The organism is Pseudomonas sp. S5F11 (assembly GCF_019641515.1).
In the GTDB taxonomy this organism is placed as follows: Bacteria; Pseudomonadota; Gammaproteobacteria; order Pseudomonadales; family Pseudomonadaceae; genus Aquipseudomonas; species Aquipseudomonas rhodesiae.
In genome coordinates this window covers 1263627-1320243 of record NZ_JAIFJZ010000001.1, presented here as the reverse complement: position 1 = coordinate 1320243, position 56617 = coordinate 1263627, and the positions used below count along the sequence as shown (strand labels likewise).

Below are 56617 nucleotides of genomic sequence, written 5' to 3'. Positions count from 1 at the left end.
TGGATGTACACGCCCTTGGCGGCCAATTCCACGGTCAACCCTTGGGACAGGAACAGGACGAATGCCTTCGTCGCGCCATACACCGACATGCCGAACTCAGGCGCAAAACCCACCACCGAGCCCAGGTTGATGATCGAACCGCTGCCGGTCTGCGCAAAGCGCGGTGCCACGGCGGCGGCCAGACGCGTCAGCGCCACCACGTTCAGCGCGATCAATTGGTCGAGCGCCTGGGCACTCTGGTCAACGATGCCACCGGACTGCGCCATGCCTGCGTTATTGATCAGGATGCCGATACGGGCGTCCTCTCGCAGACGAGTTTCCAGCGCAGCGAGGTCGGCGGCCTGTGTCAAGTCGGCCTGAAACACCTCCACGGCCACGCCGTTTTCCTCGCGCAGTTGTGCAGCCAGTGTTTCCAGGCGCGCGTTGTCGCGCGCCACCAACACCAGGTCATGGCCACGGCGGGCGAAGCGCTTGGCATAGGTAGCACCGATGCCGGAGGAGGCGCCAGTGATCAGAACAGCGGGGAGCGAAGTCATGGTGAGTATCCTAAGGAATGCCGCAGTGATGGAAAGTGCACTAATGATTACGACCGAAATCTAAAAAGTCAACGTTTTGATGTTGGTCGACATCAATGTATGCTTGCGGCCTGTACGGATAAGTTTCAGGTGGACGATGAAAGTCTCTAAACAACAGGCCCAGGCCAATCGCGCGCACATCGTGCAAACCGCGTCCGCGCTGTTTCGCGAGCGTGGTTATGACGGTGTAGGCATCGCTGACTTGATGGCAGCGGCAGGGTTTACCCAAGGTGGGTTCTACAAACACTTCGAATCCAAGGCCGACCTGATGGCGCAAGCGTCGGCGTGCGGCCTGGCAGAGTCCGCCGCCCGCACGGCGGGGGCGTCGACCGAAGCATTCGTGAACCTCTACTTGTCGCGTGAACACCGCGATCAGCGCGCTACGGGGTGCACCCTGGCGGCGTTATGCAGTGACGCGGCACGCAAGGAAGACGAGGTTCGCGCTGCCTTTGCCGCCGGCATCGAGGCCCAACTGAGCGCGATGCACGAGGCAAAAGCCGACGGTGAAGAACAAGACCCGGCGGCGCGTGCCGCCAACCTTGCGTTGATGGCGCAGGTGCTGGGTGGGTTGATCATGTCACGGGCCTGCCCGGACGACTCGGCACTGGCCAATGAAATCCTGGCGGCGTGTCGTGCAGACATCCAAGGGCGCCAAGACGAGGAGCAGTCCTGAGGACTAACCCCAGGCGCGCTGTTGCAGCGTGCTGAGCCGTTAGAGCCCGGCGTCAGCACACAGGCTTAGAGAAAAAAACAGGGGAGCGGCGTGGCTCCCCTGCATTGGCGCCTCAACTGCTGCGCCCGCCACCGTGGCTGCGTTCCCCCTCCTTTACGTCCGGCTTGGGAGGCTTTTTCACGGCCGTTGGCAAAGTTGCCACCGCTGTGTTGGCCGCCTTTACTGCCGGCTTCGGCGGCCCGTTGTGGATCGTTCTTGAAGTTCCCTCCACTGTGTTGGCCGCCTTTGCTGCCCGCTTCGTTAACGCTTGTTTGGCCTTTTTTATCCTGAGTGCTCATTGTCATTTACCTCATGGTTATAAAGGTTATGCAGCTTTCATTAGTGAAGTTGCCTTTGGCGCACGCTAATCGGTTAAGCGTGCTGTTCAGTCTTGATGTATAGGCAAGCTTTAGAACGTCACGAAAGTTGCATTTGTATCGCGCCCGTGTGCTGGCGAACTTACGACGTGCGGCCGCCGCCATGGCTGTGCTGTCCGCCTTTGCGGCCAGCTTGGGCGGCTTTTTCGCGGTCGTTGGCAAAGTTGCCGCCGGACGCCTGGCCGCCTTTACGCCCGGCCTCGGCTGCGCGTTCATGATCATTGGCGAAGTTGCCAGGGTTTTTATTGCTGGTAGGCATGATGCATCTCCACTATTTAATCAAGGTTGGTTATATGAGTGCCCATCGCAACAACGGGCATTAACTCCGATAACGGCACTGACGGGAATGTTTGAAGAATTTTTGAAAATGGCGATGAGCGGTAGTTGCTCAAAATAACTTGTACAAAATGGTCTTTTTAATGCCGCTTCGTATAAGTTTTTAATGTGTCGGTGTGGTCTTTGATATTGAACTGATAGCTGTTATGCCGCTTCGCTTAGTTGCCGCTTCGCTTGCATTTAGAGTGAACCTCTACACTCGGTGCAGGGCCTAAATGTGCATCACTGAATAGGAGGTGCCGTATGCAAACCACTTACTTCTGGGCAGGCGTGGCCGTCATTCTGGTATTGCTCGACCTGTGGATCATCAACAGCGTCTGGCGCAGCAGCAAAACCTCGCGCACTAAGCTGGGATGGACCGCATTGGTGATCCTGCTGCCGTTTGTCGGTGCGGTTATCTGGAGCATTGCCGGTCCGCGGGGTGTGACCAAGGGGCCGTCGTCACCCGAACACAGCAAAGGTTGATAACGACATGGAGAGCGGAGAGCCTCAGGGCGAACTGTGCAGTCGCCGTGACCCGGTGCGCGAAGACATGGCTCTTCAGCGCAAGGTCTGGCGCTTCGAGCGTTGGGGCTGGTACGGGTTGCTGCTGTTGGTGGCGTTGACCTTGGGCGGCTTGTTTTCAAAAGGGCCGCTCAGTGAGGCCCAGGTGCACAGTGCCGATAGTCAGGTGCGCGTGGAGTATCAACGCTTCCTGCGTAACGGTGCATCCGACACGCTGGTGATCCACTTACGCGGTCAACCCAACACCGCGCTTGAGGCGCGCATCGAAGGCGAGTTGCTCCAAGGGTTCAACGTCGAGATGCTGCAACCACAACCGCTCAAGGCCAGCGCGGCGGGTCAGGGGGTCAAGCTGTGGGTACTCAGCGACGCAGATGGCCAGGCAGTTTTGCGTCTGAATCTGCGCAGTGACGGCGTAGGCCGTTTCGACACTCAAGTGGCGCTGGGCGCAGGGGCGGCGCTGCAATTTTCTCAGTTCATTTATCCCTAGGGGGTACACATGGATTCAGTGTTGCGCGCCGCCGCCATTTACCTGGTGCTGATGGTGCTGTTCAAAATTGCCGGTCGGCGCTCCCTGGCCGAACTCACCACCTTCGATCTGGTGCTGCTGATGGTCATCGGCGAGGCCACCCAGCAAGCCTTGTTGGGCGATGATTTTTCCCTGACCAATGCGGTGTTGGTGATTGCGACACTGATCGCCATCGACATCGGGTTGTCCCTGATCAAACAACGGTTCACCTGGTTGGCCCGGGTACTCGATGGCGGGCCAACGGTGCTGGTGGAGCATGGCCGTTTGCTGCCCGAACGCCTCAAGCGTGCCCGGCTGGATGCCGAGGATGTATTGGAGGCCGCTCGCTCTGCCCAGGGCATCGTCGAACTGCGGCAGATCCGCTTCGCCATTCTTGAACGCAACGGCAAGATCTCCGTGATTCCTTATGAGTGACGCCGTCTAGCTCTATCAGCGCACGCAGTGTGCGGGCCGAAGACTTTTGCAAGGAGGAAAGACCATGTCCATCGCCGCAGCCACCATTGACTGCCTGAAACAACACCGCTTGCTGCTCACCACCGCCGAGTCGTGCACGGCCGGCAAGATCATTACGTTGCTGTCCCAAGTCGAGGGCAGTGGTGCATGTATCGAGTGCGGGTACGTGGTGTATTCCGAGGAGGCCAAGCAACGCTTATTGGGCGTCAGTGCCTACACCATCAAGACGTTCAACCTCACCAGCTGCGAAGTGGCCCGCGAAATGGCCCAGGGCGCCTTACGCGACAGCCCTGCCCAGGTGGCTGTTGCCACTACCGGCCTGCTGGGGCCTGACAGCATCGACGGCATTCCACCGGGCACCGTGTGCTTTGCCTGGGCTTATCACCTCAACGGCGCGGTCAAGGTATTCAGCCGCAAGGAACGCTTCATCGGTTCGCGCGAACAGGTGCAGGTGCTTGCCGCTGAATACGCGTTGAAAGGCGTGGTGCGTTTTCTGGATGAGGCAGTAGGCCCTTAGGCGCGGCAGTGCTGCGGCCTTGGCGGGCAAGCTTTGCATCTGCAGAGCTTGCCCGCTGGTTGGTGTGACGCCGCAGATCAGCGCATCTGCAAGATGATCGGCGTGCTGCTCGCCGGATCGGTGTGCTCGCGCAGTTTGCCCACGTCCTTGGCCTCGACCGCGCTGCCGTGGTTGCCCCAGGTGCTACGCACGTAGGTCAGCACTTCGGCGATGTCCTGGTCGGACAGTTGCTCGCGGAAGGCCGGCATGCGATAGGCGTCCGGAACGCCGGCGGCTACTACGCGCTGGGCGCCGTTGAGGGTGATGTTGATGGCCGAGGCGGTTTCTGTGGCCAGGGCCGAAGTGGCGCCCGCCAGTGGCGGCATCCAGTCGGGCTGGCCTTTGCCGTCCAGGCCATGGCAGGAGGCGCAGCGGGTGGCGTAGGTGTGAGCTCCGGGAACATCCGGGCGGGCGTTGGCGGCCACGGTCTGGTAGGCCCACGGTGCGCCGTCGCGCTGTGGGTCGCCAGGCAGTGACTTGAGGTAGCGGGCAATGGCCGCCAGGTCGTCGTCGCTCATGAACTGAGTCGAGTTGTTGAACGCTTCAGTCATCGAACCGTACACCACCGCGTGCTGGTTGCGACCCGTCTTGAGGAACTGCACGATCTGCGCCTCGCTCCAGCGGCCCAGACCGGTGTTAGGGTCCTGGCGCAGGCTGGGGGCGTACCAGCCGTCGAGCAGGGCGCCGGCGAGGAACGGCTTACCGGCTTCGTCCAGCGCTTTCTCATTGAAGGCCAGGCCGCGCGGGGTGTGGCAACTGCCGCAATGGCCGGGGCCCTGGACGATGTAGGCGCCACGGTTCCACAACGCATCCTGGGCCGGTTTGGCCGCGTAGGGGGTGTTTGGCGCGAACAGCCCGTTCCACAGTGCAATGGGCCAGCGCATGTTCAGCGGCCAGGGGATGTCGCTGGGGAGGTTGGCCTGGTTGGCCGGTTGTACGCCCTTCATAAAGAAGGCGTACAGCGACCGCACGTCATCGTCACTGAGCTTGGCATAGGAGGGGTAGGGCATGGCCGGGTACAGCCGCCGCCCGCCCGGCGCTACGCCGTGACGCACCGCGCGGTCGAAGTCGGCGAGGCTGTAACGGCCGATGCCGTGGGTAGGGTCCGGGGTCACGTTGGTGGCGTGGATATTACCCAGCGGCGTGGCCATTTCCAGGCCGCCGGCGAACGGCGCCTTGCCGGGCAGGCTGTGGCAGGCCACGCAGTCGCTCAGGCGCGCGACGTACTCGCCACGGCTGATCAGGGCAGGGTCAAATTCGGCGGCTGGCGCCTGCTCGAACGCGGTAACAGGCTGGCGGGTGACATACCACGCCAGCGCGCCGGCGGCGACCAGGCAGGGCACGGCCAACCAGCCGAGGGTTCTTGCGAATCGGTTATTCATGGGCGGTCTCGGTCGGTCAGCTGAAAGTGTGTCGGCTCAATGGCAGGCTGCGCACGCGCTGGCCAGTCAGTTGCGCCACGGCATTGACCACCGCTGGCGCCACCGCCGGTAGCGGTGGTTCGCCGATGCCGCCCATTTTTTCGCCGCTTTCCACGATCTTCACATGCACCTGGGCCATCCGCGAAGGTGGCAGGATCGGGTAAAGGTCGTAATTGCGCGCCCGTGGCTTGCCGTCCACGTACACCGCTTCTTCCAGTAAGGTTTGCGACAGGCCCAGGGCCACGGCACCGTTGACCTGCGCCTCGACGATGGCCGGGTTGACGATGCTGCCCGGATCGATGGCTTCCCAGATGTGATGTACCTTGACCTGGCCTTTGTCGATCGACACCTCGGCGATCACCGCCGCATGGGAGCCGAACGGCGAAGCCATGGCCACGCCCCGCGCGCGGCGGGTGCCGTCTTCGGCGGTGTAGGGGCCGCGCTTCCAGCCGCCGGACAACTCGGCCACTGCCTTGAGCAGCGTGGTCAGGCGCGGATTGTCACGCAGCAGGTGCAGACGCAGGTCGTACGGGTCGCGGCCGCCTTTGTCGGCCAGCTCGTCGAGGAACGCTTCGTAGAAGAAGTCGTTGAGGGAATTGCCCACCGAACGCCAGTAGCCGAGCATGGCCGGGCCTTTGACGTAGATCTGCGCGATGCGCTTGTTGGGGATCGCGTAACTCTTGCCCGACAACCCTTCGAGCGCCGTGGGGTCGAGTTTGTCGCCCTGTTTGCCGGCAATGGCTTCAGTAGGGCCTTCGGTGGCACTCACTGCTTCGATGGCCACGGGCAGGCCGTCGGCGTCCAGCGCGGCGCGGAACTTGACCACCGCCACCGGGCGCAAGACATCGCGCAGGAATTCTTCCTCACGGCTCCAGATCAACTTAACCGGGCGACCTACCGCCTTGGCCAGCGCGATGGCCTGGGGGTAGGGGCTGGCCGAGTCATACAGGAAGTGCCGACCGAAGAAACCGCCCAACAGCGGCGAATGCAGATGAATGCGCTCCGGCGCCAGGCCGGTGCGTTTGGCAATGTCAGCGCGGAACATGTCTGGCGCCTGGTTGGGCAGCCAGATATCCAGCGAACCGTCCGGGTTGAAGCGCGCCAGTGCCGACGGCGGCTCCAGTTGTGCGTGGTTGACATATTGGTTGTGGTAGGTCGCTTCGACCTTGGTTTTGGCGCTGGACAGCGCGCCGGCCACATCGCCTTCGTTTTCATCGTCACGGGCCGGGCCTTGCTGGGCCGCGAGGAAATCACGGTAAGCGTCGCTGGAAAAATCCGCCGGCATCGCTCGCACCGTTGAGTCGGCAGTCGGTTCCTGCCAGTCCACTTGGATCGCTTCCACCGCGCGCTTGGCATGCCACCAACGCTCGGCCACCACCGCCACCGCGCCGGGTAATTGATGCACGGAATGCACGCCCTTCATGGCCTCCACCTGAGCCTGGTTGCGCAGGCCGCCGACCGTCATGCCCAGGCGCGGCGCGTGCTGCACGGCGGCATGGAGCATACCGTCGACTTTCAGGTCGATGCTGTACTGGGCCTTGCCGGTGGACTTGTCATAGGCGTCCACGCGTTTGACCGGTTTGCCGATCCAGCGGAATTGGCTGGGGTCGCGCAGGGTGACGCTGGCCGGGTCGGGCACCGGCATGTCCAGGGCGCGGCCGGCCAACTCGCCGTAGCCCAGCGAGCGGCCGGACGCGGCATGCACCACGCGGCCTGGCTGGGTGGTCAACTGTGCCACCGGCACGCCGAGCTGTTCGGCGCCGGCCTGCAGCAACATGGCGCGGGCGAGGGCGCCGAGGCGGCGCATAGTCGGGTAGCTCATGCGCACCGACATGCTGCCGCCGGTGATGCGCATGCCGTTTTCCATCACCACATAGGCGTCGCCGGGTGGCGCGGCTTCGACGATGAAAGTGGCGGGGTCGGCGTCCAGCTCTTCGCCGACGATTTGCGCCATGGCGGTATGGGTGCCTTGGCCGCCTTCCATGAACGGGCTGAGCAGGCGCACGCTGCCGTCGGGGCGAATCTCCAGAAACGCCGGCACCTGGGTGCCGCGCTCGGCGCTTGCGCCGGCAGCGGCCTGGGCTCTGGACGCGCCCAGCGGCAGGCCGAAACCAATGACCAGCGCGCCGACGGCGGTACTGGCCAGAAAACGCCGGCGGGACAGGTTGATCGGTTCGCCGAGGGGCAGGCCGGGAATCAGTTCAGGCGTGTTCATCAGGCGTGCTCCTTCCCGGTGCCAGGTCCTGCACGGCGGCGTGAATGGCGTTATAGGTGCCGCAGCGGCACAGGTTGACCATCGCCGCATCGATCTGCTCCACCGTGGGCGCCGGGGTGTGCTTGAGCAGCGCCGTGGCGGCCATCACCTGCCCGGACTGGCAGTAACCGCACTGCGCCACTTGATGCTCGACCCAGGCGCTGACCACGCGTTTGCCGACCTCATCGGCTTCGATCGCTTCGATGGTGGTGACCTCACGGCCCACCACCCCGGCCACCGGCGTCACGCACGCACGCACCACGTTGCCGTCCACCAGCACCGAGCAGGCGCCACATTGAGCCAGACCGCAGCCGTACTTGGTGCCGGTCAGCCCCAAGTCATCGCGGATCACCCACAGCAACGGCGTGTCGGCGTCGGCATCGACCTGGTAGGTCTTCTGGTTGATTCGTAGCTCCATGGCTGGCTCACCTGCTGATCTTCGGTTAGGGGTACGGTTTTTCTTATAGGGAGGGCGATAGATCGCCCATCGTCGAACTCTAGTCGACTGCGCAAGGGCTATCTATCCGAGCACCTGAAAGTTCGGAGGATCAGGCAAGTATTCGAGAGGATTGGATGACTGTCGGCAGTCAATGTATTCGTGCAGGTAGCCTCGCGTTCAGGCCCAACCCTCGCGCACGGCGTTGCGGATGCCCTCCAGCAGCATTGCGAATGCTGGGTTGTCGTTGTCTTCGCGCCAGATCAGGTGCAGCTCGCTCTGCGCCCCTTCGCCAAGATCAATGTCGCGGAACACCACGTTTTTGAACACCACGCTGCTGGCGCAACGCGGTACCAGGGCCAGGCCCATGCCGGCATTGACCAGGGCCAGGATGGTCAGTGAGGAGCCCAGCCATTGCACGTAGTCCGGCGCGACGCGCGCCGAGCGCAGCAGGCCGGTAAGCAGTTCGTTGAACGGCGGGTAGGCGGCGTGGGCGTACATCAGGAAGGGTTGCGCATCCAGGTCGTGGACGCTGACCGACTCGGCGTGGGCCAGGCGATGCGCGCTCGGCACCGCCAGCACAAAGGGCTCGCGCACCAGGCATTCGGTGGCGTAGCCCGGTTCCAGCAACGGCGCGCGCACGATGCCCAGGTCGATGCGCCGTGCGCGCAGGGCTTCGTATTGTTGATAGGTATTCATCTCCGACAGGTCGATTTTGACCTGGGGCTGCTTGAGCCGCGCTTCGGCAATCACCTTGGGCAGAAACTCATACACCGCGCTGCCGACGAAGCTGATATTGACCGTGCCAATGTCGCCTTCGGCGAAGCGTCGCGCGGTGATTGCCGCTTGTTGGGCGCGTTCGAGCAGGTTCTGCGCTTCGATGAAAAACGCCCGGCCGGCGGCGGTCAGGGTGACGCTGCGGGTAGTCCGCGCAAACAACGCCACGCCCAAATGATGCTCAAGCAATTGGATCTGCCGGCTCAGCGGTGGTTGGGTCATGTTCAGGCGTTCGGCGGCGCGGCGGAAATTCAGCTCGGTGGCCACCGTGGTAAAGCAGCGCAGTTGCGTCAACTCGAACATTGATCTAATCCCGGTATCAATCCCATGCCAAGTTAGATTAGACGGGAACAATGACCGGCGTCCATGATCAATGCGTCCCTACAAAAACAATCATCGGGAGTCGCCCTTGGATACCTTCCACAATCCGCCGGACCCCGCCGTGCTTGCCCGCGCGGCCGCCAAGGTCAAGCGCCATGTGCTGCCGCTGTTCGTGGTGATGTTTATCGTCAACTACATCGACCGGGTCAACATCGGCTTTGTGCGCAGCCACATGGAGACCGACCTGGGAATTGGCGCAGCGGCCTACGGTCTGGGGGCCGGGTTGTTCTTCATTGGGTATGCGATTTTCGAAGTGCCGTCCAATCTGTTGTTGCAACGCTACGGCGCGCGGGCCTGGCTGACGCGCATCATGTTCACCTGGGGCGCGGCCGCGATGGCCATGGCCTTTGTGCAGGGCGAGACGAGTTTCTACGTGCTGCGCTTTATTCTCGGCGCCGCCGAAGCGGGTTTTTTCCCCGGCATCATTTATTACTTCACCCAGTGGCTGCCGGCCGCCGAGCGTGGCAAGGCCATGGCGGTATTTTTGAGCGGCTCGGCCATCGCCTCGGTGATTTCCGGGCCGGTGTCGGGTGCGCTGTTGAACGTGAGGGGCCTGAGCCTGCACGGCTGGCAGTGGATGTTCCTGATCGAGGGGTTTGCCTCCATCGTGCTCTGCGGGTTTGTGTGGTGTTGGCTGCAGTCCCATCCCCGCGAGGCGACCTGGCTCAGCGCGCAAGAAAAATACGCATTGGTCAGCGCCATCGACCATGAGCAGCAGGCCCGTGAAGCCGCCCAGGTCAGCCGCCCGTCGATGTTCAAGCTGTTGGCCGACAGACAGATCGCGCTGTTTTGTTTCATCTACTTCTCGATTGCCCTGACCATCTACGGCGCCACGTTTTGGCTACCGAGCATGATCAAGAAAATGGGCAACCTGGGGGACTTCCAGGTGGGCCTGTTCAATTCGATTCCGTGGTTGATTTCCATCGTCGCCATGTACGGTTTCGCCTCCCTGGCCAGCAAGTGGAAGCACCAGCAGGCTTGGGTCGCACTGATGCTGGTGATCGCGGCGCTGGGCATGTTTATGTCGACCGTTGGCGGGCCGGTGTTCGCCTTTGTTGCGATCTGTTTTGCCGCGATTGGATTCAAAGCCGCCTCGGCGCTGTTTTGGCCCATCCCCCAGGGTTATCTGGATGCGCGGATCGCGGCAGCAGTGATCGCCTTGATCAATTCGGTGGGCAACCTCGGAGGTTTTGTTGCGCCCACCACCTTCGGCCTGCTTGAGCAGACCACTGGTTCCATCGAGGGCGGGCTGTATGGCCTGGCAGCGACCTCGCTGGTGGCGGCGGTGCTGGTGTTTTTTGCCCGAACCGCGCCGCACGGCGGTGTGCCGCCCACGTCCGCCCATCATCACGCCTTGCGTCCAGGCCCACAGGGAGCCGCCTCTTGAAAATCGTCCGCGTCACCGTCACCCCGATTGCTTTTCGCGATCCGCCGTTGCTTAACGCCAGCGGTATCCATGAACCCTTTGCCCTGCGCTCGATCATCGAAGTGGAGAGTGACACCGGCTATATCGGCCTTGGCGAAAGCTACGGCGATGCCCCGGCGCTGGCGATCCAGCAACGGGTGCAACCGCAGTTGATCGGGCTCGATCCGTTCAACCTCAACGGCCTGCGCGCTATCGTCCAGGCCACCGTGGCCGCCCATGCACCCACAAGCCTGCCCGGAGCCGAACTGGCACCGGGTTCCCACGCCAGCAAAGCCGTGAGCAATGCTTATTCGGCGTTCGAAGTGGCCTTACTCGACTTGCAAGCCCATGCCTTGAATGTGCCACTGGTGGACCTGCTGGGTGGGGCGATCCGCGAACGCATCCCTTTCAGTGCCTATCTGTTCTTCAAATACGCCGAGCATGTCGATTCGCCCTACGCACCCGACCACTGGGGCGAGGCGCTTAATGAGCAGCAGATCGTCGCCCAGGCCCGGCACATGATCGACAGCTACGGTTTCAAAAGCATCAAACTCAAGGCCGGTGCACTGGACCCCGAGCATGAAGTGGCGTGTATCAAGGCGCTGAAAAAAGCCTTCCCAGGCGTGCCGCTGCGCATCGACCCGAATGGCAACTGGTCCCTCGACACGGCAATCCGCATGGCCGAGTTGCTGGGCGACGACCTGCAGTATTACGAAGATCCAACCCCCGGCCTCGATGGCATGGCCGACCTGCACAAACGCACCGGGTTAGCGTTGGCGACCAACATGGTGGTCACCGACTTTGATGAGTTTCGCCGCAGCGTGGCGCAAAACAGTGTGCAGATCGTGCTTGCGGACCACCATTACTGGGGCGGCCTGCGTGACACCCAGGTGCTCGCCAGGATGTGCCAGACCTTCGGCCTGGGCGTGTCGATGCACTCCAACTCGCACCTGGGCATCAGCCTGATGGCGATGGCCCATGTGGCGGCTTCAGTGCCCAATCTTGACTACGCCTGCGACACCCACTACCCCTGGCAAGAGCCGGACGAGGAGGTGATCAAGGGCGGCAAAGTGCCGATTGTCGACGGTTGTGTGCAGCTCACCCGCGCCCCCGGCCTGGGTCTTGAGCTGGACCATGACCAGTTGGGCAAGCTGCATGATCAGTACCTGAGCTGCGGTATCCGCCAGCGCGATGACGTGAAACAGATGCAGCGCTATCAGCCGGATTGGAAAGCCGTCAAACCCCGTTATTGAAGCTGGTCGCTTCGTTTGCCCGACCGCGCAGTCATGTGCCGTCGGGTTTTTTTTGCTCCGCGGCTTTGGGCTGACGCGGGTCGGCACGTTCCTGCTCCATGGCGCGGCGAATGCGCATCAGGTCCTGATATGCCTCGGTGCGCTTGGCGTCGGCCACTTGCTTGGCCTCAGTAAAGCGCAACCACGCGGCGGCATCCGCCAGGCTGGTGCCGATAATGTCGTAGGCCGCCTGCTCCAGGCGGTCGGCTTCGAAAAACAGTTCGGTGTTTCTTGCCAGCTGTGCATCCCAATCGGATGGTGCCGACGCTTCACGCTTGTTCGCTGCCATGACGCTTGCCTCCAGGTCGTCCTTGAGTATTGAGGCAGCGGCGGGCCTGATCGTTCAAATTAGTACAGGGGAGGGGAGCGACGAGGTGGATTTGACGGGTTGTACATAAAAGTCCAGTATGGATTTATAAGTACAAAAGCAATGCTGTATTTTTTCTTCACTCTTGCCAAAACCCACAACAACTTGCGAGATACCTCCATGAAGAAACGCGCCCTGATCCCCGCCCTGGCCCTCAGCCTGTTTGCGTCCAGCCATGTGCTGGCCGCCGAGAAGACCCTGCGTATTGGCATCGAAGCGGCATATCCGCCGTTTGCCTCCAAGACCGAGGAGGGCAAGATCGTCGGCTTCGACTACGACATCGGCAATGCCCTGTGTGCGCAGATGAAGGTCAAGTGTGTGTGGGTCGAAGGCGAGTTCGATGGCCTGATTCCTTCCCTCAAAGTGAAGAAAATCGACATGGCCTTGTCGTCCATGACCATTAACGAAGACCGTAAGAAGTCGGTGGATTTCACCCACAAGTACTACTTCACTTCATCGCGCCTGGTGATGAAGGACGGCGCGGTGGTGGATGACCAGTACGCCAGCCTCAAGGGCAAGACCGTCGGCGTGCAGCGCGCCACCACCACCGACCGTTACGCCACCGAGGTGTTCGAGCCCAAGGGCATCAACGTCAAGCGTTACAGCAATAACGAAGAAATCTACATGGACCTGGCGGCGGGGCGCCTGGATGCGATCTTTGCCGACACCATCCCATTGAACGACTTCCTGCAGATGCCGCGGGGCAAGGGCTACGCCTTTGTCGGCCCGGAACTCAAAGACCCGAAATACGTGGGTGAAGGCGCGGGAATCGCGGTGCGTAAGGGCAATGCCGCGTTGGTCGGCGAACTCAACAGTGCCATCGACGGGATTCGCGCCAGTGGCGAGTATCAGAAAATCTCGCAGCAGTACTTCAAGTCGGATATCTACGGCGACTGAAAGACCGCCATCGGGGGCAAGCTGAACTGGTCAAGTATTCTTGGACACCATTTAAGGTTCATGCCGCCAGTCTCTCCCTGACGACCGGCGACCGGTAATCGTTGTAACTGTGGGGCCTGGTGATGTTGTAGCGCGAGACATAACGCTGCACGTCTGCTCGGGCCTCATGTTCTGATGCGTAACCCGTCTCGGGCACCCACTCTGATTTCAAACTTCCAAAGAAACGCTCCATCGGAGCGTTATCCCAGCATTCACCTTTACGGCTCATGCTTTGCCGCAGGCCATGCGCCAGCAGCTCATTCCTGAACTTATGACTGGTGTACTGACAGCCTTGGTCTGAATGAAACAGCACCTCTTTAGGACGACCTCTGAGCTCAACCGCCATCCGCAAAGCCTCGCAGGTCAGCGTGGCATCGGAAATCATCGAAAACGACCAGCCCACGATCCGACGGGCGAACAAATCCAGAATCGCAGCGAAATACAGCCACCGCTTGCCGACCTTGATGTACGTCACGTCGCCACACCACACCTGATTGACCGCCGTGACATCAAACTCACGCTTGAGCACGTGCGGTGCCACCAAAGCTTCTACGCCGGACGATTTGTACTTATGGCGTCGGCGCTGGCGGCTGGCGATCCCCGCTTCGCGCATCAAACTGCGAGCCAAGTACCGGCCGATGCGATGCCCTTTCTCTTGCAGCTCCTTCGCCAAAGTCCTCGCTCCCGCAGAAGCTCGCGATGCCTTGTGATGCTTGACCAGCGCGGCTTTAAGCTGCTCTCGCTGAGGGTTAGCCTTACCTTGGCGCTGACGCCAAGCGTAAAAGCTGCTGCGGTTGACGCCGAACGCCCGGCAACACCGATTAACGCCGTACTGCTCGTCCAACTCATCGATCAGCGTGAATGATCTTTGGCGTCCAAAAGCAGGAGAGCACTGGCCTTTTTTAGGATTTCGATGTCCAGGTCTTTCTCCCTGAGCAGGGCTTTGAGCCTCTGAATTTCTCGCTGGTCGGCGGTAATCGCCTTGGCGCCTACCGGCGTCGAGCCCAAACGCTCTTTGCGTACCTGATCGACCCAACGACGCAAGGCGGTAGGGCCTATATCCAAACTGGCACACACCTCGGTAACCGGCTGGCCTTCGTCCAGCACCATGCTGGCAGCCTTGAGCTTGAACTCACTCGAATAAGATTTACGCATATCCAAACACCTCAGATTTGGGCGCCATCATAGCGCCCGATTGAAGTGTCCAAAATCATTAGGCCAGTTCAAGCCCCCTCCCACAGGGTATGGCTGATGCCCGGTGCTCTAAGTGTGGGAGAGGGCCTCCTTCCAAAGGCAATTCCCCTTCCACAGGGTATGGCTGAAGCCCGGTGTTCCAAGTGTGGGAGAGGGCAGGCCTCCTCCCACAGGCAATTCCCCTTCCACAGGGTATGGCTGGTGCCTGGTGCTCCAAGTGTGGGAGGGGGCTTGCCCCCGATAAATGTCAGTCACCACTGCAATCAGGCCCGTTACCTCATTCGATCAGCCCTTGAGCTCCTTCAAGTGCTTGTAGACCGTGGCCCGCCCCATGCCCAGCACATTGGCCACGTAGTTCGAGGCGCTCTTGCCCTTGAACGCGCCTTCGGCGTGCAGCGCCAGTACCAGTTCGCGTTTGTGGTCGCGGGTCAGCAGGTTCAGGCTCAGTTGACGTTCGCGCAGCCAAGCGTGGAGGAAGGTGTTGATGCGCTCCTGCCAGTCATCGCGAAACAGGGCGTCCGGCTGCGGGATCAGTCTGCTCGGCGACAGGAACAGGTCCAGCGCAGCCTTGGCGTTTTCGAACAGGGAGATATTCAAGTTGATGCACAGCACCGCCAACGGACGATCCTGGGCGTCGCGCAGGACAGTGCTCAGGCTGCGAATTTTCTGACCGTCCCAGTTGAGCTTCTCGTACGGGCCGATATTCACTTCGCTGATTTCCTCGCTGAGCATGTCCTCCAGCGCCGAGTCATCGCCGATGGCGCGTTTAGACAGGTTGTTGGCGATGTAATCGACTGTTTGAGTGCGCAGGTCATGCAGCACTACTTCGGCATGGGGGAAAAACAGCGTGGCGATCGCATCGGCAATCGCACGGAAATTCTGCAGGGCTTTGTCGTGTTCGGCGGTGTTCATCAATGGGGCTCCAGGCGGGCGGGGGAGAGCATATCAGCGTCCAGACCGAAGCGGGTCAGTGCCTGGGGCAGCGGTACTCCGCGCACCAGTGCCGCGCTGGCCTGGCCCATAGCCGGTGAAGTCTGAATCCCATAACCGCCTTGCGCCGCGACCCAGTACAGCCCCGGCACCTGGGGATCGAAGCCGCTGAGCAGATCGCCATCGTGCACAAAACTGCGCAGCCCGGCCCAGGTGCGAGTGGGGCGGCGGATGCTCAGGGTGGTGGCTTCTTCGATCTGGTAGATGCCCATGGCGATATCCAACTCTTCGGGCTGCACATCCTGTGCCTGCACCGGGTCGGCATTGGCCGGCGAGCCGAGGAACATGCCGGCGTCGGGTTTCATGTAGAAGGCTTCGTCCAACGCTACCAGCATCGGCCAGGCATGGCTGTCCACACCGTCGGGGCCGGCGAAGATAAACGCCGAGCGGCGCTTGGGTTGCAGGCCGATGGACGCGGCGCCGGCCAGTCCGCCGATATGGTCGGCCCAGGCGCCGGCGGCGTTGATGATGATTGGCGCGGTGAAGGTGGCGTCCTGGGTGCTGACCTGCCAGAGCCCGGTACTGTCGCGCCTCAAGCCCAGCACCTCGCTGCCGGTGCGCACGTCGCCGCCATTGCGCCGGATACCGCGCAGATAGCCTTGGTGCAGGGCGTCGGTGTCGATGTCGCTGGCGGTGGGGTCGTAGATCGCGCCGTGGACTTTTTCCCGCCGCAGGATCGGTAACATCTCACAGGCTTCATCGACGCTCAGTTGCACGACCTGTTCCACAGTGGCCTTGGCGCTCAGATATTGCGCGTTCAATTCGGCCGGGTCGCCGCTGAAGTCCACGGTCATTTCGCCCCGTGGCGTGAGCAGCGGGTGTTCACAGAAACCGGCAGGCGGATGGTCGAAAAAGTCGCGGCTGGCCAGGGTCAGCGCGCGCACTTGCGGGGTGCCATAGGCGGCGGTATAGAGCGCCGCCGAACGCCCGGTGGAGTGATAGGCCGGGTGGCTTTCACGTTCCAGCACGATCACCTTGCCGTGGGGCGATAACCAGAACCCCGTGGAGGCGCCGGCAATGCCACCGCCGATGATGAGGTAGTCCGCGTGGTTCATAGCTGTCTCCAGAGGGCATTGGCCAGGGCGATGTCTTCCAGGCCCAGGCCGATGGAACGGAAGAAGACGTGGCGATCATAGGTAGGGCGCGGCACCAGGTCACTGAGCAGCTCGGGTAGGTCGCCGAGCACCATGCGGGGGTGCCAGCCGTGCTGTTCGGCGGCGATCAGCATTTCGCCGGCTGCGGTGGGGGTGGTCTGGCGATAGTCGCAGAACACCTGCATGCCCGTGAGGCTGTGGGGCGGCACTTCATGGGCGCGCGGGGCATTGGTGCTGATGGAGGTGATCAGCGCCGGTTTGCTCAGGCGTGTCGGGTCGAGCACGGGGCCCGCCGAGGAGGTACACAGCAGGATCACATCGGCGTCGTCCACGGCGGCCTCGCAGCTGGCGGCGATGCTCAGGCGCGGGTCCAGGCAGTGGAGGGCGTCGTGATTGGCCGTGACCGCGCTGGGCGAAAACAGACGGATGCTCTGCCAGTCCCGCAGGTTCTTCACATACTGCACGTGGGCCTGGGCGACTTTGCCGCTGCCGATAACCGCCAGGCGGTGGGCCTGCGGTGCGGCCAGTGCGTCCACCGCCAACGCCGTGGCGGCGGCGGTGCGCGCGGTGGTCAGTTCGGCGGCGTCGCACAACAACAACGGCTGGCCGGTGTGCATCGACATCAGCAGCGTCCACGCCGTTACCAGCGGCCCTTGTTCGCGCACGATGTAGGGCGAAGTCTTGACCCCATACACCCCCTCATTGGCCAACACACCGAGGTAGTTGATGAAATCACCGGCGCCGTGGGGGAACTGCACAAGCTGCTGCGCTGGCTGCACCGCGTGCCCGGCCGCCAGATCGCGAAACAGCGCGCGCAGGATCTGCGGTACGTCGAGGCGGGCCAGGTGTTCGCGGGCCTGGGTCTGGTCCATCACAAAAGGAGGAGTGAGCATGGGTGTCTCCGGCGTAAACTAATTTGTCCATTATGGACTTTTAGTTCTTTCTGGCAACGGATAAGTTTTACCCTTTGAATGCAAACCCACCGGATAGCCTGTCTTTCAGATACCCCACCAACGCACTTACCGACTTGGGCACATGGGGTGAGTACGGGCGGATCAAATAGATCTCATCGGCAAACGCGCCCTTGAGCGTCCAGCCCTTGAGCACCTGTACCAGTTTGCCGCTGGCCAGCGCGGCGTGGGCGCTGAAGTCCGGGAGCAGGGCGATGCCCAGGTGGTGCAGGGCCGCATCGCGCAAGGCTTCGCTGTTGTTGGTGGCGAAGCTGCCAGCGATGGGCACGGTGATGCGTTCGACGGTTTTGTGGTTGCGTTCGAAGGTCCAGGCCGGTTGGTCGGCGCCGCGCGGGTAGAACAGGCAGTTGTGCGCCGACAGCTCGCCGGGCTCGCGCGGTTCGCCGTGGCGTTGAAGGTAATCCTGAGTGGCCACCAGCACCGAGCCGGTGTCGCACAGCTTCCAGGCCACATGGGTTTCCGGCACCTGAAAACCATGACGTACCGCCAGGTCATAGCCTTCGGCGGCGAGTGAACTGAGGGCATCGGACACGTCCAGTTGGATACGCACCTGCGGGTACTGTTGCAGGAACCCTGACAGGTGCGGCACCAATTGCTGGCGGGCAAATGCCACTGGCGCGGTGAGGCGCACCAGGCCGCGGATCTCTCCTGCGGCGTCGCGCACCGACGAAAAGCTGCGGGCAATCTGTTCGTAGGCACTGCGCACGTCACGGGTCAATGAATGCCCTGCATCGGTCAGCCGCACACTGCGGGTGGTGCGCGTCACCAGGCGGGTACCGGTGGCTTTTTCCAGGTCGGAAATACGTTGGCTTACGGCCGACTTACTTACCCCCAGACGCGCGGCGGCGGCGGTGTAGGTGCCGTGTTCTTCCAGCACGGAAAGCCAGTGTATGTGGGTCCACAATCCTTCGATCTCGGATTTTTCCATGGCTGTATTGTTCGCCTATAAGGACAATAAGTTCTGGATTCTGCTCTGGTTGGGAACAAAGCGAAAGCCTAAGGTGTGTACCAACGCTAACCACCTGGATCGACTGCCATGACCCACACCATTGAGCACTACATCAACGACCAGCGCGTTTCCCGCGATGATCGCTACCAGGATGTCTACAACCCGGCCACCGGCGAGAAAACCGCCCGCGTTGCGCTGGCCAGCCACCAGACTGTGTCCGAAGCCGTCGCTGCCGCCCAGGCCGCTTTCGCCAGCTGGGCCGACACCCCGCCGATCCGCCGCGCCCGCGTACTGTTCCAGTACCTGCACCTGCTGCGTGAACGCAAAGACGACCTGGCGCGGATCATCGTCGCCGAACATGGCAAGGTGTTCACCGACGCCCAGGGCGAAGTCGACCGTGGCATCGATATCCTCGAATTCGCCTGCGGCATTCCCAACCTGCTCAAGGGCGAGCATTCCGACCAGGTTTCCCGGGGCATGGACAACTGGACTATGCGCCAACCCCTGGGCGTGGTGGCGGGCGTTACGCCGTTCAACTTCCCGGTGATGGTGCCTATGTGGATGTACCCCATCGCCATTGCAGCGGGTAACACCTTCATCCTCAAACCCAGCCCCACCGACCCGAGTGCGTCGTTGTTCATGGCCGAGCTTCTGCGTGAAGCCGGCCTGCCCAAGGGCGTGTTCAACGTGGTGCAAGGCGACAAGGAAGCGGTGGATGCACTGATCGAACACCCGGACGTCAAGGCCGTGAGCTTCGTCGGCTCTACACCGATTGCGCAGTACATCTACGAAACCGGCGCGCGTCACGGTAAGCGCGTGCAGGGCCTGGGCGGCGCGAAAAACCACATGGTGGTAATGCCCGACGCCGACATCGAAAAAACCGTCGACGCCTTGATGGGCGCCGCTTACGGCAGTGCCGGCGAACGCTGCATGGCGATTTCCGTGGCGGTGCTAGTGGGCGATGTGGGTGACAAAGTTATCGCCGCCCTGACCGAACGCGCCAAGCACCTGCGCATTACCGACGGCCGCGACCTTAAAGCCGAAATGGGCCCCATCGTCTCCCGCGCCGCCCTGGAACGCATCAGCGGCTACATCGAACAAGGCGTGCAAGCCGGCGCACAACTGCTGCTGGACGGCCGCGACTACGTGCCCCACGAACCGGGCCTGGAAAACGGCTTCTGGCTCGGCGCGACACTGTTCGATCACGTGACCAAAGAGATGAGCATCTACCGCGAAGAAATCTTCGGCCCGGTACTGGCCTGCGTGCGCGTGAATGACTTCGCCGAAGCGGTAAAACTGGTCAACGACCACGAGTTCGGCAACGGCGTCAGCTGCTTCACCCGCGACGGCCACATCGCCCGCGAATTTGCACGACGCATCGAAGTGGGCATGGTCGGCATCAACGTCCCGATCCCGGTGCCGATGGCCTGGCACGGCTTTGGTGGCTGGAAGAAGAGCCTGTTCGGCGACATGCATGCTTACGGCACTGAAGGCGTGCGCTTCTACACCAAGCAGAAGTCGATTATGCAGCGCTGGTCGGAGAGCATCGAACAGGGTGCTGAGTTTGCGATGCCGGTTTCCAAATAACATAGTTGGGAGGGTAAATGTGGGAGGGGGCTTGCCCCCCGATTGCTGCGGATCAGCTAACAATAATTTGGCTGACCCACTGCTATCGGGGGCAAGCCCCCTCCCACAGGCGTTATGTGGTGCTGGTGAGAATGGCTTTAACGCCGACCCGCCCGCGTACTCACATCCACCCACACGGCCAACACCAAAATGCTGCCCTTCACAATCATCTGCCAGTAACTGTCCACATCCAGCATCGACATGCCGTTATCCAGGCTAGTGGGAAAAAGAGCCTGTTCGGCGACATGCATGCTTACGGCACTGAAGGCGTGCGCTTCTACACCAAGCAGAAGTCGATCATGCAGCGGTGGTCGGAGAGCATCGAACAGGGTGCTGAGTTTGCGATGCCGGTTTCCAAATAACATAGTTGGGAGGGTAAATGTGGGAGGGGGCTTGCCCCCGATTGCTGCGGATCAGCCAACAATAATTTGGCTGACCCACTGCTATCGGGGGCAAGCCCCCTCCCACAGGCGTTATGGGTTGCCGGTGAGAATGGCTTTAACGCCGACCCGCCCGCGTACTCACATCCACCCACACCGCCAACACCAAAATGCTGCCCTTCACAATCATCTGCCAGTAACTGTCCACGTCCAGCATCGACATGCCGTTGTCCAGGCTGGTAATCACCAGCGCCCCCAGCAATGCGCCATATACCGTGCCGGAGCCGCCGCGCATTGATGTGCCGCCGATAAAGCAGGCGGCGATGGCGTCCAATTCGCCCATATTGCCCGCCGACGGTGAGCCCGCCGCCAAACGTGCGGTGTTGACCAGGCCGGCGAAGGCGCACATGACGCCCATGATGCCGAAGATCCACAATTTGACCGCCTGCACGTTGATGCCCGACAGCCGCGTGGCTTCCATGTTGCTGCCCACCGCATACACGCGGCGGCCGAATACGGTCTGGCTGGTGACGTAGCTGAACACGCCGAGCAGCACCAGTAACAGCAACACCGGCACGGGAATGCCGTCGTAGCTGTTGAGGGTGGTAACGAACCCGGCCAGCACTGCGCCGATCACCACCACCCGCAGCACGTCGCGCATCAATGAGTGCGCGGCCAGCCCATGCAGTGCGCGGTTGCGTCGTTGTTTCCAGGTCAAGAAGAGTGTGAGGGCAAACAGCAAAAGCCCCAGCCCAACCCCCACGGTATGCGGCAGATAGCCCTGGCCCACATACACCAGCGATGGCGACACTGGCGCGATGGTGGTGCCGCCGGTGATCCCCAGCAGAACCCCGCGAAACGCCAGCATGCCGCCTAAGCCGACGATAAACGACGGGATGCGCAGGTAGGCCGTCATATAGCCGTTGGCCAGGCCGATCATCAGGCCGCACAGCGCCACCAGGCTCACATTGGCCAGCAGCGGAATGTGGTAGACCACGTCCAGGGTCGCCGCCAGCCCACCCAGCAAGCCCAACAATGAACCCACCGACAAGTCGATCTCGCCGCTGATAATCACCAGCACCATGCCGCAGGCCAGGATGCCGGTGATGGACATCTGCCGCAGCAGGTTGGACAGGTTACGCGGCGTGAGGAAGCCGCCCTCGGTCTGCCAGCTGAAAAACAGCCAGATCACCGCCACGGCAATCACCAGGGCGAGCATTTTGTAGCGGGTGAACAGCTGTTTGACCTGATTCATCTACGCGGTTTTCCGATTGTTATTGTTTTGGCTGAGCGCTGCGGCGAGGACCTGTTCCTGGGTGAGCCCCTGGTTGATGAAGTCGCCGCGCAACTGACCGTCGCCGATTACCAGCACGCGGTCGGACACCCCCAGCACTTCGGCCAGTTCCGAGGACACCATGATGATCGCCACGCCTTCGGCGGCCAGCGCCCCCATCAGCTTGTAGATTTCATACTTGGCGCCCACGTCCACCCCGCGCGTGGGCTCGTCGAGGATCAGCACTTTGGGCTGGGTCATCAGCATTTTCGCCAGCACGGCTTTTTGCTGATTGCCGCCGGACAGGCTGGTGATCGGCAAAAACGGGCTGGCGGTCTTGAGGTGCATGCGCGTGATTTGCCGGTCGATACTGCCCAGCTCAGCCTCGGCGTCGATGCGGGTCAGGTGCGCGTAGGTGTCGAGCACCGCCAAGGTGATGTTCTGGCCCACGCCGAGGTCGGGGATGATGCCTTGGCGCTTGCGATCTTCGGGCACCATGCACAACCCGGCGCGGATCGATTTGAGCGGCGTGCGCGTATCGATCAGCTCGCCGTCCAGCCATACTTCGGCGCTGTAGCGGCCGGGGTAGGCACCGAACAGGGCTGACACCAGTTCGGTACGCCCGGCGCCCACCAGCCCGGCAATACCGAGGATTTCCCCACGCTTGAGCACGAAGGAAATGTCGTCGACGCGTTTGCGCTTGGGGTTGTCGACGTCGTAGCAGGTCACGTGGCGCGCCTCGAACATCACCTCGCCGACGTCATGGGGCTCGGTGGGGTAGAGGTTGCTCATCTCGCGGCCGACCATCTGGGTGATGATGCGCGGGATGTCCATATCGGCCATGGCCGTGGTCGCGATGTGCTTGCCGTCGCGGATCACCGTGATGGTGTCGCACACCGCCGCCACTTCATCGAGTTTGTGGGAGATGTAGACGCAGGCCACCCCCTTGGCCTTGAGGTCGCGGATGATGTCCAGCAGCACCTCGATTTCCGAGCGGGTCAGGGCCGAAGAGGGTTCGTCGAGAATCAACAGGCGCGCCTGTTTGTTCAGGGCCTTGGCGATTTCCACCAGTTGCTGGTAACCGCCGCCGTACTGCGACACCGGTAGCGCCACGTTGATGTCCGGCACCTTGAGTTCACGCATCAAGGCTTCGGCGCGGTGCAGCATCGCCGGGTAGTTCATGCGTCCACCCGGCAAGGTCAGCTCGTGCCCCATAAAGATGTTTTCGGCCACTGACAGATCGGGCACCAGGGTCAACTCCTGGTGGATGATCACAATGCCGGCGGCCTCGGTTTCGCTGATGGACTGCGCCTTGAGCGGCTGCCCATCCCAGAGGATTTCCCCCTCCCAGGTGCCGTGGGGATAGACCGCCGACAGCACCTTCATCAAGGTAGATTTACCGGCACCGTTCTCGCCGCACAGGCCGACACATTCCCCCGGCCGCACCTTGATGTCGATACCGTTCAGCGCGTGGACACCGCCAAAGGTTTTGACGATGCCGTTCATTTGCAGCAGGTAGTCGGCAGCCATGGCGGTCATTGCCCGCCGATCTGCTCTTTGGTGTAGAAACCGTCCTTCTCCAGCAGGTCGATATTGGCCTTGGTCAGTGGAGTGGGCGTGAGCAGGATGGTGTCGACCTTCTTGCTGCCGTTGTCGTATTGCGAGCTGTAGGTGGGCTTCTCGTTACGCGCCAGTTGCACCGAGAGCTTGGCCGCTTCGGTGGCGATCAGCTTGAGGGGCTTGTACACGGTCATGGTCTGGGTGCCGTCGATCACGCGTTTGACGGCGGCGAGGTCGGCGTCCTGGCCGGAGATCGGCACCTTGCCTGCCAGCTTCTGCGCGGCCAGGGCCTGGATCGCACCGCCGGCGGTAGCGTCGTTGGAGGCGACAATCGCGTCGATTTTGTTGTTGTTCCGGGTCAGGGCGTTTTCGACGATGCTCAGGGCTTCGGTGGGGTTCCATTCCTTGACCCATTGCTGGCCGACTACCTTGATATCGCCCTTGTCGATGGCCGGTTGCAGCACCTTCATCTGGCCTTCGCGCAGCACCTTGGCGTTGTTATCGGTGGGCGCGCCGCCGAGCAGGAAGTAATTACCCTTGGGCGCCGCCTGCAGCACGCCGCTGGCCTGCATCTCGCCGACTTTTTCGTTATCGAAGGAGATGTAGGCGTCGATGTCGGCGTTGAGGATCAGGCGGTCATAGGACACCACCTTGATCCCGGCCTTCTTGGCTTCGGCGACCGCGTTGGTCAGCACCGTGGCGTTGAACGGCACGATCACGATCACATCGACGCCACGGGAAATCAGGTTCTCGATCTGGGAAATCTGCTTTTGCTCGTTGGCATCGGCGGACTGCACAAAGACTTTGGCATCGAGTTTTTCCGCTGCTGCCACGAAATAATCGCGGTCGCGGGACCAGCGCTCCAGGCGCAGGTCATCGATGGAAAAGCCAATTTTCGGATGGGCCGGGTCGGCCATCACCGGCAGGGCGAGCAGGGCCAGGGCGGTGGCGAGCAGGGTACGTTTGAATGACTTCATGGTGGTGCGTCCTTTTATTGTTGTTGGAAAGACACTGGGTGAAGACTTTAGGCGAACACTATAGGTGTGGCTAACCGGCGTGTTGTGGTAAGCCGGGATTCTGTGGTGAACAGGACACTTTTGTGGTGAACAGGACTTTTGTGGTGAATGCGCTTGTGAGGGGCTTACTGTGGTGAGCGGGCTTGCCCCGCGTTGGGCTGCGAAGCAGCCCCAAACCCACCTCGGTGTATCAGCTAAAAACACATCGCCTGGAATGGGGCCGCTTCGCGCCCCAACGCGGGGCAAGCCCGCTCACCACTCTGTCACCGATAAATAAACCGGTTGACCACCCCCTCCAGCATCTCTTGCCGACCACTCACGGCCTGCGGGTTCAGCCCGTGGGCAAACGCATGTTCGGCCAGGGATTCCAGGCTGAACTCACCGGCCAGCACGGCTTGGCCCAACGGCTGTTGCCAGCCTGCGTAGCGTTGGTCCTTGAACTGCTGCAACCGATCGTTCTGCACCATGGCCGCCGCACGTTCCAGCGCCAGGGCCAGTACATCCATGGCGCCGACATGGCCGTGGAACAGGTCGATTTCGTCGAGGCTTTGGCGGCGTACCTTGGAGTCAAAGTTATAACCGCCGTTCTTGAAGCCGCCAGCCTTGAGGATTTCATAGGTGGCCAGGGTCATTTCCTCGACGCTGTTGGGGAACTGGTCGGTGTCCCAGCCGTTCTGCGGGTCGCCACGGTTGGCGTCGATGCTGCCGAAGATGCCGAGGGACACGGCGGTGGCGATTTCATGGTGGAAACTGTGCCCGGCCAGGGTCGCATGGTTGGCTTCGATATTGACCTTGATCTCATGCTCCAGGCCGTATTCCTGCAGGAAGCCGAACACCGTGGCGCTGTCGTAATCGTATTGATGCTTAGTCGGCTCCTGGGGCTTGGGCTCGATCAGCAGGTCGCCCTTGAAGCCGATCTTGTGCTTGTGCTCCACCACCATGCGCATAAAGCGCCCGAGTTGTTCGCGCTCGCGCTTGAGGTCGGTGTTGAGCAGGCTTTCATAGCCTTCACGGCCGCCCCACAGCACATAGTTGGCGCCTTTGAGCCGCAGGGTGGCGTTCATCGCGCTGAACACCTGGGCGGCGGCGCAGGCGAATACTTCCGGGTCAGGGTTGGTGGCCGCGCCGGCCGCGAAGCGCGGGTGGCTGAAGCAATTGGCGGTGCCCCACAGCAGCTTGATGCCGGACTGTTCCTGATGGCGTTCCAACTGATCGACCATCTGCGCAAAGTGTTCGCGGTACTCCTTGAGCGAACTGCCCTCGGGGGCTACGTCGGTGTCGTGGAAACTGTAGTAATCGATGCCCAGCTTGGAGAAGAACTCAAACGCGGCGTCGGCCTTGCCCATGGCCACTTCCATCGGGCCGCCGTTGCGCTGCCACGGGCGCTTGAAGGTGCCGACGCCGAACATGTCCGCACCGGGCCAGACAAACGTATGCCAATAACAAGCCGCCATGCGCAGGTGCTCGCGCATCGGTTTGCCGAGGATCAGTTTGTTGGCGTCGTAGTGGCGAAAGGCGAGGGGGGTAGCGCTGTCGGGGCCTTCGAAGCGAACCTTCTCGACACCGGGGAAGTACGTCATGGCGTGTTCCTTATTGTTCTGGGCGGTGTCTGGATACTAGCAACGGCACCTGGCTCGCTAATTATGAAAATCACCAAGCGATGGTGCGATTTTGAGTGGCGGGGGCTACCCTGTGGCGACTGGCCTGAGGACAACAACAATGAAAACCCTACCGCCCGTGCACCGCATTGCCTTGCTATTCAACGGCAGCAAAATCTACGACCGTGGCATCATCGCCGGCATCGGTAATTACCTGAGCAGCACCCGCGCATCCTGGGATTTGTTCCTGGAGGAAGACTTTCTGTGCCGGCTCAAAGGCATCGAGCGCTGGCAAGGCGACGGCATCATCGCTGACTTCGATGACCCGCTGATCGGCGAGGCCCTGGCCCACAGCAAGTTGCCGGTGGTGGCGGTGGGCGGTTCTTATGAGGATGCAAGCGCCTATCCCAAGGGTATTCCCTACGTGGCCACCGACAACCATGGGTTGATGAAGCTGGCCTACGAGCACCTGATCGAGGCCGGCTTGACCCGCTTTGCCTGTTTCAGCCTGCCACCGGCCCAGGCCAATCGCTGGGCCCAGGAGCGGGAAAAAGCCTTTCGCCGCTTGATGCAACGCGATGGCCTGAACGTCGAGGTGTATCGCGGCCTGGGCACCAGCGCGCCATTGTGGGACAGCGCGGTGGAACAGCAGATTGCTTGGTTACAGAGCCTGCCCAAGCCCATCGGCATCATCGCCGTCACCGACGCCCGCGCTCGGCAACTGCTGCAAGCTTGCCTCACCGCCGGTATTGCGGTGCCGGAAGAAGTGGCGCTGATCGGCATCGACAACGACCCGCTGACCCGCACCCTCACGCGGGTGCCGCTGAGTTCGGTAATCCAGGGCACGGAAACCATGGGCCGCACGGCCGCCGCGCTTCTTCATCAGATGCTGCACGGCAAACCTTGCGCCGGTACGCAGATTCTGGTGCCTCCGGAGGCAATCAACGTGCAGGCCTCCAGCTTGCATCAGCCTCTGGGCAATCCGTACGTGATGCAGGCGCTGCTGTTTATCCGCCAATACGCCTGCCAGGGCATCAAGACCGCACAAGTGGCGGCCTATGTCGGCGTGTCGCGTTCATCCCTGGAGTCGCACTTTCGCAAGGAGCGCGGGTGCAGCGTGCATGATGAGATCTTGCGCTTCAAACTCGCCGCCGCCGCCAAAGGCCTGGCAAGCCACGAACGGGCGATTGCCGACGTGGCGGCGCAATGCGGCTTCACATCGGCGCAGTACCTGCACACCGTGTTTCGCCGTGAATTTGGTTGTACGCCGCGGGAGTACCAGCGAGGCGAGGAGTGTGCGTTGCCCGTGCCTGATTAGGGCCTGACATACGCTGCTGAACCTGTGTGGCAGGGGGGCTTGCCCTAATGCCAGTCGCCCTACTCAGTATTAACTGAAAAAACCGGCTCAAAATGTGGGAGGGGGCAAGCCCCCTCCCACATGTTCAAGCAGTGCCGGAGCGCACGCAGGCGTTATGGCAAGGCGTAGGCGATCACATAGTCGCCCCGGTCGGTGGACTGGCGCGCGCCGCCGGCAGTCACCACGACGTATTGCTTGCCGGTTTTCGGCGACACGTAGGTCATCGGGCCGCCCTGGCTGCCGACGGGCAGGCGGGCTTTCCAAATTTCGTCACCGTTGCCGCTGTTGAAGGCGCGCAGGTAGAAGTCCTGGGTGCCGGCGATAAAGATCAGGCCGCCCTGGGTCGACAGCGTGCCGCCGAGCGTCGGCAGGCCGATCTTGATCGGCAGGTGCATACGGATGCCCAGCGGACCGGTGTCTTCCACGGTGCCCACCGGCACTTGCCAGGCGATTTTCTGCGTTTTCATATCGATGGCGGTCAGGGTGCCGAACGGCGGCGCCTGACAGGGGATACCAGCCACCGACAGGAAGCGGTTTTTGTTCACCGCATAGGGCGTGCCCTTGAGCGGTACCGCGCCCATGCCGGTGTTCAGCGCTTCGCCACCGGAGGCGGCCTGGGCCTTGTTCTGCGACGGGATCATCTGGATCCACAGGCCCAGGCGCATGTCGTTGACGAAGATAAAACCATGCACCGGGTCGGTGGAAAGACTGCCCCAGTTCATGCCGCCCAGGGAACCGGGAAAGCTCAGGGATTTATCCGTGCCCGGCGCGGTGTACAGGCCGTCGTAGCGCATGCCCTTGAAGTCGATGCGGCACAGCAACTGGTCATATGGGGTGGCGCCCCACATGTCCGATTCCCTCAGGGTTTGCGCGCCGATCTGCGGCATGCCCACGGATTTGGGTTGGGTTGGCGAATAGGGTTCGTTGGGGATATTGGCGGCCTTGACCGGCACGTCCTTGACCTCGGTCAGCGGCTGGCCGGTGGCGCGGTCGAGCACGTAGATCTGCCCGGCCTTGGTGCCGATGACCACGGCAGGCACGGCCTTGTCGCTGCCCGGCGGGGTGAAGTCGATCAGGCTCGGCTGCATCGGCAGGTCGAAGTCCCACAGGTCGTTGTGGACAGTTTGGTACACCCACTTTTCGGCCCCGGTGGAGGCGTCCAGCGCCAGGACGGACGCGCCGTATTTATGGTTGAGCGCGGTGCGCTCCACGCCATAGATGTCGGTGGACGAACTGCCCATCGGCAGAAAGACCGTGTTCATCTGCGGGTCGTAGGACATCGGCGCCCAACTGTTGGGCGTGCTGCGCACATAAGTGCTGCCAGCGGCCGGCGCTTGTTTGTCGTCGGGGTTGCCCGGGTCGAAGGCCCAGCGCATGTGCCCACTGATTACGTCGAAACCACGGATCACGCCGCCGGGCATATCGGTCTGCACGTTATCGGCGACGCGGCCACCGACCACTACGGTGGTCCCGGCGATCAGCGGGGCGGAGGACAGTTGGTAGTAACTGTCCGGCACATTGCCGAGGCCGGCTTTGAGGTCCACCTGGCCATGGGTGCCGAAGCCTTCGCAGAACTGGCCGGTGTCGGCATCCACGGCAATCAGGCGCGCATCGATGGTGTTGGTCAGCAAACGGCGCTGGCACTGTGCACCGGCTGGAACGCTGGCGGCGATGATCGGCGAGCTGTTGGGTTGGGTCGGCTGGGCGATGGGCGCGCTGGCGTCGAAATAGGCCAGGCCCCGGCATCGTTGCCAGACCGCCGACTGTGCGTTGATCTGGTTTTTCCACAGCTCTTTGCCAGTGTCGGCGTCCAGGGCGATCAGGTTGTTGTGGGGCGTGCAGATAAACACCTTGTTGCCGATCTGCAGGGGTGTCAGTTGGTCTTCGGCACCGTTGCCGTCGCTGATGGCCACATCGCCTGTGCGATAGGTCCAGGCCACTTTGAGCTTGTCGATGTTGTCGCGGTTGATCTGATCCAGGGCGGCAAAGCGGCTGCCGCCCTCAGTGTTGCCGTAGTGCGCCCAGTCTTTCTGCGCCTCGGCCGGCACCACCGGTGTGACACCCGGGCCCGCCCCCGTTGGCGCTACGCTCGGGTGCGCGACAAACATGTTGCCCGCCGCCACCGCCACGCCCACCGCCAATACCGCCGCGACACCATACGCGCCGCGTGCCGGCTTGCTGGCCAGCAGCGGATACGCCAGCGCCACCACCAGGCCGATCACTGCGAACATGAACAATCGCGAAAACAGCGGCCAGAACACCAGCCCCACCTCTGCCACCGCCCACACGGCGGTGCCGATCAGAAACGCGGCGAACAGCCACGCACCGGCCGGTTTGCGACGGGCAATCAACAGGCCGGCAACCGCCATGGCCACACCGCCCAGCAGGAAATACCAAGAGCCACCGAGGCTGACCAGTTTGGCGCCGCCGACGGTCAGCGCAAGGCCGAGCAGGGCGATGATCACGCCCAGGCCCAGCAGGAAGAATCTAGAGACGCCAGCGGCGCGCGATGCTCGTTTCATGTCGAAAGGACTCGAGTGAGAGAGGGCAGAGGCGCAATGTTAGCAAGACAAGTAACTAGTTAGTACATTTTTGCTTGGCAGTTGAATTTAATGGCCATGGCGAGGGCTCGGGCATGAAAAAGCCGCTTGTTCCGTCAGAAACAAGCGGCTTTATTGATCGCCTTCGGTGCTTTGGCTAGAACTTGAAGCGACCCACCAAGCCTTTGAGCTGAGCGGAAATATCGGTCAAACGGCCCGAGCCGGTCTGTGCCGAGTGTGCGAAGCCTTCGACCAGTTGCGCATCGGCATGGATCTGCGCGATGTGGCGGTTGATCTCTTCGGCGACTTGGTGCTGCTCTTCGGCGGCGGTGGCGATCTGGGTGTTCTGGTCGCGGATCGAGTCCACCGAGCCGCGGATCTTGTCGAAGCTGTCGCGGGCCTGCTGGATGCGTTCCACGCTGGTATGGGACACCAACAGGCTGCCTTGCATCTGCTGCGTGACTTCCTGGGTGCGGCGGGCGAGGTTGCCCAGCAGGCTGTCGATCTCGCCGGTGGAGTCGGCGGTGCGGCGGGCGAGGGCGCGGACTTCGTCGGCGACCACGGCAAAACCGCGGCCCTGATCGCCGGCCCGGGCGGCTTCGATGGCGGCGTTGAGCGCCAGCAGGTTGGTCTGTTCGGCAATCGAGCGGATGGTATCCAGGATGGTGTTGATGTTTTTACTGTCCTGCTCCAACTGCTGCATGGTCTGGGTCGACTTCTGCAAGTCTTCACTGAGCCGCAACACGCTGCCGGTGGCTTCGCCGATATGTTGCTGGCCGTCATGCACGTCGCGGTAGCCTTCGTCGGCGCTGGAAGCGGCGGCGCTGCAAGAGCGTGCGACTTCGTTGGCGGTGGCCACCATCTCGTTGAACGCGGTGCTCACCAGTTCCACTGCTTCGCGCTGGCGCCCGGCGGCCTGGTTCATATTGTTGGCCACTTCGCTGGTGTCGGCGGCGGCGCTCTGCAGATCGGAGGATGCGTTACCGATGCGCTGCACCAGTTGCGCGATCATGCCCAGGAACTGGTTGAACCAGCCGGCCAGGGTGGCAGTTTCGTCTTTGCCCTGCACCTTGAGTTGACGGGTAAGGTCGCCTTCACCTTCGGCGATTTCCTGCAGGCCGTCGGCCACGCCGCGAATCGGCCGCACGATGACGCTGGCAAAGCTGGCACCGACAATCGCGAACACCACCGCCAGGGCTGCGGCGATGGCGGCGATCAACCAGGTCAGGCTGGTGGCGCCGGCCATCACTTCGTCGCGCTTGATCAGGCCGATAAAGCGCCAGCCCAGGTCTTTGGAACTGACCACGTTGGCCATATAGGCCACGCCGTCGATGTCGATCTGGGTCACGCCGTCGCCGCGTTTGGCCAATTCGGCGTAGTTGGGGCCCAAGTCGGCCAGAGGCTTGAAGTTGTGCTTGGCATCGCTGGGGTCCACCAGCACGTTGCCGTTGCCTTCCACCAGCATCAGGTAACCGCTGTCACCGAGCTTGATGTTCTTGACCAGTTCGGTCAGTTGCTTGAGCGACACGTCCAGGCCGACCACGCCCAGCACATTGCCGCTGGCATCGGCCACGGTATGCACGGTGCCGATCAGCACCACGTCGTCCGGTGCCCAGTAGTACGCGCCGGTGCGCACCGTGGTGCCAGGCGCGGCAACCGCTGCCTTGTACCAGGGGCGTACGCGCGGGTCGTAGTTGGTCAGCTTGGCGTCGTCGGGCCAGCTGGCGTAGCCACCGTCGGCGAGGCCGAGGGACAGGTAGGCCGTGGTGGGATGGCTCTTGGCGAATTGATCGAAGATCGCCAGCAGCTCTTTATTGGTTGGGGTCAGCGGGATTTGCGCAGCGTCGGCACTGGCATAGCTCTTGAGGTCTTTGGCCGCGACTACGCGCGGGTCCTTGGCCACGTACTCGACGTTCTGGCTGATGCCGTCGAAGAACTGCTTCATGCCATTGTCGATCTGGCGGATTTCCCGTCCGCTGCTGTCGAGGAAATTGGCTTGGGCCCCCTCGCGCAGGTTCAACACTACCAGTACCGCTACCAGGATGACCGGCACGCACGCGATAGCCGCGAACGCCCAGGTCAGCTTCTGCTTGATATTCATGACTTTCACCCGCGGGTATTTATAGTTTTGGCAAGGCAAACAGTAGTGCTGAGCGTCGCAGGGGTTGTTATGAAGGGTGGGTCCTTGCGTACGTACCCTCTTTATCGACCGAGAGGGCACGCACTTTAGGGCGCGTAGGTGGGTTCAGCCGATCAAATTGTCGGCCAGGGTGTCGCGGCGCATTGATTGCAGGTTTTTCTCGATGGTTTCGCAGATGGCTTCCATCTGGATCTGGTGTTCGCTGGAGCGGAACGGGCTTTGCAGGTCGGTGCCGATGCGTTCGATAGCCAGCAGCATAAAGCCCACCACCGTGGACGCCAGCGGGGTAAACCAGCCCAGGGATTCCACCAGGCCCACCGGTACGATCAGGCAGAACAGGGTGATAAACAGGCGCGGGAAATACACGTAGGGGTAGGGCAGCGGCGTGTTGGCGATACGCTCCATGCCGCCTTGGGCGTTGGACAGGTCCACCAGGGTCGACTCCAGCCGCGCCAGGCGAATGCTGTCCAGATGCCCGGCCTTGTATTCGCGGGCCAGCAACGCCGCCGAACCGGTAAGGATGTCGTTGGCGAAATTATTGGTCGCGTTGTTGCGCGCAAACTCATCGGCAGGGATGAACGCGCGCACTTCATCGGGGCACGGCTGGCCCCGCAGGTGCGCGGCCAGGCAGTTCACATAGGCCACATGTCGGCGTAACAGCGTGGATTTGATCGGGTTGACCTCACTGCCGGGGTCGTCCAGCAGGGTCAGCACCTGGCGCGCAAAGCTGCGCGAATTGTTGACCATCGCCCCCCACAACGTGCGGGCCTCCCACCAACGGTTATAGGCGCTGCTGTTGCGAAAACTGATCAACACCACGAGTGCCGAGCCCAGCAGGGTCAGGGGCATCAGCGGCAGGTTGATCTTGGCTGTGAGAAACAGCATGAAGTCCACCGTCACGGCGACGTCCCACAGCAACAGCCAGAACAATGACCAGCCGACGTAGCCCATGGTCTTGATGACCAGGCGGTACTTTTTGATGATGGCGGCTTTCAAATGACAACCTCGCGGCGAACGGTAAGCAACAGTGCCTTAGCTCGGACGCCGACAAGCCCGTTAGGTTCGCCGCAACCTGAAACGTTTAAGCCGCCGGGCGCAACAATTTTGGCAGCGATGGCAGCAGGTTTGAGATCGCGGCCTGGCTGAATGTGTGGCACGCCTGCTCACTTGTCAGCCTCTAAGAGTTGTGTAGATACCTATGTATGCTGAGTCAAACCTTCGAGAGTGAGCCCCTATGAAGATCGGCGTAATTTCCGATACCCACGGCCTTCTTCGGCCCGAAGCTGTGGCGGCCCTGCAAGGTTGTGAGCAGATCGTCCATGCGGGCGACATTGGCAGTGCCGACATTATCGAGCAACTGGCCGGCATCGCGCCGCTGCATGTGGTGCGTGGCAACAATGATCAGGATGCGCCATGGGCATGCCAGGTGCCTGATCATCTGCACGTTACGCTCAACGGCTGCCCAACTTTGCTGGTGCATGACGTCGCCGATGTCCCGGCATTGCTCACGCCTCACACGCGCCTGGTGATCACCGGGCATTCGCATAAACCGTTGATCCAGTGGCGCGGTGAAATCCTGTATGTAAACCCAGGCAGCGCGGGGCGCCGGCGTTTCAAGTTACCGGTGACGCTGGCGCTGCTTGAAATAGACGAGGGCACTATCGACGCTCGCTTGGTGTCACTGCTGGAGTGAAGCGGCTTATTGCTGGGCAAGAATGGACGCGAGCAAACCAGGAAAGCGGCTTTCAAGCTCATCCCTGCGTAACGAGTTCATATGGGTGGTGCCCACGCTGCGGGTATTCACCAGGCCGGCGTCGCGCAGCACGCGGAAGTGGTGGGACATGCTCGACTTGGGCCGCCCGCCATCCAGTTCGCCGCAGGTGGCTTCTGGCACGCCGGCCAGGCATCGGACGATCTCCAGGCGCACCGGATCACTCAGGGCGTAGAGCACGCGTTCGAGTGTGAGGTCTTGTAGGGGAGGGTGTTTGAAGGCTCGCATGAAACGAATCATAACAGGGGGGTATCGCTGAATACTATTGTTCGATTACCATCGAACTATCGAATCAGTCACCTGCTCTTGGAGTTTACGATGTCCGCTCTATTCGAACCCTTTACCCTTAAAGACGTCACCCTGCGCAATCGCATCGCTATTCCTCCAATGTGCCAATACATGGCCGAAGACGGCATCGTCAACGATTGGCACCATGTTCACCTGGCAGGCATGGCGCGCGGCGGTGCGGGACTTTTGGTAGTGGAAGCCACCGCAGTGGCCCCGGAAGGCCGTATCACCCCAGGCTGTGCCGGCATCTGGAGCGATGCCCACGCCGAAGCTTTTGTGCCCATGGTCAAAGCCATCAAGGCCGCAGGTTCGGTGCCAGGCATCCAGATCGCCCACGCCGGACGTAAGGCCAGCGCCAATCGCCCGTGGGAAGGCGATGACCATATCCCTGCTTCCGACGCCCGCAGTTGGGAAACCATCGCGCCGTCTGCGATTGCGTTCGGTGCCAACCTGCCCAACGTGCCGCGCGCCATGACCCTGGAGGACATTGCCCGGGTCAAACAGGACTTCGTCGATGCCGCGCGCCGTGCCCGCGACGCCGGTTTCGAGTGGATCGAACTGCACTTCGCCCACGGCTACCTGGGCCAGAGTTTCTTCTCGGAACATTCCAACCAGCGCACCGACGCCTACGGCGGCAGCTTCGACAATCGTAGCCGCTTCCTCCTGGAAACCCTGGCCGCTGTGCGTGAAGTCTGGCCGGAAAACCTGCCGCTGACCGCGCGTTTTGGCGTGATCGAGTACGACGGCCGTGACGAGCAGACCCTCACCGAATCCATCGAACTGGCGCGTCGTTTCAAGGCCGGCGGCCTGGACTTGCTGAGCGTCAGCGTCGGTTTCACCATTCCGGACGCCAACATTCCGTGGGGCCCGGCTTTCATGGGGCCGATTGCCGAACGTGTGCGGCGGGAAGCCGGCATACCGGTGACCTCCGCGTGGGGCTTCGGCACCCCGCAACTGGCTGAAGGCGCGTTGCAGGCCGGTCAGCTGGACCTGGTGTCGGTGGGGCGCGCGCACCTGGCCGACCCCCATTGGGCGTATTTCGCCGCCAAAGAATTAGGCGTGGAGAAATCCGCCTGGACCTTGCCGGCGCCTTATGCGCATTGGCTTGAGCGCTATCGCTAAGGTCCTGGCGAGGTAATGGAAGCCACTCAATCGAGTGGCTTTTTTACGTCTGGCCATTGAGTTGATACACAGCGGATACACGAAAAATAACGAATGAGAACAGATATCAAACACGAATGACTTGATATACCATTCGCGGCGAATTCTTGGCAGGTTTGCCGTCCCATCTGGCTCATTCACTAGGCTGAACACCCATGCGTCGTACGCTGATTTCCCTGTGTGTCCTTCAGGCGTTTTCCCCTTTTACCTGGGCGCAGGAGGTCACCACGCCATCCGCCAGCCTTGAGTTACAAGCGACCACGGTCACTGGCGAAGGGGATTACGAGACGGCGCAAGGTCCCGTCAAGGGCTACCACGCCACGCGTTCGGCCAGTGCGACGCGCACCGACACCGCCATCCACGAAACACCGCAGTCCATCAGCGTGGTGTCCAAGGACGTGGTCGAAGACCTCGGCGCAACGCGCCTGCAAGATGCTCTCGACTACGCCGGCGGTGTAGGCCGCGCCAACAACTTCGGCGGGCAGGGCCTCACCACGTTTACCGTGCGCGGCTTCACCACCGGCGAGTTCTACCGTAACGGCTTCCCGATCAACCGTGGCTACCCGAACATGCCGGACGCCAACACCATCGAGCGCCTGGAAGTGCTGCGCGGCCCGGCCACCATGCTGTACGGCCGTGGCGATCCGGGCGGCACCTTCAATGTCGTGTCCAAGCAACCGCTGGCCGAACGCACGGTGACCCTAGGCAGCCAGTTGAACGACCAGGGCATGCAGCGCGGCACGCTGGACGCCTCCGGCCCGCTGGACGAAGAAGGCCGCCTGGCCTATCGCCTGAACGTGGTGGGCGAGGGCGGCGACACCTTCCGTGATCATGTGTCGACCGAACGCTACGGCGTCACCCCGGTCCTCACCTGGCAGGCCAGCGATGACACCAAGGTGATCTTCGAAGGCGATTTCATGCGCAATAACCATCCGCTGGACCGTGGCCTGACGCGTTTCCCCAACCAGGCCGGCACGCCGTCCCGCGACACGTTCTGGGGTGACAAGGACGTGGGCAAGCTGCACAACGACAACAACATGGCTCAGTTGCGTTTCGAGCATATGCTCAACGACAGCTGGACGTTGGGGGGTGGGTTTCAGTGGTTGGATGGGACGTTGCAGGGGAATGCCATCGAGGCCAATACTTTGGCCGGCGACGGGCGGACTCTCAGCCGCAACTTCAACTACCGCAAGCTGGATTGGACTGACAAGGATTATCAACTCAATCTAACCGGCCATTTCTCTACGGGCAGCCTTGAGCATACGTTGCTGACCGGTATCGAGTATGAGGATTACGATTATAAGTCGATCATTCAACGCTCCGATCCGAAGGTTAACCCTTATACAACCGACATCTTCAATCCTGTCTACGGAAAACTTCGTCCGGAATTGACGCTTACTCCAACCCACGATAAAGAAAACCTCAAGACTTACTCTGCATTCATTCAGGATCAGGTAGCTTTAACCGAGCGCTTGAAAGTCCTGGCAGGCGCACGCTTTGAGCGTTTTGAGCATGAGTATGAAACGTACGTATCCAATACTAAAAGCTGGGAGGCGAGTGATAACGCGGTTACCCCACGTGTAGGTGTTATATACGACCTTACAGATACGCTTGCGGTCTATGCCGGCGCAGCCCGCTCATTCAAACCCAATACCGGCGCCAGTCGTGAGGGCAGCGGATTTGAGCCGGAGAAAGGGAAGTCCTATGAGATGGGTATCAAATGGGAAGGGCTGGACCGTCAGTTGAGCGTTGACGCTGCGATCTATCAGATCGATAAGAAAAATGTACTGACTACAGATCCCCAGGACCAAAACTCTAAGGTCGCAGCGGGTCAAGTCCGCAGTCGCGGCTTCGACCTCAATATTGCCGGGAACATTACCCCTCAGTGGCGTGTGATCGGCGGTTACGCTTATGTAGATGCTGAGGTGACTAAAGACAATTCAATTCGTGTCGGCTCGCGTCTAGCAAATATTCCACGCAACAGCTTCAGCTTACTCAACGTGTACGAGTTTCAGGATGGTGCTCTTAAAGGTCTAGGCTTAGGCGCGGGCGGCAAATATGTCGCCGAACGTGTCGGGCAAACTTCTAATACTCCGTTTTCCATGGACGCCTACACCGTCGTCGACCTGCTCAGCTACTACAAGGTCAACGACAAGATCCGTCTTAACCTGGACGTGAAGAACCTGTTCAACCGCGAGTACGAAGAGGGTGCGTTCGGCAATATCTACGCGTACCCCGGCGCGCCGCGTACGGTGCAGGTTGGTATTGCCTACACCTTGTAACGCCGTCTTGTCGGCTTGCAATGGCATAGGGGCGTAACTAGATAGTTGGAGCTAAGTGTGGGAGGGGGCTTGCTGGGTTGAGGCTTGCTGTGGTGAGCGGGCTTGCCCCGCGCTGGGCTGCGAAGCGGCCCCATTCCAGGCGATGTGGTTTAGCTGACACACCGAGGTGCCTGGGTTTGGGGCCGCTTCGCAGCCCAGCGCGGGGCAAGCCCGCTCACCACAGAGTTATTTCAGCCTTTGAAACGTGTGTAGATATCTATGGCTATCGGGGCCAAATGCACCGAGTTGCCGGGTGATGGCCCAGAGGAATTTAACTGTGGGAGGGGGCTTGCCCCCGATGGCGGCCTGACAGCCGACCAGGAAGTTGGGTCAAACCGAGTACATATCCGTTGCTGCGGTCACGGCGGCTATGGGTTCCGCTCTTACGGCGGGTCACTTTTGGAAGAGCGCCAAAAGTAACCAAAAACGCTTTGCCCCACCACTCGGCACCTCGCCTAGGCTCGGTGTGCCCGTAATCCGACATTGATTTGGGGCGCCTGAGATCAAAAGCAAAAGCAAGAGCAAGAGCAAGAGCAAGAGCAAGAGCAAGAGCAAGAGCAAGAGCAAGAGCGGCTCGCTTCGCATCGTGGTTAGGGTTGGTGGCTGCATATCTTCGGTGACATAGCCTGAGAAAATGAGGTTCTCGTGGTGAGCAGGCTTGCTGTGGTGAGAGGGCCTTCTGTGGTGAGAGGGCTTGCTGTGGTGAGAGGGCTTGCTGTGGTGAGCGGGCTTGCCCCGCGCTGGGCTGCGAAGCGGCCCCATTCCAGGCGATGTGGTTTAGCTGACACACCGAGGTGCCTGGGTTTGGGGCTGCTTCGCAGCCCAGCGCGGGGCAAGCCCGCTCACCACAGATTTATTTCAGCCTTTGAAACGTGTGTAGATATCTATGGCTATCGGGGCCAAATGCACCGAGTTGCCGGGTGGTGGCCCAGAGGAATTTAACTGTGGGAGGGGGCAAGCCCCCTCCCACCTGTCCTTTCACTTGGCTTTAGAGCGGGGTGAGTACATTCATCACCGTATCCAACGCTACCCGCGTGTCATCCAGCTGCACCAGCGACGCATGCCGCGCGCCCAGGGCATCGCGGTTCTGGATGGCGGTGAGGATGGCTTTATGCCGAGGCAGGCTCAGGCCCTGGATGTCGGGGCGGCGGTTGGTGATGTTGATCGATTCGCGCAACGGCAGCGACAGCATGTTGCACATATATGCCAGCAGGTCGTTGCGGGTGGCGTCGGCGATGGCGCGGTGGAAGTCCAGGTCGGCCTGTAGCAGCTGTTCGTGGGTCTGCGCGGTCTCCATGCCGTGGTAGGCCTTTTCGATGATGGCGATGTCATCGTCGGTGGCGGTGGTCGCGGCCATGGCGGCGATTTCCGGTTCGAGGATGCGCCGCACACCGGCCAGGGTATTGAAAAACTCGCTATGGGGCGTGGACTGCATCAACCAGGACAGCACGTCCGGGTCGAGCAGGTGCCATTTGAGCCGTGGCCGCACCACCGCACCCACCCGTGGCTTGGAGTACACCAGGCCCTTGGCACTGAGCACGCGGGTCGCCTCGCGCAACACCGAACGGCTGACCTTGTACTCCTCGCAGAGCGTGGCCTCCATGGGCAGGCGTTCTTCTGGCTTGAAGCGACCGGAAACGATGTGCATGCCCAAGTCCTGGACGATCTGGGCATGCATGCTCTTGCGCGGCTTGGACGGCTGGTGATCCATAACGGGCGGGATGCTCTGGCTTAAATTCGCGGCATCATAGCATCCCAATTAGTGGGAATGCCGTGGGACTTCCGCCCCGCGGCAACCCACCAGAAAGTCAAAGTCGCAGCCTTGGTCCGCTTGCAGCACATGGTTGATGTATAGCTGGCGATAGCCGCCGACGATCAGGTCCTGTGGCGGCTTGAGGTCGGCCATGCGCGCCGCCAGCTCGGCGTCGGAAATGTCCAGGTGCAAGCGGCCGTTGGCGCAGTCCAGCTCGATCCAGTCACCTTCCTGCACCGTGGCCAAGGGCCCGCCGGCGGCAGCTTCCGGTGCCACATGCAGCACCACGGTGCCGTAGGCCGTGCCGCTCATGCGCGCATCGGAAATGCGCACCATATCGGTCACGCCCTGGGCCAGCAGCTTGGCCGGCAGGCCCATATTGCCGACTTCGGCCATGCCTGGGTAACCCTTGGGCCCGCAGTTTTTCATGACCAGGATCGAGTTGGCGTCCACCTCCAGCTCCGGGTCGTTGATGCGCGCCTTGTACATGTCGAAGTTCTCGAACACCACCGCACGGCCGCGATGCTGCATCAATTCCGGGCTGGCCGCCGACGGCTTGAGAACTGCACCGAGCGGCGCCAGGTTGCCGCGCAGCACGCAGATGCCGCCGTCGGCGCGGATCGGGTTATCCAGAGTGCGGATCACTTCGTCCTGGCCGTAGATCGGCGAATCCTGGGTGTTTTCGCCCAGGGTCTTGCCGTTGACGGTCAGCGCGTTCGGGTGTGGGATCAGGTTGGCTTCGCCCAGGCGACGCAGCACCGCAGGCAGGCCGCCGGCGTAGTAGAACTCTTCCATCAGGAAACGCCCGGAGGGCTGCAAGTCCACGATAGTCGGCATACCGCGACCGATGCGGGTCCAGTCGTCCAGTTCAAGGTCCACGCCGATACGCCCGGCAATGGCTTTAAGGTGGATCACCGCGTTGGTCGAACCGCCGATGGCCGCGTTGACCCGAATCGCGTTTTCAAAGGCTTCTTTGGTGAGGATCTTCGACAGGCGCAGGTCTTCACGCACCATCTCCACCGCACGCATGCCCGACATATGCGCCAGCACATAACGGCGCGCATCCACTGCGGGAATCGCGGCGTTGTGCGGCAGGGAAGTGCCGAGGGCTTCCGCCATGCAGGCCATGGTCGAGGCGGTGCCCATGGTGTTGCAGGTGCCCGCCGAACGGGACATACCGCCCTCGGCCGCGAGGAAATCATCCAGGGTGATGGTGCCGGCCTTGACCTGCTCACTCAGTTGCCACACCACCGTGCCCGAACCAATGTCCTGGCCCTTGTGCTTACCGTTGAGCATCGGCCCGCCCGTCACCACGATCGCCGGTACGTCGCAACTGGCGGCGCCCATCAGCAGGGCCGGGGTGGTCTTGTCGCAGCCGGTCAGCAGCACCACGCCGTCGATGGGGTTGCCGCGAATGGCTTCTTCTACATCCATGCTCGCCAGGTTGCGGGTGAGCATGGCGGTAGGGCGCAGGTTCGACTCGCCGTTGGAAAACACCGGGAATTCCACCGGGAAGCCACCGGCCTCGATCACCCCACGTTTGACGTGCTCGGCGATCTGACGGAAGTGCGCGTTGCACGGAGTCAGCTCCGACCAGGTGTTGCAAATACCGATGATCGGCTTGCCATGGAACTGGTGGTCGGCGATGCCCTGGTTCTTCATCCAGCTGCGGTACATGAAGCCGTTCTTATCGGCAGTACCGAACCACTGGGCGGAGCGTAGGCCGGGCTTTTTATCAGACATGATCGATTTCTCTTATTGTATGACTATATGTTCTCTCTGCGGCTAAACATAAGCGCAAAATCTTCCATTTGGAAGTGTTGTTTCGTAAATAGTACTACTATATAGTCGATCTCAACTGAGGTGTGGCCCTGGCGAGTTATCGCGAGAGGCGTCGCCCGAGCTTCTATAAAAACAACAATCGGAGATCGACCCCCATGAGCCAGGAACTGCGGCTTATTCGGCGCATCACGCTGAAACTGATTCCCTTCCTGATCCTGCTGTACCTGATCGCCTACGTGGACCGTTCCGCCGTGGGTTTCGCCAAGCTGCACATGGGCGCCGATGTCGGCATCGGTGACGCCGCCTATGGCCTGGGCGCGGGCCTGTTCTTTATCGGCTACTTCCTGTTCGAGATTCCCAGCAACCTGATGCTCGACCGCTTCGGCGCCCGGCGTTGGTTCGCGCGGATCATGATCACCTGGGGCACCATCACCATCGGGATGGCCTTTGTGCAGGGGCCGCACAGCTTCTATGTGATGCGTTTTCTGCTCGGCGCGGCGGAAGCCGGGTTCTTTCCCGGCGTGCTGTACTACATCACCCAATGGTTCCCGGTGCGCCATCGCGGCAAGATCCTCGGCCTGTTCATCCTCTCCCAACCCATCGCCATGATGATCACCGGCCCGGTATCCGGCGGCCTGCTGGGCATGGACGGCATCCTCGGTCTGCATGGCTGGCAGTGGCTGTTCATCGTGATCGGCACCCCGGCGATCCTGCTGACCTGGCCGGTGCTGCGCTGGCTGCCGGACGGCCCCAAACAGGTCAAATGGATGAGCGAGGACGAGAAAGCCTGGCTCACCGGCGAGCTGGCCAAAGATCTGCAGGCCTACGGCCAGACCCGTCACGGCAACCCGCTGCATGCCCTCAAGGACAAGCGCGTGCTGTTGCTGGCGCTGTTCTACCTGCCGGTGACCCTGAGCATCTATGGCCTGGGCCTGTGGCTGCCGACCCTGATCAAACAGTTCGGCGGCACGGACCTGGTTACCGGCTTTATCTCGGCCGTGCCGTATATCTTCGGCATCATCGGCCTGCTGATCATCCCGCGCAGTTCCGACCGTTTGAATGATCGCTACGGCCACCTTGCCGTGCTGTATGTACTGGGTGCCACCGGCCTGTTCTTCAGCGCCTGGCTCGGCGCGCCGGTGCTGCAAATGGCGGCGTTGTGCCTGGCGGCGTTCGCGATGTTTTCCTGCACCGCAGTGTTCTGGACCTTGCCGGGGCGTTTCTTCGCCGGCGCCAGTGCGGCGGCGGGCATTGCCCTGATCAACTCGGTGGGCAACCTGGGCGGTTATATCGGTCCGTTCGTGATCGGCGCGCTCAAGGAGTACACCGGCAACCTGGCCTCGGGCCTGTATTTCCTGTCCGGCGTGATGCTGTTCGGCCTGGTGTTGACCGGCGTGGTCTACCGCGTGCTGGAGCGCAAACATGTGCTGCCAGCCGACCAGTTCGCCGCCAGCGCCCGTGGTGCCACCCGTACTTAATTCAAGGAGAAAGCTGATGCGTTTAGTGCAGTTCGAACTCAATAACGGCGAGCGCCGGGTCGGCGTTGTCGATGGCACCCGGTTACGCGAAGTGCAGGGCGCCGGCAGCGTGCGCGAACTGGCGCTGGCCGCCATCGAAGCCGGGGCTTCATTGCAGCAGCAGGTCGACAGCCTGGGCTTGGGCGACAGCCATGACTACGCCGCGTTGCTCGCCGAACAGAAGATCCTGCCGCCGCTGGACCATCCGGACCCGGCCCATATGCTGATCAGCGGCACCGGCCTGACCCACCTGGGCAGCGCCGCCGCTCGCGACAAAATGCACCAACAGGCCGGCGACGAAGCCACGTTGACCGACACCATGCGCATCTTCAAATGGGGCGTGGAGGGCGGCAAGCCCGCCGTCGGTCAGGCGGGGGTGCAACCGGAATGGTTCTACAAAGGCGACGGCAGCATCGTGGTGCGCCCTGGCCAGGCGTTCCCGGTGCCACCCTTTGCCGAAGACGCCGGCGAAGAGCCGGAGATCGGCGGCCTGTACGTCATCGGCCACGACCGCAAGCCGTATCGTCTGGGTTTTGCGGTGGGCAACGAGTTCTCCGACCATGTCATGGAGCGCAAGAATTACCTGTACCTGGCCCACTCCAAACTGCGCAGTTGCAGCTATGGCCCCGAGCTGCGCGTGGGCGAATTGCCCCAGCACCTGGCCGGCACCAGCCGCCTGCTGCGCGACGGCCAGGTGATCTGGGAAAACGAATTCCTCAGCGGCGAGGCCAACATGTGCCACAGCCTGGAAAACCTTGAGTACCACCACTTCAAGTACAGTCAGTTCCTCACGCCGGGCGATGTGCATATTCATTTCTTCGGCACCGCCACGCTGTCATTCGCCGACGGTATACGTACCCAACCGGGGGATGTGTTCGAGATCAGCCAGGCCGAGTTCGGCGCGCCGCTGATCAACAGTGTCGGCCAGGCCGATGCGGTATTCGAACCCGGCAACGTCGTCACCCTTTAAGGAGAGCACCATGACCCAGTTTATCGGCCACAACTACATCGGCGGCCAGCGCAGCGCCCAGGGCAGCACCAAGCTGCACAGCGTCGACGCGGCCACCGGCGAAACCTTGCCTCAGGTTTTCTTCCAGGCCACTCCGCAAGAGGTCGACGCCGCCGCCCAGGCCGCCGCCGCCGCGTACCCGGCGTACCGCGCCTTGAGCGCCGCGCGCCGTGCGCAGTTCCTCGACGCGATTGCCGACGAACTGGATGCCCTGAGTGATCATTTCGTCGAGTTGGTGTGCCGCGAAACCGCGCTGCCGGCCGCCCGCATCAAAGGCGAACGCGGTCGCACCAGCGGCCAGATGCGCCTGTTCGCCACCGTGCTGCGGCGCGGTGACTTCTACGGCGCGCGCATCGACAAAGCCCTGCCGGACCGCCAACCACTGCCGCGTCCGGACCTGCGTCAATACCGCATCGGCCTCGGCCCGGTGGCGGTGTTCGGTGCAAGCAACTTCCCGCTGGCGTTCTCCACAGCCGGCGGCGACACCGCAGCCGCGCTGGCGGCCGGGTGCCCAGTGGTGTTCAAGGCCCACAGCGGGCATATGGCGACGGCCGAATGCGTGGCCGATGCGATCATCCGCGCGGCCGAGGCCACCGAGATGCCCGCCGGCGTGTTCAATATGATCTTCGGCGGCGGCGTCGGTGAAGCGTTGGTCAAGCACCCGGCGATCCAGGCGGTGGGCTTTACCGGCTCGCTCAAAGGCGGTCGCGCCCTGTGCGACATGGCGGCGGCGCGCCCGCAACCGATCCCAGTGTTTGCCGAGATGTCGAGCATCAACCCGGTGATCGTGCTGCCCCAGGCCCTACAGGCACGGGCAGACACCTTGGCCCGCGACCTGACCGCCTCGGTGGTGCAAGGCTGCGGCCAGTTCTGCACCAACCCAGGCCTGGTGATCGGGATCGCCTCGCCCGAATTCAGCGCATTCACCCAGCAAGTGGCGCAGTTGATCGGCGAGCAACCGGCGCAAACCATGCTCAACGCCGGCACTTTGAGCAGCTATGGAAAGGGCCTGGAAAAACTCCTCGCGCACCCTGGTATCCAGCACCTGGCGGGCAATGCCCAATCCGGCAATCAGGCCCAGCCGCAGCTGTTCAAGGCTGACGCCAGTTTATTGATCAACGGCGATGAGGCACTGCAGGAAGAAGTCTTCGGCCCCACCACGGTGTTTGTCGAAGTCGCCGATCAGGCCCAGCTCAGCGCCGCATTGCAAGGCCTGCATGGGCAACTGACGGCGACGCTTATCGGCGAGCCGGGCGACTTGCAGCAGTTCGCCGAACTTACGCCACTGCTGGAGCAGAAGGTCGGGCGCATTCTGCTCAACGGCTACCCGACCGGGGTGGAGGTCTGCGATTCGATGGTGCATGGCGGTCCGTACCCAGCGACCTCCGATGCCCGTGGCACTTCGGTCGGCACCCTGGCCATCGACCGCTTCCTGCGTCCGGTGTGTTTCCAGAACTACCCTGACAGCCTGCTGCCCGATGCGCTGAAAAATGCCAACCCGCTGCGTATCCAGCGCTTGGTGGACGGCACGCCGTCGCGCGATCCGCTGTAAACACCCAACCCGCGTCCAGGAGGCTATATGTCGTTGAGCGCAGTGACCGCACACCGTGCGCAGTTGGGGGAGGGCCCGTTCTGGGACGGTCCGACCCAGGCGTTGTATTGGGTGGATATCGCCGGCAAACAGGCGCTGCGCCTGATGGATGGGCAACTGCGCATGTGGCGGATGCCCGAGCATGTCTCGGCGTTCATCCCCTGCGAACGCGGCGATGCGCTGGTGACCTTGAGCAGTGGCGTCTACCGCCTGGACCTGGCCACCGAGGCCCTGACCCTGCTGTGCCAGGCCGATCCGCACCCCGGCAACCGTGGCAATGAAGCGCGTTGCGATGCCCAGGGGCGGCTGTGGTTGGGCACCATGCAGAACAACATCGGCGAGCAGGGTGAGGACCTGCCGATCACGCGGCGCTCCGGCGGCCTGTTCCGCGTGGACGCCGACGCCACGGTCACGCCATTGCTGCAAGGGTTGGGTATTCCCAATACCTTGCTGTGGAGCGACGACGGCAGCCAGGTGCACTTCGGTGACAGCCTGGACGGCACGCTTTACCGGCACGGCATTTCGGCCAATGGCCATCTGGAGTCGCCCACGCTGTGGTTCGGTCCGCATCCGCGTGGCGGGCCGGACGGCTCGGCGATGGACGCCGACGGTTATATCTGGAACGCCCGCTGGGACGGCGGTTGCTTGCTGCGGCTGACGCCCACGGGCGAGGTGGATCGAGTCATCGAGCTGCCGGTCAGCCGCCCCACCAGTTGCGTGTTTGGTGGGCCCGAACTCACCACTCTGTTTATTACCAGTGCGGCCAGTCCTCTGGATCACCCCTTGGACGGTGCCGTGCTGGCTATCGATGTCGATGTACCTGGCAAACCTTGCCATCGCTTTGCCGGTTAACCCAAGCGCTAACAACAATAACAAGGAGTCACCCGTATGAATCGTCGTCGTGGTATCCGTTCCCTGTGCTGCGCCGCTGTGGCGGTATCGGCCATGAGCTTGAGCGGGCTGGTGTTGGCCGCTGATACAGTCAAAATCGGCTTCCTGGTCAAACAAGCCGAAGAACCTTGGTTTCAGACCGAGTGGGCCTTCGCTGAAAAGGCCGCCAAGGACAAGGGGTTTGAGTTGATCAAGATCGCCGTGCCCGACGGCGAGAAGACCCTCTCGGCCATCGACAGCCTGGCCGCCAACGGCGCCAAGGGTTTTGTGATCTGCCCACCGGATGTGTCCCTCGGCCCGGCGATTGTGGCCAAGGCCAAGCTCAACGATATGAAAGTCATGGCGGTGGACGACCGTTTCGTCGACGCCAAGGGCAAGTTTATGGAAGACGTGCCGTACCTGGGCATGGCCGCGTTCGAGGTAGGCCAGAAGCAGGGCGCTGCCATGGCGGATGAGGCGAAAAAACGCGGTTGGGACTGGAAAGAAACCTACGCGGTGATCACCACTTTCAACGAGCTCGATACCGGTAAGAAACGCACCGACGGTTCGATCGATTCGCTGAAGAAAGCCGGCATCCCCGCGGACCATATCCTCACCGCGCCGCTGAAAACCCTGGACGTACCGGGCAGCATGGACGCCGCCAACTCGGCGCTGGTCAAACTCCCAAGCGGCGTGAAAAACCTGATCATCGGCGGTATGAACGACAACACCGTGCTCGGCGGCGTGCGCGCCACTGAAGCGGCCGGTTTCAAGGCGGCCAATGTGATCGGGATCGGCATCAATGGCACCGATGCCATCGGCGAACTGAAAAAACCCGACAGCGGCTTCTACGGCTCCATGCTGCCAAGCCCGCATATCGAAGGCTACAAAACCGCCGAGATGATGTTCGAGTGGGTGACCACCGGCAAAGAGCCGCCTAAATACACCGCCATGGACGAAGTAACCCTGATCACCCGCGCCAACTTCCAGGAAGAACTGACCAAGATCGGGCTGTGGAAATGACCGCTGCGGCCTTGCGGTTTGACGGCATCGGCAAGACCTTTCCCGGGGTCAAGGCGCTGGACGGCATCAGTTTTACCGCCCAGCCCGGGCAAGTGCATGCGTTGATGGGCGAGAACGGCGCGGGCAAATCGACCCTGCTGAAGATCCTCGGCGGGGCCTATATCCCCAGCAGCGGCGCGCTGCAGATCGGCGCGCAGACCCTGGCCTTCAAATGCGCGGCCGACAGCATCGCCAGCGGCGTGGCGGTGATTCACCAAGAGCTGCACCTGGTGCCGGAAATGAGCGTGGCCGAGAACCTGTTCCTCGGCCATTTGCCCACGCGCTGGGGCGTGGTCAACCGTGGCCTGCTGCGCAAGCAGGCCCTGGCGTGCCTCAAGGGCCTGGCCGATGAAATCGACCCGGACCAGAAGCTGGGGCGTCTGTCCCTGGGCCAGCGCCAATTGGTGGAAATCGCCAAGGCGCTGTCCCGGGGCGCCCATGTGATCGCCTTCGACGAGCCCACCAGCAGCCTGTCGGCGCGGGAGATCGAGCGTTTGATGGCGATCATCACGCGCCTGCGCGACGAGGGCAAAGTGGTGCTCTACGTGTCGCACCGCATGGAAGAAGTGTTCCGCATCTGCGACGCGGTCACGGTGTTCAAGGACGGCCGCTACGTGCGTACGTTCGAGGACATGAGCGCGCTGACCCACGACCAGTTGGTGACCTGCATGGTCGGTCGCGATATTCAGGACATCTACGACTACCGCCCGCGCGAGCACGGCGAGGTGGCGCTCAAGGTCGACGGTCTGCTTGGCCCTGGGCTGCGCGAGCCGGTGAGTTTCCAGGTGCGCAAAGGCGAAATCCTCGGCCTGTTCGGCCTGGTGGGGGCCGGGCGTACGGAGCTGTTCCGTCTGCTCAGCGGCCTGGAGCGTGCCAGCGCCGGCAGCCTGGCGCTGGAGGGTGAGCCATTGCAGTTGCGCTCGCCGCGCGACGCCATCGCCGCCGGGGTGCTGCTGTGCCCCGAAGACCGCAAAAAGGAAGGCATCATCCCGCTGTCCAGCGTGGCCGAGAACATCAACATCAGTGCTCGTGGCGCCCACTCGCGGTTCGGCTGGCTGCTGCGCGAGGGCTGGGAAAAGGGCAACGCCGCGCACCAGATCCAGGCGATGAAAGTCAAAACCCCGAACGCCGCGCAGAAGATCCTGTACCTCTCCGGCGGCAACCAGCAGAAAGCCATTTTGGGCCGCTGGCTGTCGATGCCGATGAAAGTGCTGTTGCTCGACGAACCGACCCGCGGCATCGACATCGGCGCCAAGGCCGAGATCTATCAGATCATCCACAACCTGGCGGCGCAGGGCATCGCGGTGATCGTGGTGTCCAGCGACCTGATGGAAGTGATGGGCATCGCCGACCGCATCCTGGTGCTGTGCGAAGGCGCGCTGCGCGGCGAACACCCGCGCGAACACGCCACTGAATCCAACCTGCTGCAGCTGGCCTTGCCGCGCCGCGTGACGAACTGAGAGAAAACCATGACCACTCAAAACAACGCGCTGCCCACGGCACGCAAACCCCTGGACATGCGCGCCTTGCTCGACAACTGGGCGATGCTGCTGGCGGCCATCGCCATCTTCGTGTTGTGCGCCTTGCTGATCGACAACTTCCTCTCGCCGCTGAACATGCGCGGCCTGGGCCTGGCGATTTCCACCGTGGGCATCGCCGCCTGCACCATGCTGTTCTGCCTGGCCTCGGGGCATTTTGACCTGTCGGTGGGCTCGGTAATCGCCTGCGCCGGGGTGGTCGCGGCCATCGTCATGCGCGACACCGACAGCGTCATGCTGGGCATTGGCGCGGCATTGCTGATGGGCCTGGTGGTGGGGCTGATCAACGGCATCGTGATCGCCAAACTGCGGGTCAACGCGCTGATCACCACACTGGCAACCATGCAAATCGTGCGCGGCCTGGCCTATATCTTTGCCGATGGCAAAGCGGTGGGGGTGTCCCAGGAGCAGTTCTTTATCTTTGGTAACGGCCAACTGTTCGGCGTGCCGGTGCCGATCCTGATCACCCTGGCGTGCTTTGTGTTTTTCGGCTGGCTGCTCAACTACACCACCTATGGGCGCAACACCATGGCCATCGGCGGCAACCCGGAAGCGGCGTTGCTGGCGGGCGTGAATGTGGATCGCACCAAGATCCTGATCTTCGCCGTACACGGCCTGATCGGTGCCCTGGCCGGCGTGATTTTGGCCTCACGCATGACCTCGGGCCAACCGATGATCGGCCAGGGTTTCGAACTGACCGTCATCTCGGCCTGCGTACTGGGCGGCGTGTCGCTGAGTGGCGGCATCGGCATGATCCGCCACGTGATCGCGGGTGTGCTGATCCTGGCGATCATCGAAAACGCGATGAACCTGAAGAACATCGACACCTTCTACCAGTATGTAATCCGCGGCTCCATCCTGCTGCTGGCCGTGGTCATCGACCGCATGAAACAACGCTGACTCCATGCCCCGTAAGGACTCAATGTGGGAGGGGGCTTGCCCCCGATAGCGGTAGATCAGAAACAAAAATGCAAACTGACACTCCGCAATCGGGGGCAAGCCCCCTCCCACAGTAAAGCGGTTCGATGTTGTTGCTGGCAGCGGTGATCGAGCCCATGAAACAGCGATGAGCCCTGGTCATGTGAAATCAAAAGCTGGGAGGGGGATCGATGCTGGTGCTGGCAGCGGTGATCGAGCCCATGAAACAACGCTGAGCCTTGGTCATGTGAAATCAAAAGGTGGGAGGGCGCTTCGATGTTGTTGCTGACAGCGGTGATCGAGCCCATGAAACAACGCTGAGCCTTGGTCATGTGAAATCAAAAGGTGGGAGGGGGCTTGCCCCCGATAGCGGTGTATCAGAAGCAAAAATGCAGACTGACACTCCGCAATCGGGGGCAAGCCCTGCCACAGTAAAGCGGTGTTAATCAGCGCTGAACTTGAACACCGTATGTTGGGTGTAGGTCTGCCCAGGGTTCAAGCGGGTCGAGGCAAACTTGGGCTGGTTCGGCGCATCGGGAAAGTGTTGGGTCTCCAGGGTAAAACCACTCCAGTGCAGGTACGTCTTGCCGGCTTTGCCCTTCACCGAACCGTCGAGGAAGTTGCTGGTGTAGAACTGCACGCCCGGTTCGCTGGTGTAGAGCTGCAAGCGCCGACCGGATTCGGGGTCGTGGATTTCGGCAGCCAGTTGCTTGACGTCGCCTTGGGTGTCCAGGGCCCAGTTGAAGTCAAAGCCGCCTTGTTTCGGCTCGGCAAACTTGAGCTGCGGATGGTCTTCTTTGATGTGCTGACCGATAGGCGTCGGCTTGAGGAAATCCATCGGCGTGCCCTTGACCGGCGCCAGTTCACCGGTCGGAATCAACGTAGCATTCACCGGGGTGTAGTGGCTGGCGTGCAAGGTCGCGACCTGCTTGAGGATATCGCCATTGCCCGCGCCCGCGAGGTTGAAGTAGCTGTGGTTGGTGAGGTTGAGCACCGTCGGTTTGTCGGTGCTGGCTTTGTAGTCGATGTGCAGTTCGTTCTTGTCGTTAAGGCGGTAGGTGACCTCGGTGGTCAGGTTGCCAGGGAAGCCCATCTCACCGTCCTTGGACAGGTAACTCAGCTTCAAGCCGACCGAATCTTTGTCCTTGACCGGCTCGGCTTTCCACACCTGCTTGTCGAAGCCCTGGGCGCCGCCATGCAGCGAGTTGGGGCCGTCGTTGAGGGGCACTTGGTAGCGCTTGCCGTCCAGTTCGAAAGCACCGCCGGCCAAGCGATTGCCGAAGCGTCCGATGGTGGCGCCGAAAAACGCGGTACCGCTCTGATAGCCTTGCACGTCGTCGAAGCCCAGCACCACGTCGTCGACCTTGCCATGCTTGTCCGGCACTTTGAGCGACTGCAGCACGCCGCCGTAGGTGATCACTGTGGCTTGCATGCCGTGGCTGTTGCGCAGGATGTACTGTTCGACCGGCGTGCCGTCGTTGGTTTTACCGAAGGGTTTGTGCTCGCTGGACAAGCCGGCCGCCTGAACGCCGCCGCTGGCGATCAGCATCGACAGCGCCAGGCCGGAGAGCAGGTATCGAGGGTGCTTCATGATCGAACTTCCTTTTGTTGTTTTGAGTGGAATAGTTCTACTAATAGCGATATTTTGTCGTTATGACAGCGAATTTATAGCCTTTAACCGTCGTTTCGTAAAATAAAATAAGACTAATTAAGCGAGGCATCACTGTATGAGTACTGAGCACGCCGTTTACCCCGACCTCAAGGGCAAGACTGTATTGGTGTCTGGGGGCGCCTCCGGGATCGGCGAATTCATGGTTCGCGCGTTTGCCGCCCAGGGCGCCAAGGTTGGTTTTGTGGATCGCGCGCAAAGCCAGGGCGAACGCCTGGCGGCGCTGTTGAGTTCACGCGGGGACGCGGTGGAGTTTGTCTGCTGCGACATCACCGACGAGATCGCCTACAAGGCCGCCATCGGGCGCTTCGAACAGTCCCTCGGCCCGATCACCGTGTTGGTCAACAACGCCGCCAACGATGTGCGTCACACCCTGGAAGAAGTTGACTCGGACACCTTCGACCGGCTTATCGCGGTCAACCTCAAGCATGCGTTTTTTGCGGCCAAGGCTGTGGTGCCAATGATGAAAAATGCCGGCAGCGGCTCGATTATCAACCTGGGTTCGGTGGGTTGGATGATGGCCTCCGCCGGCTACCCGGTGTACGCCGCTAGCAAAGCTGCCGCCCACGGCATGACCCGTGCCCTGGCCCGCGAGCTGGGCCCGGACCGCATCCGCGTCAACACTCTGGTGCCGGGCTGGGTGATGACCGAAAAACAGCTGGCCATGTGGGTCGATGACGCCGCCAAGGACCTGATCGCGCGCAGCCAGTGCCTGCCCGGCAGCGTACTGCCGGAACATATCGCCAATATGGCGCTATTCCTGGCCTCCGACGCGTCGGCGATGTGTTCGGCGCAGAACTTTATCGTTGATGGCGGCTGGGTCTGAGCCGAACACTGCAGTTCAAACAACCCAGATCAATGTGGGAGGGGGCTTGCCCCCGATGAGGGTGGGTCAGCTAATGCATCAGTGACTGACCCACTGCCATCGGGGGCCAGCCCCTTCTCACATTTGAACTGCGGCGCTTAGGCGATCGGGTAACGCTTGAACGCCGGATGCTGCTCCAGCCGCTCGGCATGCCGTTGCAGGTTGGGAAACGCATCGGCCTGGACCACCGAGGCTACCGTGAACTGACTGAACGACCATGCAACGGCCGCTGTAATCGACGCCTGGGTCAGCGCTTCGCTGTCGCCCAACTGTTTGTCCAGCAACCCATAGGCCGCGAGCAACTGCCCACTGACGCGTTCGAGCCACGGCGCGTGCAGCTTCTCGGCCGGGCGCAAGTTGTGCTCATAAACGATCTGCACGCTTTTCTCACAAGCTGCCAGGGCCAAGCCAAGGCTGTGCAGGTCGCGGGCAAGTGCGCCAGGCTGCTGGGGCAACAACTTCCTGTCAGCCGGGGCCAGGGTTTCGAGGTACTCCAGGATCAGGCTGGAGTCCATCAACACCGTGCCATCGTCCAGCACCAGGGTCGGGGCCTTGACCACCGGATTGATCTGCGCAAATTCGTCGAAGGTGCGGAACACGGACAAGGGCTCATGCACAAAATCCACCCCGTACAGATCCAGAGAAATGGCGACGCGGCGTACGTAGGGCGAGTCGAGCATACCGATCAGTTTCATGAAGCCTCCATTGCTGTCAGGGTGATGGGTTTGGAGATTAAGGTTCCTCGGTCGCCCCGCGCAATGCTTGCATGGCTCAGTCGGTCGACGAGCATGTCTTATGCCGGGCTTCTGAAACCTTGGCGGCTGGCGCCCGGCGGTTGCCCGGTGATGCGTTTATAGGCGCGACTGAAAGCGGCCTGTGAGGTATACCCCAGGCGGTACGCCACCTCTTCGATGGGCAGGCGCTCCAAGGTCAACCATTGACTGGCCAGGCGCATGCGCAGTTCGGTTACGTAACGCAGCGGTGGCACCCCCAGGGTGGCTTGGAAACGGTCCGCGAACACCGAGCGCGAGGTATGACAGTGCGCCGCCAGCTCGGCCACGCTCCAGTCGCGGCCCGGTTGCTGGTGCAGGGCGAGCAGGGCGCCCGCCAGGCGGTTGTCGCGCAAGGCGGCTGCCAGGCCCGACGCATTGGCGCACGCACATTCGACCCAGCCGCGCACGATCATCGCTGCCACTACATCGGCCAGACGCGCCAGGATGCCGGCATAGCCGATGCGGGCGCTGGAAACTTCGCGCTCCATCACTGCCAGGATCGGCATCAGGCCGGGGTAACGCTGGCCGCCGGCGTCGATCAGCATCAAGGCCGGCATCAGGTTGCCCAGGCCCTGGATGCTGTCGAGTTCGAACTCCATGCAGGCGCTGAACAGCAGGTTATTGGCAGGCTCATCGGGCGAGGCGTTGACGGCACACACGGTATCGCCCAGCGACGCTGCGTTGAAGCTGGCGATGTCCTGCACGGGGGCATCCGGTTGGGATGACAGCGCATGCGCGCCACCGTGGGCGATAAACACCGCATTTCCCGCCGACAGTTCAAAGAGGCTGCCGTCCTCCATACGCAAGGTCGCGCAGCCGGCGGCCAGGAAATGGAAATACGCGTGACCCGGTTTAGCCGCAAAGCCGATACCGAACACCGGCCCGGCCTGGATGCGCCGGTATTGCACGCCGCGCAGGCGCATGCTGCGCAGCAGTTCGTTGATCAGTTCGGAAGACAGCGTGAACGCGGTGTCGGTTGGCATCGGGGTTTTGGTCAAAAAGTTAAGGGTTTGAATCATAGATCATCCAGATGGCGATACCTAGACTGATCGTCTCGCTAAAGCCTGAGGATGTCTTGTGATGAATGATTGTGTGTCCCACGCCCCTGTCAATTGCGGGGTTGAACCGAGCACTCCGGCCTGGATGGCGGTGTTTTCCCTGGCGATGGGGGTGTTCGGCCTGCTCACGGCCGAATACCTGCCGGCCAGCCTGCTGACGCCGATGGCCCTGGATTTGGGCGTGTCGGAAGCATTGGCCGGCCAAGCGGTCACGGTCACGGCGGTGGTGGCTTTGTTCGCCGGGTTACTGGTGCCCGGCCTGACGCGCGGCATCGACCGGCGCCTGGTGCTGTTGGGGTTCTCCACGCTGATGATTGCGTCCAACCTGCTGGTGGCTTTCTCGTCCAGCCTGGTGGTGCTGTTGTTGATGCGCATCCTGCTGGGTATTGCCCTCGGCGGGTTCTGGAGCATGGCGGCGGCCGTGGCGATGCGCCTGGTGCCGGCCGCGTCGCTGCCGCGCGCCCTGTCGATCATCTTCAGCGGCATTGCCGTGGGCACCGTCGTCGCCGTTCCGCTGGGCAGCTATCTTGGCGGTCTGTATGGCTGGCGCAGCGCATTTATCGCGGCTGCGGCTGTGGGGGTGGTCACCCTGGCGTTCCAGTTCATCACGCTGCCACGCCTGGCCCCCAATGGCACGGCGCGCTTGCGCACCGTGTTGGAGGTGCTGTTGCGCCCGGGCATTGCCATCGGCATGTTCGGCTGTGTTCTTGTGCATACCGCACATTTTGCGCTGTTCACCTATATCCGACCGTTTCTGGAAAGCACCACGGGCGTCGGGACCCAGGGCCTGGCGCTGATGTTGCTGGGGTTCGGCGCGGCGAATTTCGTCGGTACGCTGCTGGCCGGCGGGTTGCTGGTACGTAACCCGCGCGGCACGTTGGTGCTGATGCCGGTATTGGTGGGGGTTGCGGCGTTGGCCCTGGTGTTGCTGCCCGCGTCATTGCCTGGTCAAGCGATGCTGCTGGCGCTGTGGGGGATGGCCTTCGGTGGTGTGCCAGTGGCGTGGTCGAACTGGGTGGCCCGTGCGGTTCCCGATCAGGCGGAAAGTGCCGGTGGCATGGTGGTGGCGTCGGTGCAATCGGCAATCGCGGCGGGCGCCGCTGGCGGGGGCGCAATGTTCAGTGTCACGGGTATCGGCGGCGTATTTCTGGGCGCGGGTATTTTGATGTTACTGGCCGCATTGTTGATCGCACTGCGTGTGCGGGTGCCCGTGCATAACGCGCAGGGGAGTGTGACGCACCCCCGGTCTTTGGTTTAGTCTGACGCGCTCAGTTGATAGCCAATGCCTCTGGAGCCGTAAGCATGACCGACTACGTACCCCCTAAAGTCTGGACCTGGGACACCGAAAGCGGCGGCACCTTCGCCAGTATCAATCGGCCGATTGCCGGCGCGACCCATGACAAGGCACTGCCGGTGGGCAAGCACCCGCTGCAGTTGTATTCCCTGGCCACGCCCAATGGGCAGAAGGTCACCATCCTGCTGGAAGAGTTGCTGGCCCTGGGGCACAGCGGCGCGGAATACGACGCCTGGCTGATCAAGATCGGTGACGGCGATCAGTTCGGCAGTGGCTTTGTCGAGGTCAACCCCAATTCCAAGATCCCGGCGCTGATGGACCACAGCGGCCCTGAGCCCATTCGCGTGTTTGAGTCCGGCGCGATCCTGCAGTACCTGGCCGAGAAATTCGGCGCGTTCTTTCCCACTGAGCCTGCGGCGCGGGCTGAATGCCTGTCGTGGTTGTTCTGGCAGATGGGCAGCGCGCCGTACCTGGGCGGTGGCTTCGGGCATTTCTATGCCTATGCGCCGAGCAAGATGGAGTACCCGATCAACCGTTTCGCCATGGAAACCAAGCGTCAACTGGACGTGCTCGACAAGCGCCTGGCGGTGAGCGAGTACATCGCCGGCGATCAATACACCATCGCCGATATCGCCATTTGGCCTTGGTATGGCGGGTTGGTGAAAGGTCGTCTGTATGAGGCAGCGGAGTTTCTGTCGGTGCATGAATACAAACATGTGCTGCGTTGGGCGGACGCCATTGATGCGCGGCCGGCGGTGCAACGTGGGCGGCGGGTGAATCGGGTCTCGGGCGATGCACAATTGCCCGAGCGCCATGACGCGAGTGATCTGGACTGAAGGCCAACACGGTAGGAGGGCAAGCCGCTCCTACCGTTACAGGGGCCAGGACCTGAGCAGCCACGAAAGGCATGCCATCGTCACCGCTCTCAAAAGCACCGGCGGCAACATCCGCCTGACCGCCCGGCGACTGAACGTGTCCCGGGGCGGTCTGTACAACAAGATGAGTCGGTTCGGGCTGAATGCTGCAGATTTTTGCGGTGCATAAATGTGGGAGGGGGCTTGCCCCCGATGGCCGTAGGTACCTGCACAACGTTGGCTCAACGCTAAAAGCGCGGCGGATAGGGCTGTCGTGGTGAGCGGGCTTGTCCCGCGCTGGGCTGCGCAGCAGCCCCAAAACCAGCCTCTACAGAGTGTCTGATACACCGCGATCTTCTTGACTGGGGCTGCTGCGCAGCCCAGCGCGGGACAAGCCCGCTCGCCACAGGGAGATTTGTCAGGGTCTGAAAGGTTGCGTAGATACCCTTGCCCCGATAGCGGAGTGTCAGTTGACATCTACTTAGCTGATCCACCGCCATCGGGGGCTTGCCCCCTCCCACATAAGA

Annotated in this window: 48 protein-coding genes and 5 pseudogenes (1 of these 53 running past the window's edge); 24 read left to right on the top strand and 29 right to left on the bottom strand. The window is 61.9% G+C overall.

Annotated elements, in window-relative coordinates:
- Positions 1-536, bottom strand: the 5' portion of a protein-coding gene (locus tag K1567_RS05640; protein ID WP_034097298.1) for an SDR family oxidoreductase. Its footprint begins 253 nt before the window's first position; the window shows 536 of its 789 coding nt (coding positions 1-536); its start codon is at positions 534-536; its stop codon lies beyond the left edge, outside the window.
- Between the two features lie 136 nt (positions 537-672).
- On the opposite strand from K1567_RS05640, the gene K1567_RS05635 reads away from it, so the two are divergent.
- Positions 673-1248 carry a TetR family transcriptional regulator gene (locus K1567_RS05635; RefSeq protein ID WP_099312869.1) on the top strand — a complete coding sequence of 192 codons (576 nt, stop codon included), beginning with the start codon at positions 673-675 and terminating at the stop codon, positions 1246-1248.
- 112 nt (positions 1249-1360) lie between these two features.
- Here K1567_RS05635 and K1567_RS05630 read toward each other — a convergent pair.
- Together K1567_RS05630 and K1567_RS05625 are read right to left on the bottom strand one after the other, a co-directional pair.
- Positions 1361-1547, bottom strand: a pseudogene (locus tag K1567_RS05630) (general stress protein); the annotation flags it as partial.
- 199 nt (positions 1548-1746) lie between these two features.
- Positions 1747-1899: pseudogene (locus tag K1567_RS05625) on the bottom strand (general stress protein); the annotation flags it as partial.
- Positions 1900-2243: 344 nt separating this feature from the next.
- Here K1567_RS05625 and K1567_RS05620 point away from each other — a divergent pair.
- The 4 genes from K1567_RS05620 (at position 2244) to K1567_RS05605 (ending at position 4000) form a co-directional block, all read left to right on the top strand.
- On the top strand, positions 2244-2465 hold the full coding sequence (locus tag K1567_RS05620; RefSeq protein ID WP_040267916.1) for a PLD nuclease N-terminal domain-containing protein: 222 nt from the start codon (positions 2244-2246) through the stop codon (positions 2463-2465).
- Positions 2466-2472: 7 nt separating this feature from the next.
- Positions 2473-2991 carry a hypothetical protein gene (locus K1567_RS05615; protein ID WP_034097305.1) on the top strand — a complete coding sequence of 173 codons (519 nt, stop codon included), beginning with the start codon at positions 2473-2475 and terminating at the stop codon, positions 2989-2991.
- A gap of 9 nt (positions 2992-3000) precedes the next feature.
- Entirely contained in the window at positions 3001-3444 is a 444-nt protein-coding gene (locus K1567_RS05610; RefSeq protein ID WP_034097307.1) for a DUF421 domain-containing protein, read from the top strand.
- 64 nt (positions 3445-3508) lie between these two features.
- On the top strand, positions 3509-4000 hold the full coding sequence (locus K1567_RS05605) for a CinA family protein (RefSeq protein ID WP_167417420.1): 492 nt from the start codon (positions 3509-3511) through the stop codon (positions 3998-4000).
- 77 nt (positions 4001-4077) lie between these two features.
- On the opposite strand, the gene K1567_RS05600 is transcribed toward K1567_RS05605, so the two are convergent.
- The 4 genes from K1567_RS05600 to K1567_RS05585 form a co-directional block, all read right to left on the bottom strand.
- The gene (locus K1567_RS05600; RefSeq protein WP_220698240.1) at positions 4078-5421 is read right to left on the bottom strand and encodes a cytochrome c; all 1344 of its coding nucleotides are present in this window, start codon (positions 5419-5421) and stop codon (positions 4078-4080) included.
- A 16-nt stretch (positions 5422-5437) separates the two neighbouring features.
- Entirely contained in the window at positions 5438-7675 is a 2238-nt protein-coding gene (locus tag K1567_RS05595; RefSeq protein ID WP_099312864.1) for a molybdopterin cofactor-binding domain-containing protein, read from the bottom strand.
- A complete protein-coding gene (locus K1567_RS05590) occupies positions 7662-8132 on the bottom strand; it encodes a (2Fe-2S)-binding protein (RefSeq protein WP_220698239.1) in 471 nt (156 codons plus the stop codon). Before K1567_RS05590 ends, K1567_RS05595 begins: the two co-directional genes overlap by 14 nt.
- A gap of 198 nt (positions 8133-8330) precedes the next feature.
- Complete coding sequence (locus K1567_RS05585) at positions 8331-9230, bottom strand: LysR family transcriptional regulator (protein ID WP_040267922.1); 900 nt, start codon at positions 9228-9230, stop codon at positions 8331-8333.
- A 70-nt stretch (positions 9231-9300) separates the two neighbouring features.
- Between K1567_RS05585 and K1567_RS05580 the strand changes: the two genes are divergently transcribed.
- Together K1567_RS05580 and K1567_RS05575 are read left to right on the top strand one after the other, a co-directional pair.
- Positions 9301-10695, top strand: a complete 1395-nt coding sequence (locus tag K1567_RS05580) for an MFS transporter (protein ID WP_371918490.1) — start codon at positions 9301-9303, stop codon at positions 10693-10695.
- Positions 10692-11966, top strand: a complete 1275-nt coding sequence (locus tag K1567_RS05575) for a glucarate dehydratase family protein (protein ID WP_034097319.1) — start codon at positions 10692-10694, stop codon at positions 11964-11966. The genes K1567_RS05580 and K1567_RS05575 overlap by 4 nt, the downstream gene beginning before the upstream one ends.
- Positions 11967-11997: 31 nt before the next feature.
- Here the strand turns inward: K1567_RS05575 and K1567_RS05570 are convergent, their stop codons facing one another.
- Entirely contained in the window at positions 11998-12294 is a 297-nt protein-coding gene (locus tag K1567_RS05570; RefSeq protein ID WP_220698238.1) for a hypothetical protein, read from the bottom strand.
- A gap of 198 nt (positions 12295-12492) precedes the next feature.
- On the opposite strand from K1567_RS05570, the gene K1567_RS05565 reads away from it, so the two are divergent.
- Positions 12493-13269, top strand: a complete 777-nt coding sequence (locus K1567_RS05565) for an ABC transporter substrate-binding protein (protein WP_034112998.1) — start codon at positions 12493-12495, stop codon at positions 13267-13269.
- A 58-nt stretch (positions 13270-13327) separates the two neighbouring features.
- Here K1567_RS05565 and K1567_RS05560 read toward each other — a convergent pair whose 3' ends face one another.
- The 6 genes from K1567_RS05560 to K1567_RS05540 form a co-directional block, all read right to left on the bottom strand.
- Positions 13328-14152: an IS3 family transposase gene (locus K1567_RS05560; RefSeq protein ID WP_405045956.1), complete on the bottom strand. Its 825-nt coding sequence runs from the start codon at positions 14150-14152 to the stop codon at positions 13328-13330.
- Positions 14153-14160: 8 nt separating this feature from the next.
- The gene (locus K1567_RS27895) at positions 14161-14463 is read right to left on the bottom strand and encodes a transposase (RefSeq protein WP_040267329.1); all 303 of its coding nucleotides are present in this window, start codon (positions 14461-14463) and stop codon (positions 14161-14163) included.
- A gap of 324 nt (positions 14464-14787) precedes the next feature.
- On the bottom strand, positions 14788-15414 hold the full coding sequence (locus K1567_RS05555) for a transcriptional regulator (protein WP_034112961.1): 627 nt from the start codon (positions 15412-15414) through the stop codon (positions 14788-14790).
- On the bottom strand, positions 15414-16547 hold the full coding sequence (locus K1567_RS05550; RefSeq protein ID WP_220698237.1) for an FAD-binding oxidoreductase: 1134 nt from the start codon (positions 16545-16547) through the stop codon (positions 15414-15416). Before K1567_RS05550 ends, K1567_RS05555 begins: the two co-directional genes overlap by 1 nt.
- Positions 16544-17479 (bottom strand): ornithine cyclodeaminase family protein, encoded by a 936-nt coding sequence (locus K1567_RS05545; protein ID WP_220698236.1) that lies wholly within the window; start codon positions 17477-17479, stop codon positions 16544-16546. The genes K1567_RS05550 and K1567_RS05545 overlap by 4 nt, the downstream gene beginning before the upstream one ends.
- A 67-nt stretch (positions 17480-17546) precedes the next feature.
- Positions 17547-18485 carry a LysR family transcriptional regulator gene (locus K1567_RS05540; RefSeq protein WP_034097327.1) on the bottom strand — a complete coding sequence of 313 codons (939 nt, stop codon included), beginning with the start codon at positions 18483-18485 and terminating at the stop codon, positions 17547-17549.
- Between the two features lie 108 nt (positions 18486-18593).
- Here K1567_RS05540 and K1567_RS05535 point away from each other — a divergent pair, with 108 nt between their 5' ends.
- A complete protein-coding gene (locus tag K1567_RS05535) occupies positions 18594-20093 on the top strand; it encodes a CoA-acylating methylmalonate-semialdehyde dehydrogenase (RefSeq protein ID WP_220698235.1) in 1500 nt (499 codons plus the stop codon).
- Between the two features lie 137 nt (positions 20094-20230).
- On the opposite strand, the pseudogene K1567_RS05530 reads toward K1567_RS05535, so the two are convergent.
- The 5 genes and pseudogenes from K1567_RS05530 to xylA form a co-directional block, all read right to left on the bottom strand.
- Positions 20231-20365 (bottom strand): annotated as a pseudogene (locus K1567_RS05530) (sugar ABC transporter permease); the annotation flags it as partial.
- Positions 20366-20630: 265 nt separating this feature from the next.
- Entirely contained in the window at positions 20631-21767 is a 1137-nt protein-coding gene (locus K1567_RS05525; RefSeq protein ID WP_220698234.1) for a sugar ABC transporter permease, read from the bottom strand.
- Entirely contained in the window at positions 21768-23324 is a 1557-nt protein-coding gene (xylG, locus tag K1567_RS05520) for a D-xylose ABC transporter ATP-binding protein (RefSeq protein ID WP_034112977.1), read from the bottom strand.
- Positions 23321-24322, bottom strand: coding sequence for a D-xylose ABC transporter substrate-binding protein (gene xylF / locus K1567_RS05515; RefSeq protein ID WP_034097344.1), 1002 nt, complete (start codon positions 24320-24322; stop codon positions 23321-23323). The genes xylG and xylF overlap by 4 nt, the downstream gene beginning before the upstream one ends.
- 302 nt (positions 24323-24624) lie before the next feature.
- The gene (gene xylA / locus K1567_RS05510) at positions 24625-25941 is read right to left on the bottom strand and encodes a xylose isomerase (protein ID WP_220698233.1); all 1317 of its coding nucleotides are present in this window, start codon (positions 25939-25941) and stop codon (positions 24625-24627) included.
- Positions 25942-26080: 139 nt separating this feature from the next.
- Between xylA and K1567_RS05505 the strand changes: the two genes are divergently transcribed.
- Complete coding sequence (locus K1567_RS05505) at positions 26081-27277, top strand: DNA-binding transcriptional regulator (protein ID WP_034112981.1); 1197 nt, start codon at positions 26081-26083, stop codon at positions 27275-27277.
- A 152-nt stretch (positions 27278-27429) separates the two neighbouring features.
- Here K1567_RS05505 and K1567_RS05500 read toward each other — a convergent pair whose 3' ends face one another.
- From K1567_RS05500 to K1567_RS05490, 4 genes and pseudogenes are all read right to left on the bottom strand, one after another.
- The gene (locus tag K1567_RS05500; RefSeq protein WP_220698232.1) at positions 27430-29838 is read right to left on the bottom strand and encodes a glucose/quinate/shikimate family membrane-bound PQQ-dependent dehydrogenase; all 2409 of its coding nucleotides are present in this window, start codon (positions 29836-29838) and stop codon (positions 27430-27432) included.
- Between the two features lie 175 nt (positions 29839-30013).
- Positions 30014-30781 (bottom strand): methyl-accepting chemotaxis protein, encoded by a 768-nt coding sequence (locus tag K1567_RS27890; RefSeq protein ID WP_371264003.1) that lies wholly within the window; start codon positions 30779-30781, stop codon positions 30014-30016.
- Positions 30782-30874: 93 nt separating this feature from the next.
- Positions 30875-31957: pseudogene (locus tag K1567_RS27885) on the bottom strand (cache domain-containing protein); the annotation flags it as partial.
- Positions 31958-32101: 144 nt separating this feature from the next.
- Positions 32102-32992 carry a bestrophin family protein gene (locus tag K1567_RS05490; RefSeq protein WP_213549324.1) on the bottom strand — a complete coding sequence of 297 codons (891 nt, stop codon included), beginning with the start codon at positions 32990-32992 and terminating at the stop codon, positions 32102-32104.
- A gap of 238 nt (positions 32993-33230) precedes the next feature.
- Between K1567_RS05490 and K1567_RS05485 the strand changes: the two genes are divergently transcribed.
- Positions 33231-33689: a metallophosphoesterase family protein gene (locus K1567_RS05485; RefSeq protein WP_040267939.1), complete on the top strand. Its 459-nt coding sequence runs from the start codon at positions 33231-33233 to the stop codon at positions 33687-33689.
- A 6-nt stretch (positions 33690-33695) separates the two neighbouring features.
- On the opposite strand, the gene K1567_RS05480 is transcribed toward K1567_RS05485, so the two are convergent.
- On the bottom strand, positions 33696-33995 hold the full coding sequence (locus K1567_RS05480; protein WP_047882561.1) for a helix-turn-helix transcriptional regulator: 300 nt from the start codon (positions 33993-33995) through the stop codon (positions 33696-33698).
- Positions 33996-34085: 90 nt separating this feature from the next.
- On the opposite strand from K1567_RS05480, the gene K1567_RS05475 reads away from it, so the two are divergent.
- Both K1567_RS05475 and K1567_RS05470 read left to right on the top strand, forming a co-directional pair.
- Positions 34086-35177: an NADH:flavin oxidoreductase/NADH oxidase gene (locus tag K1567_RS05475; protein ID WP_034097355.1), complete on the top strand. Its 1092-nt coding sequence runs from the start codon at positions 34086-34088 to the stop codon at positions 35175-35177.
- 194 nt (positions 35178-35371) lie between these two features.
- Positions 35372-37498, top strand: coding sequence for a TonB-dependent siderophore receptor (locus K1567_RS05470; RefSeq protein ID WP_220698231.1), 2127 nt, complete (start codon positions 35372-35374; stop codon positions 37496-37498).
- 1027 nt (positions 37499-38525) lie between these two features.
- On the opposite strand, the gene K1567_RS05465 is transcribed toward K1567_RS05470, so the two are convergent.
- Together K1567_RS05465 and K1567_RS05460 are read right to left on the bottom strand one after the other, a co-directional pair.
- Entirely contained in the window at positions 38526-39248 is a 723-nt protein-coding gene (locus K1567_RS05465; RefSeq protein ID WP_034096881.1) for a FadR/GntR family transcriptional regulator, read from the bottom strand.
- A 48-nt stretch (positions 39249-39296) separates the two neighbouring features.
- Positions 39297-41033 (bottom strand): IlvD/Edd family dehydratase, encoded by a 1737-nt coding sequence (locus K1567_RS05460; protein WP_034112990.1) that lies wholly within the window; start codon positions 41031-41033, stop codon positions 39297-39299.
- Positions 41034-41227: 194 nt separating this feature from the next.
- Between K1567_RS05460 and K1567_RS05455 the strand changes: the two genes are divergently transcribed.
- Genes K1567_RS05455 through araH form a run of 7 tightly spaced genes read left to right on the top strand, consistent with a single transcriptional unit; the run spans position 41228 to position 49559 of the window.
- A complete protein-coding gene (locus K1567_RS05455; RefSeq protein ID WP_034096883.1) occupies positions 41228-42550 on the top strand; it encodes an MFS transporter in 1323 nt (440 codons plus the stop codon).
- Between the two features lie 16 nt (positions 42551-42566).
- The gene (gene araD1 / locus K1567_RS05450) at positions 42567-43559 is read left to right on the top strand and encodes an AraD1 family protein (protein WP_040267945.1); all 993 of its coding nucleotides are present in this window, start codon (positions 42567-42569) and stop codon (positions 43557-43559) included.
- A 10-nt stretch (positions 43560-43569) separates the two neighbouring features.
- A complete protein-coding gene (locus K1567_RS05445; RefSeq protein WP_220698230.1) occupies positions 43570-45150 on the top strand; it encodes an aldehyde dehydrogenase (NADP(+)) in 1581 nt (526 codons plus the stop codon).
- A gap of 27 nt (positions 45151-45177) precedes the next feature.
- Positions 45178-46041, top strand: a complete 864-nt coding sequence (locus K1567_RS05440; RefSeq protein WP_169869093.1) for an SMP-30/gluconolactonase/LRE family protein — start codon at positions 45178-45180, stop codon at positions 46039-46041.
- A 36-nt stretch (positions 46042-46077) separates the two neighbouring features.
- Positions 46078-47082 carry a substrate-binding domain-containing protein gene (locus tag K1567_RS05435; RefSeq protein ID WP_034096887.1) on the top strand — a complete coding sequence of 335 codons (1005 nt, stop codon included), beginning with the start codon at positions 46078-46080 and terminating at the stop codon, positions 47080-47082.
- Positions 47079-48581 carry an L-arabinose ABC transporter ATP-binding protein AraG gene (gene araG / locus K1567_RS05430; RefSeq protein ID WP_220698229.1) on the top strand — a complete coding sequence of 501 codons (1503 nt, stop codon included), beginning with the start codon at positions 47079-47081 and terminating at the stop codon, positions 48579-48581. The genes K1567_RS05435 and araG overlap by 4 nt, the downstream gene beginning before the upstream one ends.
- Positions 48582-48590: 9 nt before the next feature.
- Positions 48591-49559 carry an L-arabinose ABC transporter permease AraH gene (araH, locus tag K1567_RS05425; RefSeq protein WP_034138983.1) on the top strand — a complete coding sequence of 323 codons (969 nt, stop codon included), beginning with the start codon at positions 48591-48593 and terminating at the stop codon, positions 49557-49559.
- A gap of 460 nt (positions 49560-50019) precedes the next feature.
- Here araH and K1567_RS05420 read toward each other — a convergent pair whose 3' ends face one another.
- Positions 50020-51168 (bottom strand): aldose epimerase family protein, encoded by a 1149-nt coding sequence (locus K1567_RS05420; protein WP_220698228.1) that lies wholly within the window; start codon positions 51166-51168, stop codon positions 50020-50022.
- A gap of 136 nt (positions 51169-51304) precedes the next feature.
- On the opposite strand from K1567_RS05420, the gene K1567_RS05415 reads away from it, so the two are divergent.
- Positions 51305-52072 (top strand): SDR family NAD(P)-dependent oxidoreductase, encoded by a 768-nt coding sequence (locus K1567_RS05415; protein ID WP_040267950.1) that lies wholly within the window; start codon positions 51305-51307, stop codon positions 52070-52072.
- Between the two features lie 137 nt (positions 52073-52209).
- On the opposite strand, the gene K1567_RS05410 is transcribed toward K1567_RS05415, so the two are convergent.
- Together K1567_RS05410 and K1567_RS05405 are read right to left on the bottom strand one after the other, a co-directional pair.
- Positions 52210-52806 (bottom strand): glutathione S-transferase family protein, encoded by a 597-nt coding sequence (locus tag K1567_RS05410; RefSeq protein WP_220698227.1) that lies wholly within the window; start codon positions 52804-52806, stop codon positions 52210-52212.
- Positions 52807-52904: 98 nt separating this feature from the next.
- Positions 52905-53867 (bottom strand): AraC family transcriptional regulator, encoded by a 963-nt coding sequence (locus tag K1567_RS05405; protein ID WP_220699023.1) that lies wholly within the window; start codon positions 53865-53867, stop codon positions 52905-52907.
- Between the two features lie 97 nt (positions 53868-53964).
- Here K1567_RS05405 and K1567_RS05400 point away from each other — a divergent pair, with 97 nt between their 5' ends.
- The 3 genes and pseudogenes from K1567_RS05400 to K1567_RS05390 form a co-directional block, all read left to right on the top strand.
- Complete coding sequence (locus K1567_RS05400) at positions 53965-55200, top strand: MFS transporter (RefSeq protein ID WP_167418637.1); 1236 nt, start codon at positions 53965-53967, stop codon at positions 55198-55200.
- A gap of 44 nt (positions 55201-55244) precedes the next feature.
- Complete coding sequence (yghU, locus tag K1567_RS05395) at positions 55245-56072, top strand: glutathione-dependent disulfide-bond oxidoreductase (RefSeq protein WP_034096894.1); 828 nt, start codon at positions 55245-55247, stop codon at positions 56070-56072.
- Positions 56073-56118: 46 nt separating this feature from the next.
- A pseudogene (locus K1567_RS05390) lies at positions 56119-56280 on the top strand (helix-turn-helix domain-containing protein); the annotation flags it as partial.
- Positions 56281-56617: the final 337 nt, after the last annotated feature.

Excerpts from the sequence above, each read along its gene's own strand:
- K1567_RS05525 (WP_220698234.1), bottom strand. The coding sequence starts at position 21,767 with ATGAATCAGGTCAAACAGCTGTTCACCCGCTACAAAATGCTCGCCCTG.
- K1567_RS05615 (WP_034097305.1), top strand. The coding sequence starts at position 2,473 with ATGGAGAGCGGAGAGCCTCAGGGCGAACTGTGCAGTCGCCGTGACCCG.
- K1567_RS05440 (WP_169869093.1), top strand. The coding sequence starts at position 45,178 with ATGTCGTTGAGCGCAGTGACCGCACACCGTGCGCAGTTGGGGGAGGGC.
- K1567_RS05480 (WP_047882561.1), bottom strand. The coding sequence starts at position 33,995 with ATGCGAGCCTTCAAACACCCTCCCCTACAAGACCTCACACTCGAACGC.
- K1567_RS05605 (WP_167417420.1), top strand. The coding sequence starts at position 3,509 with ATGTCCATCGCCGCAGCCACCATTGACTGCCTGAAACAACACCGCTTG.
- K1567_RS05610 (WP_034097307.1), top strand. The coding sequence starts at position 3,001 with ATGGATTCAGTGTTGCGCGCCGCCGCCATTTACCTGGTGCTGATGGTG.
- K1567_RS05565 (WP_034112998.1), top strand. The coding sequence starts at position 12,493 with ATGAAGAAACGCGCCCTGATCCCCGCCCTGGCCCTCAGCCTGTTTGCG.
- K1567_RS05620 (WP_040267916.1), top strand. The coding sequence starts at position 2,244 with ATGCAAACCACTTACTTCTGGGCAGGCGTGGCCGTCATTCTGGTATTG.
- araG (WP_220698229.1), top strand. The coding sequence starts at position 47,079 with ATGACCGCTGCGGCCTTGCGGTTTGACGGCATCGGCAAGACCTTTCCC.
- araH (WP_034138983.1), top strand. The coding sequence starts at position 48,591 with ATGACCACTCAAAACAACGCGCTGCCCACGGCACGCAAACCCCTGGAC.
- K1567_RS05500 (WP_220698232.1), bottom strand. The coding sequence starts at position 29,838 with ATGAAACGAGCATCGCGCGCCGCTGGCGTCTCTAGATTCTTCCTGCTG.
- K1567_RS05445 (WP_220698230.1), top strand. The coding sequence starts at position 43,570 with ATGACCCAGTTTATCGGCCACAACTACATCGGCGGCCAGCGCAGCGCC.
- K1567_RS05595 (WP_099312864.1), bottom strand. The coding sequence starts at position 7,675 with ATGAACACGCCTGAACTGATTCCCGGCCTGCCCCTCGGCGAACCGATC.
- K1567_RS05570 (WP_220698238.1), bottom strand. The coding sequence starts at position 12,294 with ATGGCAGCGAACAAGCGTGAAGCGTCGGCACCATCCGATTGGGATGCA.
- K1567_RS05455 (WP_034096883.1), top strand. The coding sequence starts at position 41,228 with ATGAGCCAGGAACTGCGGCTTATTCGGCGCATCACGCTGAAACTGATT.
- K1567_RS05580 (WP_371918490.1), top strand. The coding sequence starts at position 9,301 with ATGCGTCCCTACAAAAACAATCATCGGGAGTCGCCCTTGGATACCTTC.
- xylA (WP_220698233.1), bottom strand. The coding sequence starts at position 25,941 with ATGACGTACTTCCCCGGTGTCGAGAAGGTTCGCTTCGAAGGCCCCGAC.
- K1567_RS05470 (WP_220698231.1), top strand. The coding sequence starts at position 35,372 with ATGCGTCGTACGCTGATTTCCCTGTGTGTCCTTCAGGCGTTTTCCCCT.
- K1567_RS05410 (WP_220698227.1), bottom strand. The coding sequence starts at position 52,806 with ATGAAACTGATCGGTATGCTCGACTCGCCCTACGTACGCCGCGTCGCC.
- K1567_RS05400 (WP_167418637.1), top strand. The coding sequence starts at position 53,965 with ATGAATGATTGTGTGTCCCACGCCCCTGTCAATTGCGGGGTTGAACCG.
- K1567_RS05420 (WP_220698228.1), bottom strand. The coding sequence starts at position 51,168 with ATGAAGCACCCTCGATACCTGCTCTCCGGCCTGGCGCTGTCGATGCTG.
- K1567_RS05460 (WP_034112990.1), bottom strand. The coding sequence starts at position 41,033 with ATGTCTGATAAAAAGCCCGGCCTACGCTCCGCCCAGTGGTTCGGTACT.
- araD1 (WP_040267945.1), top strand. The coding sequence starts at position 42,567 with ATGCGTTTAGTGCAGTTCGAACTCAATAACGGCGAGCGCCGGGTCGGC.
- xylF (WP_034097344.1), bottom strand. The coding sequence starts at position 24,322 with ATGAAGTCATTCAAACGTACCCTGCTCGCCACCGCCCTGGCCCTGCTC.
- K1567_RS05600 (WP_220698240.1), bottom strand. The coding sequence starts at position 5,421 with ATGAATAACCGATTCGCAAGAACCCTCGGCTGGTTGGCCGTGCCCTGC.
- K1567_RS05465 (WP_034096881.1), bottom strand. The coding sequence starts at position 39,248 with ATGGATCACCAGCCGTCCAAGCCGCGCAAGAGCATGCATGCCCAGATC.
- K1567_RS05585 (WP_040267922.1), bottom strand. The coding sequence starts at position 9,230 with ATGTTCGAGTTGACGCAACTGCGCTGCTTTACCACGGTGGCCACCGAG.
- K1567_RS05545 (WP_220698236.1), bottom strand. The coding sequence starts at position 17,479 with ATGCTCACTCCTCCTTTTGTGATGGACCAGACCCAGGCCCGCGAACAC.
- K1567_RS05635 (WP_099312869.1), top strand. The coding sequence starts at position 673 with ATGAAAGTCTCTAAACAACAGGCCCAGGCCAATCGCGCGCACATCGTG.
- K1567_RS05590 (WP_220698239.1), bottom strand. The coding sequence starts at position 8,132 with ATGGAGCTACGAATCAACCAGAAGACCTACCAGGTCGATGCCGACGCC.
- K1567_RS05505 (WP_034112981.1), top strand. The coding sequence starts at position 26,081 with ATGAAAACCCTACCGCCCGTGCACCGCATTGCCTTGCTATTCAACGGC.
- K1567_RS27890 (WP_371264003.1), bottom strand. The coding sequence starts at position 30,781 with ATGAACCAGGCCGCCGGGCGCCAGCGCGAAGCAGTGGAACTGGTGAGC.
- K1567_RS05435 (WP_034096887.1), top strand. The coding sequence starts at position 46,078 with ATGAATCGTCGTCGTGGTATCCGTTCCCTGTGCTGCGCCGCTGTGGCG.
- K1567_RS05535 (WP_220698235.1), top strand. The coding sequence starts at position 18,594 with ATGACCCACACCATTGAGCACTACATCAACGACCAGCGCGTTTCCCGC.
- K1567_RS05475 (WP_034097355.1), top strand. The coding sequence starts at position 34,086 with ATGTCCGCTCTATTCGAACCCTTTACCCTTAAAGACGTCACCCTGCGC.
- xylG (WP_034112977.1), bottom strand. The coding sequence starts at position 23,324 with ATGACCGCCATGGCTGCCGACTACCTGCTGCAAATGAACGGCATCGTC.
- K1567_RS05540 (WP_034097327.1), bottom strand. The coding sequence starts at position 18,485 with ATGGAAAAATCCGAGATCGAAGGATTGTGGACCCACATACACTGGCTT.
- K1567_RS05415 (WP_040267950.1), top strand. The coding sequence starts at position 51,305 with ATGAGTACTGAGCACGCCGTTTACCCCGACCTCAAGGGCAAGACTGTA.
- K1567_RS05555 (WP_034112961.1), bottom strand. The coding sequence starts at position 15,414 with ATGAACACCGCCGAACACGACAAAGCCCTGCAGAATTTCCGTGCGATT.
- K1567_RS05405 (WP_220699023.1), bottom strand. The coding sequence starts at position 53,867 with ATGCCAACCGACACCGCGTTCACGCTGTCTTCCGAACTGATCAACGAA.
- yghU (WP_034096894.1), top strand. The coding sequence starts at position 55,245 with ATGACCGACTACGTACCCCCTAAAGTCTGGACCTGGGACACCGAAAGC.
- K1567_RS05485 (WP_040267939.1), top strand. The coding sequence starts at position 33,231 with ATGAAGATCGGCGTAATTTCCGATACCCACGGCCTTCTTCGGCCCGAA.
- K1567_RS27895 (WP_040267329.1), bottom strand. The coding sequence starts at position 14,463 with ATGCGTAAATCTTATTCGAGTGAGTTCAAGCTCAAGGCTGCCAGCATG.
- K1567_RS05550 (WP_220698237.1), bottom strand. The coding sequence starts at position 16,547 with ATGAACCACGCGGACTACCTCATCATCGGCGGTGGCATTGCCGGCGCC.